57 protein-coding genes and 1 tRNA gene (2 of these 58 only partly in view) are annotated in these 56298 nt (G+C 58.0%); 24 read left to right on the top strand and 34 right to left on the bottom strand.

All coding sequences use genetic code 11. The features are described 5' to 3' along the window. Positions 1-7, bottom strand: partial view of an NADH:flavin oxidoreductase/NADH oxidase family protein gene (locus RB602_RS00530; RefSeq protein ID WP_317081968.1) — the 5' end (the start) only. The gene continues 1295 nt to the left of window position 1, outside the view; the window shows 7 of its 1302 coding nt (coding positions 1-7); the start codon lies at positions 5-7; its stop codon lies off the left edge, out of view. Between the two features lie 263 nt (positions 8-270). Between RB602_RS00530 and RB602_RS00535 the strand changes: the two genes are divergently transcribed. The 3 genes from RB602_RS00535 (at position 271) to RB602_RS00545 (ending at position 2968) form a co-directional block, all read left to right on the top strand. Continuing rightward, entirely contained in the window at positions 271-675 is a 405-nt protein-coding gene (locus RB602_RS00535) for a hypothetical protein (protein WP_317081970.1), read from the top strand. A gap of 108 nt (positions 676-783) precedes the next feature. Beyond that, positions 784-2139: a TldD/PmbA family protein gene (locus tag RB602_RS00540; RefSeq protein ID WP_317081973.1), complete on the top strand. Its 1356-nt coding sequence runs from the start codon at positions 784-786 to the stop codon at positions 2137-2139. Continuing rightward, positions 2126-2968 (top strand): inositol monophosphatase family protein, encoded by an 843-nt coding sequence (locus RB602_RS00545; RefSeq protein WP_317081975.1) that lies wholly within the window; start codon positions 2126-2128, stop codon positions 2966-2968. The genes RB602_RS00540 and RB602_RS00545 overlap by 14 nt, the downstream gene beginning before the upstream one ends. Before the next feature lie 13 nt (positions 2969-2981). Here RB602_RS00545 and RB602_RS00550 read toward each other — a convergent pair whose 3' ends face one another. Further along, entirely contained in the window at positions 2982-3494 is a 513-nt protein-coding gene (locus tag RB602_RS00550) for a winged helix-turn-helix transcriptional regulator (RefSeq protein WP_317081977.1), read from the bottom strand. 141 nt (positions 3495-3635) lie between these two features. Between RB602_RS00550 and RB602_RS00555 the strand changes: the two genes are divergently transcribed. Together RB602_RS00555 and RB602_RS00560 are read left to right on the top strand one after the other, a co-directional pair. Then, complete coding sequence (locus tag RB602_RS00555) at positions 3636-3956, top strand: CC_3452 family protein (protein WP_317081979.1); 321 nt, start codon at positions 3636-3638, stop codon at positions 3954-3956. Positions 3957-4130: 174 nt separating this feature from the next. Beyond that, positions 4131-6221, top strand: coding sequence for a RelA/SpoT family protein (locus RB602_RS00560; protein WP_317081981.1), 2091 nt, complete (start codon positions 4131-4133; stop codon positions 6219-6221). Here RB602_RS00560 and RB602_RS00565 read toward each other — a convergent pair. The 7 genes from RB602_RS00565 to RB602_RS00595 all read right to left on the bottom strand — a co-directional run bounded on the left by RB602_RS00565 (position 6218) and on the right by RB602_RS00595 (position 13030). Continuing rightward, a complete protein-coding gene (locus tag RB602_RS00565; protein ID WP_317081983.1) occupies positions 6218-6964 on the bottom strand; it encodes a GIN domain-containing protein in 747 nt (248 codons plus the stop codon). The two genes, RB602_RS00560 and RB602_RS00565, sit on opposite strands and share 4 nt — an antisense overlap. Positions 6965-7062: 98 nt before the next feature. Further along, positions 7063-7803 carry a head GIN domain-containing protein gene (locus RB602_RS00570; RefSeq protein WP_317081985.1) on the bottom strand — a complete coding sequence of 247 codons (741 nt, stop codon included), beginning with the start codon at positions 7801-7803 and terminating at the stop codon, positions 7063-7065. Between the two features lie 37 nt (positions 7804-7840). Next, positions 7841-8602 (bottom strand): head GIN domain-containing protein, encoded by a 762-nt coding sequence (locus tag RB602_RS00575; protein ID WP_317081987.1) that lies wholly within the window; start codon positions 8600-8602, stop codon positions 7841-7843. Positions 8603-8818: 216 nt separating this feature from the next. Beyond that, positions 8819-9352, bottom strand: coding sequence for a CarD family transcriptional regulator (locus tag RB602_RS00580; protein WP_317081989.1), 534 nt, complete (start codon positions 9350-9352; stop codon positions 8819-8821). Positions 9353-9571: 219 nt separating this feature from the next. Further along, entirely contained in the window at positions 9572-9910 is a 339-nt protein-coding gene (gene fdxA, locus RB602_RS00585) for a ferredoxin FdxA (protein WP_317081991.1), read from the bottom strand. Between the two features lie 46 nt (positions 9911-9956). Continuing rightward, positions 9957-10310, bottom strand: coding sequence for a S4 domain-containing protein (locus RB602_RS00590; RefSeq protein ID WP_317081993.1), 354 nt, complete (start codon positions 10308-10310; stop codon positions 9957-9959). Continuing rightward, positions 10307-13030: a helicase-related protein gene (locus RB602_RS00595; protein WP_317081995.1), complete on the bottom strand. Its 2724-nt coding sequence runs from the start codon at positions 13028-13030 to the stop codon at positions 10307-10309. The genes RB602_RS00590 and RB602_RS00595 overlap by 4 nt, the downstream gene beginning before the upstream one ends. Before the next feature lie 260 nt (positions 13031-13290). Here RB602_RS00595 and RB602_RS00600 point away from each other — a divergent pair, with 260 nt between their 5' ends. The 4 genes from RB602_RS00600 (at position 13291) to RB602_RS00615 (ending at position 17082) form a co-directional block, all read left to right on the top strand. Next, a complete protein-coding gene (locus RB602_RS00600; RefSeq protein ID WP_317081997.1) occupies positions 13291-14913 on the top strand; it encodes a M23 family metallopeptidase in 1623 nt (540 codons plus the stop codon). A 38-nt stretch (positions 14914-14951) separates the two neighbouring features. After that, positions 14952-15950 (top strand): porphobilinogen synthase, encoded by a 999-nt coding sequence (gene hemB / locus RB602_RS00605; RefSeq protein ID WP_317081999.1) that lies wholly within the window; start codon positions 14952-14954, stop codon positions 15948-15950. A 55-nt stretch (positions 15951-16005) separates the two neighbouring features. Next, entirely contained in the window at positions 16006-16419 is a 414-nt protein-coding gene (locus RB602_RS00610; RefSeq protein ID WP_317082001.1) for a GxxExxY protein, read from the top strand. A 90-nt stretch (positions 16420-16509) separates the two neighbouring features. Next, positions 16510-17082, top strand: coding sequence for a gamma carbonic anhydrase family protein (locus RB602_RS00615; protein WP_317082003.1), 573 nt, complete (start codon positions 16510-16512; stop codon positions 17080-17082). A gap of 15 nt (positions 17083-17097) precedes the next feature. Here the strand turns inward: RB602_RS00615 and RB602_RS00620 are convergent, their stop codons facing one another. The 5 genes from RB602_RS00620 to RB602_RS00640 all read right to left on the bottom strand — a co-directional run bounded on the left by RB602_RS00620 (position 17098) and on the right by RB602_RS00640 (position 19829). Further along, the gene (locus RB602_RS00620) at positions 17098-17520 is read right to left on the bottom strand and encodes a hypothetical protein (RefSeq protein WP_317082005.1); all 423 of its coding nucleotides are present in this window, start codon (positions 17518-17520) and stop codon (positions 17098-17100) included. A 165-nt stretch (positions 17521-17685) separates the two neighbouring features. Next, entirely contained in the window at positions 17686-18252 is a 567-nt protein-coding gene (locus RB602_RS00625; RefSeq protein ID WP_317082007.1) for a DsrE family protein, read from the bottom strand. Positions 18253-18260: 8 nt separating this feature from the next. After that, positions 18261-18965, bottom strand: a complete 705-nt coding sequence (locus tag RB602_RS00630) for a class I SAM-dependent methyltransferase (protein WP_317082009.1) — start codon at positions 18963-18965, stop codon at positions 18261-18263. A 243-nt stretch (positions 18966-19208) separates the two neighbouring features. Beyond that, positions 19209-19562: a TraR/DksA family transcriptional regulator gene (locus RB602_RS00635; RefSeq protein WP_317082011.1), complete on the bottom strand. Its 354-nt coding sequence runs from the start codon at positions 19560-19562 to the stop codon at positions 19209-19211. Between the two features lie 24 nt (positions 19563-19586). Then, entirely contained in the window at positions 19587-19829 is a 243-nt protein-coding gene (locus RB602_RS00640) for an HP1242/YdcH family protein (protein ID WP_317082013.1), read from the bottom strand. Between the two features lie 332 nt (positions 19830-20161). Here RB602_RS00640 and RB602_RS00645 point away from each other — a divergent pair, with 332 nt between their 5' ends. After that, the gene (locus tag RB602_RS00645) at positions 20162-20734 is read left to right on the top strand and encodes a hypothetical protein (RefSeq protein ID WP_317082015.1); all 573 of its coding nucleotides are present in this window, start codon (positions 20162-20164) and stop codon (positions 20732-20734) included. An 87-nt stretch (positions 20735-20821) separates the two neighbouring features. Here the strand turns inward: RB602_RS00645 and RB602_RS00650 are convergent, their stop codons facing one another. From RB602_RS00650 to RB602_RS00670, 5 genes are all read right to left on the bottom strand, one after another. Then, positions 20822-21556 carry a BglII/BstYI family type II restriction endonuclease gene (locus RB602_RS00650; protein ID WP_317082017.1) on the bottom strand — a complete coding sequence of 245 codons (735 nt, stop codon included), beginning with the start codon at positions 21554-21556 and terminating at the stop codon, positions 20822-20824. Then, positions 21556-22206, bottom strand: a complete 651-nt coding sequence (locus tag RB602_RS00655; RefSeq protein WP_317082019.1) for an MT-A70 family methyltransferase — start codon at positions 22204-22206, stop codon at positions 21556-21558. Before RB602_RS00655 ends, RB602_RS00650 begins: the two co-directional genes overlap by 1 nt. A gap of 85 nt (positions 22207-22291) precedes the next feature. Further along, a complete protein-coding gene (locus RB602_RS00660) occupies positions 22292-23347 on the bottom strand; it encodes a ribonucleotide-diphosphate reductase subunit beta (protein WP_317082020.1) in 1056 nt (351 codons plus the stop codon). A 113-nt stretch (positions 23348-23460) separates the two neighbouring features. Continuing rightward, entirely contained in the window at positions 23461-24852 is a 1392-nt protein-coding gene (locus RB602_RS00665) for a glycosyltransferase family protein (protein ID WP_317082022.1), read from the bottom strand. A gap of 134 nt (positions 24853-24986) precedes the next feature. Further along, positions 24987-26957 carry a ribonucleoside-diphosphate reductase subunit alpha gene (locus RB602_RS00670; RefSeq protein WP_406568378.1) on the bottom strand — a complete coding sequence of 657 codons (1971 nt, stop codon included), beginning with the start codon at positions 26955-26957 and terminating at the stop codon, positions 24987-24989. 530 nt (positions 26958-27487) lie between these two features. Between RB602_RS00670 and RB602_RS00675 the strand changes: the two genes are divergently transcribed. Continuing rightward, on the top strand, positions 27488-29011 hold the full coding sequence (locus RB602_RS00675; protein WP_317082024.1) for a fumarate hydratase: 1524 nt from the start codon (positions 27488-27490) through the stop codon (positions 29009-29011). 247 nt (positions 29012-29258) lie between these two features. On the opposite strand, the gene RB602_RS00680 is transcribed toward RB602_RS00675, so the two are convergent. After that, positions 29259-29789, bottom strand: coding sequence for a MarR family winged helix-turn-helix transcriptional regulator (locus RB602_RS00680; RefSeq protein WP_317082026.1), 531 nt, complete (start codon positions 29787-29789; stop codon positions 29259-29261). Positions 29790-29844: 55 nt separating this feature from the next. Between RB602_RS00680 and RB602_RS00685 the strand changes: the two genes are divergently transcribed. The 5 genes from RB602_RS00685 to RB602_RS00705 all read left to right on the top strand — a co-directional run bounded on the left by RB602_RS00685 (position 29845) and on the right by RB602_RS00705 (position 34869). After that, positions 29845-30321 carry a nuclear transport factor 2 family protein gene (locus RB602_RS00685; protein ID WP_317082028.1) on the top strand — a complete coding sequence of 159 codons (477 nt, stop codon included), beginning with the start codon at positions 29845-29847 and terminating at the stop codon, positions 30319-30321. Continuing rightward, positions 30311-30802 carry a DUF3237 domain-containing protein gene (locus RB602_RS00690; RefSeq protein ID WP_317082030.1) on the top strand — a complete coding sequence of 164 codons (492 nt, stop codon included), beginning with the start codon at positions 30311-30313 and terminating at the stop codon, positions 30800-30802. The genes RB602_RS00685 and RB602_RS00690 overlap by 11 nt, the downstream gene beginning before the upstream one ends. A 215-nt stretch (positions 30803-31017) precedes the next feature. Continuing rightward, entirely contained in the window at positions 31018-33189 is a 2172-nt protein-coding gene (katG, locus tag RB602_RS00695) for a catalase/peroxidase HPI (protein ID WP_317082032.1), read from the top strand. A 249-nt stretch (positions 33190-33438) separates the two neighbouring features. After that, positions 33439-33999, top strand: coding sequence for a TetR/AcrR family transcriptional regulator (locus RB602_RS00700; protein ID WP_317082034.1), 561 nt, complete (start codon positions 33439-33441; stop codon positions 33997-33999). Between the two features lie 24 nt (positions 34000-34023). Next, entirely contained in the window at positions 34024-34869 is an 846-nt protein-coding gene (locus RB602_RS00705; RefSeq protein ID WP_317082036.1) for a phytanoyl-CoA dioxygenase family protein, read from the top strand. Between the two features lie 77 nt (positions 34870-34946). On the opposite strand, the gene RB602_RS00710 is transcribed toward RB602_RS00705, so the two are convergent. Both RB602_RS00710 and RB602_RS00715 read right to left on the bottom strand, forming a co-directional pair. Then, positions 34947-35324 (bottom strand): hypothetical protein, encoded by a 378-nt coding sequence (locus RB602_RS00710; RefSeq protein ID WP_317082039.1) that lies wholly within the window; start codon positions 35322-35324, stop codon positions 34947-34949. Between the two features lie 89 nt (positions 35325-35413). Further along, positions 35414-36232, bottom strand: a complete 819-nt coding sequence (locus tag RB602_RS00715; RefSeq protein ID WP_317082041.1) for an SDR family NAD(P)-dependent oxidoreductase — start codon at positions 36230-36232, stop codon at positions 35414-35416. A 178-nt stretch (positions 36233-36410) separates the two neighbouring features. Here RB602_RS00715 and RB602_RS00720 point away from each other — a divergent pair, with 178 nt between their 5' ends. Continuing rightward, positions 36411-36734 (top strand): hypothetical protein, encoded by a 324-nt coding sequence (locus tag RB602_RS00720; RefSeq protein ID WP_317082043.1) that lies wholly within the window; start codon positions 36411-36413, stop codon positions 36732-36734. Further along, on the top strand, positions 36734-37288 hold the full coding sequence (locus tag RB602_RS00725; RefSeq protein ID WP_317082045.1) for a YcxB family protein: 555 nt from the start codon (positions 36734-36736) through the stop codon (positions 37286-37288). The genes RB602_RS00720 and RB602_RS00725 overlap by 1 nt, the downstream gene beginning before the upstream one ends. A gap of 335 nt (positions 37289-37623) precedes the next feature. Here RB602_RS00725 and RB602_RS00730 read toward each other — a convergent pair whose 3' ends face one another. The 5 genes from RB602_RS00730 to pepN all read right to left on the bottom strand — a co-directional run bounded on the left by RB602_RS00730 (position 37624) and on the right by pepN (position 44782). Further along, a complete protein-coding gene (locus RB602_RS00730; protein ID WP_317082046.1) occupies positions 37624-38943 on the bottom strand; it encodes a cystathionine gamma-synthase family protein in 1320 nt (439 codons plus the stop codon). A gap of 200 nt (positions 38944-39143) precedes the next feature. Beyond that, positions 39144-39494 (bottom strand): DUF2513 domain-containing protein, encoded by a 351-nt coding sequence (locus tag RB602_RS00735; protein WP_317082047.1) that lies wholly within the window; start codon positions 39492-39494, stop codon positions 39144-39146. Positions 39495-39521: 27 nt separating this feature from the next. Beyond that, positions 39522-40973 carry an SLC13 family permease gene (locus RB602_RS00740; RefSeq protein ID WP_317082049.1) on the bottom strand — a complete coding sequence of 484 codons (1452 nt, stop codon included), beginning with the start codon at positions 40971-40973 and terminating at the stop codon, positions 39522-39524. Between the two features lie 418 nt (positions 40974-41391). After that, complete coding sequence (gene pgeF, locus RB602_RS00745; RefSeq protein WP_406568426.1) at positions 41392-42117, bottom strand: peptidoglycan editing factor PgeF; 726 nt, start codon at positions 42115-42117, stop codon at positions 41392-41394. Positions 42118-42145: 28 nt separating this feature from the next. Further along, positions 42146-44782, bottom strand: a complete 2637-nt coding sequence (gene pepN, locus RB602_RS00750; RefSeq protein ID WP_317082053.1) for an aminopeptidase N — start codon at positions 44780-44782, stop codon at positions 42146-42148. A gap of 235 nt (positions 44783-45017) precedes the next feature. Between pepN and RB602_RS00755 the strand changes: the two genes are divergently transcribed. After that, entirely contained in the window at positions 45018-45860 is an 843-nt protein-coding gene (locus RB602_RS00755) for a Rossmann-fold NAD(P)-binding domain-containing protein (protein ID WP_317082055.1), read from the top strand. Between the two features lie 262 nt (positions 45861-46122). Here the strand turns inward: RB602_RS00755 and RB602_RS00760 are convergent, their stop codons facing one another. After that, positions 46123-47028, bottom strand: a complete 906-nt coding sequence (locus RB602_RS00760; protein ID WP_406568427.1) for a DMT family transporter — start codon at positions 47026-47028, stop codon at positions 46123-46125. Positions 47029-47057: 29 nt separating this feature from the next. Then, the gene (locus tag RB602_RS00765; protein WP_317082057.1) at positions 47058-48077 is read right to left on the bottom strand and encodes a threonine aldolase family protein; all 1020 of its coding nucleotides are present in this window, start codon (positions 48075-48077) and stop codon (positions 47058-47060) included. Between the two features lie 124 nt (positions 48078-48201). Here RB602_RS00765 and RB602_RS00770 point away from each other — a divergent pair, with 124 nt between their 5' ends. After that, on the top strand, positions 48202-49695 hold the full coding sequence (locus RB602_RS00770; protein WP_317082059.1) for an amidase family protein: 1494 nt from the start codon (positions 48202-48204) through the stop codon (positions 49693-49695). A gap of 20 nt (positions 49696-49715) precedes the next feature. On the opposite strand, the gene RB602_RS00775 is transcribed toward RB602_RS00770, so the two are convergent. Then, positions 49716-50225: a GlcG/HbpS family heme-binding protein gene (locus RB602_RS00775; RefSeq protein ID WP_317082060.1), complete on the bottom strand. Its 510-nt coding sequence runs from the start codon at positions 50223-50225 to the stop codon at positions 49716-49718. A gap of 82 nt (positions 50226-50307) precedes the next feature. Then, positions 50308-50382: transfer RNA gene (locus RB602_RS00780), tRNA-Thr, on the bottom strand. A gap of 135 nt (positions 50383-50517) precedes the next feature. On the opposite strand from RB602_RS00780, the gene RB602_RS00785 reads away from it, so the two are divergent. Next, the gene (locus RB602_RS00785; RefSeq protein WP_317082062.1) at positions 50518-50667 is read left to right on the top strand and encodes a hypothetical protein; all 150 of its coding nucleotides are present in this window, start codon (positions 50518-50520) and stop codon (positions 50665-50667) included. Here RB602_RS00785 and RB602_RS00790 read toward each other — a convergent pair. From RB602_RS00790 to RB602_RS00800, 3 genes are all read right to left on the bottom strand, one after another. Then, positions 50664-51179, bottom strand: coding sequence for an acyl-CoA thioesterase (locus RB602_RS00790; protein WP_317082064.1), 516 nt, complete (start codon positions 51177-51179; stop codon positions 50664-50666). The two genes, RB602_RS00785 and RB602_RS00790, sit on opposite strands and share 4 nt — an antisense overlap. A gap of 21 nt (positions 51180-51200) precedes the next feature. Continuing rightward, positions 51201-51587, bottom strand: coding sequence for a VOC family protein (locus RB602_RS00795; RefSeq protein ID WP_317082066.1), 387 nt, complete (start codon positions 51585-51587; stop codon positions 51201-51203). 79 nt (positions 51588-51666) lie between these two features. Beyond that, positions 51667-53454: an aminopeptidase P family protein gene (locus RB602_RS00800; RefSeq protein WP_317084604.1), complete on the bottom strand. Its 1788-nt coding sequence runs from the start codon at positions 53452-53454 to the stop codon at positions 51667-51669. A gap of 120 nt (positions 53455-53574) precedes the next feature. Here RB602_RS00800 and RB602_RS00805 point away from each other — a divergent pair, with 120 nt between their 5' ends. The 3 genes from RB602_RS00805 to RB602_RS00815 form a co-directional block, all read left to right on the top strand. Further along, entirely contained in the window at positions 53575-55728 is a 2154-nt protein-coding gene (locus RB602_RS00805) for a S9 family peptidase (RefSeq protein WP_406568379.1), read from the top strand. A gap of 248 nt (positions 55729-55976) precedes the next feature. Further along, complete coding sequence (locus RB602_RS00810; RefSeq protein ID WP_317082067.1) at positions 55977-56267, top strand: type II toxin-antitoxin system TacA family antitoxin; 291 nt, start codon at positions 55977-55979, stop codon at positions 56265-56267. A 9-nt stretch (positions 56268-56276) separates the two neighbouring features. Beyond that, a protein-coding gene (locus RB602_RS00815) for a GNAT family N-acetyltransferase (protein ID WP_317082068.1) crosses the window boundary here: on the top strand, positions 56277-56298 show its beginning. The gene runs 467 nt beyond the window's last position; 22 of the gene's 489 nt are visible here — the first part of the coding sequence; the start codon lies at positions 56277-56279; the stop codon falls past the right edge of the window.

Here is a 56298-nt window from a genome sequence, read left to right on the forward strand (position 1 = left end):
CCGCCATATCATCACCTCTTGTTTCTGTCTTCATGATTGGCTGTGCTGGAGTGCACTGCAACCCGTCATGCACATTTTGTAAGGGAATCACAATTTTCTCGGTAAAGATTCTTGCTTTGGTGACGCTTTTGTGAAAGCTTGTTTCTTACAGACAGGGCCTTAACAGCCAAATCTGGTGCGCAAACCGGATAGAGAAGCTGCTATAGGTTTTGGTAATAACCGCCAAGCAGCACATCATGTGCGCATAATGGCGTTATCGGGGGAAGCGACATGGCCAAGGGCATCACCAGCGAACACTCTATCAATGCAGCGCAATCTGCCGATGGCGCGGTATCGGCGAAAGAAAGCTGGTCACATCGCATGAGCAACCATATTGCCTATGCCCTGCTGGTCTATACCGGTTTGCAAATCTTTGTTGTGATGGCGGAAATGAAGGGCGACTCGCATTCGATGCTGCCCTATCTCGGTCTGGTTATCCTGATCGCACTGGTTATTCCCGCCTGCCGCCGCTTTGAAAAACGCTGGGAACATGTCGATGCCAATACAGGCGAAGAACAGCAGAGCGAAGTCTCTTCGCTGTTCCTGCGTGATTGCACCGCGTTGTGGTTGTGCGCCATTGGTCTGCCGCTCGCCATTGCCGGACTATGGCATCTCGGCACCATGGCCATAGGCTGACCTCAGCCCCTCCCGGAATAATTGCCGATCCTTGACTAATCCCCGCCAAACAAGGCTTTGCGCCGCGGATGAATTGACCTGATCTGCGCGCCCGCTTATGGCGCAATCATGCTGAATGAAGAACGGGCCCGAAAAGCCGCCGAACAGTGCGTCGACTATGCTTTGAAGCAGGGCGCGACTGCTGCCGATGCCGCGTGTGTCGCCGAAGAATCGACCGATGTGCAGGTGCGTCTGGGTGCTTTGGAAGATGTCCAGCGCAGCGAGAGCGCGGAACTGGGCCTCAGAGTCTTTGTCGGACAACAGGTCGCGAGTGTTTCAACCACGCGCTTCGATGATGAAACCCTGAAAGAACTCGCCGAACGTGTCGTCGATATGGCCAAGGCGGCGCCAGAAGACCCCTATGCCCGATTGGCACCGAAGGATCGGCTCTATACGCATGAACAGACAGCGGCGGCCCTCGATATCTGCGATGAGGCTGCCCAATGGGATGCGACTTCGCTGCGCTCCATGGCCGAGGCGGCAGAAGATGCAGCACGCAGCATTGACGGCGTTACCAATTCCGAAGGTGGCTCGGTCCAGGCGGGTGGTGGCTTGATGGCGCTGGCCACCAGCGATGGATTCTCCGGCGGCTATCGCTCGACCGTATTTGCCATGTCGGCCAGCGTTCTCGCCGGAAGTGGCAGTGATATGCAACGCGACTATGCCTATCATATGGCGCGCCATCTGGACGATCTGGAAGATGCGGCAAGCATAGGCCGTCGCGCCGGGGCGCGTGCGGTGGCCCGGATGAACCCGGTAACTCTGCCCAGCGGACCGCGCCCGATTGTTTTTGATCCAAGGGTCGGCGGCAGTCTGATCGGCCATTTAACCGGCGCCATTACCGGTAGCGCCGTTGCCCGTAAGGCGAGCTTTCTTGCCGAAGACCGCGGCAAGCAGATATTCCCGGAAGCGATTTCGATCATCGAGGACCCACATCGCCACCGTGGCCTGCGTTCGCGTCTCTATGATGGCGAGGGTGTCACCGCGCAGCCGCACCGACTGATCGACAAGGGTGTTGTCGATAACTGGCTGCTCAATTGCTCGGCGGCGGCACAGCTGGAGATGGAGACTACCGGCCATGCAAGCCGCGGCAGCGGCGGCAGTCCCGGGATATCGGTAAGCAACATCCATTTGGAAGCAGGTGATGTGACTCCGGAAGCACTGATGAGCGATATCCAGGAAGGCTTTTACGTCACCGAGCTCATCGGCATGGGCGTCAATGGCGTTACCGGCGATTATAGCCGCGGAGCAGGCGGTTTTGCGATCCGCAATGGCAAGCTTGCCGAGGCGGTGAGCGAAGTGACCATTGCCGGCAATCTGCGCGATATGTTTGCCGCCATAGTCGCCGCTGATGATCTGGAAATGCGGCGCGCCATCAATGTGCCGACGCTCCGTATCGATGGAATGACCGTTGCCGGGCATTGATCGTGCATCTCTTGCGGACGTTCTCAAACAGGCCGGTGCTTTGGCGATGCAGGGGTTTGATCCCGGCAGAACGGGATCAGGATGGGAAAAGGCCCCGAATCAGCCGGTGACCGAAAGCGATATCGCGGTGGATCGTTTTTTGCGCGATGCGCTGGGCGATCTTGACCCGCATGCCGGCTGGCTTTCAGAGGAAAGCCATGCCCGGCCTGCAGAAGGGCGCGGCGCGGGTGTCTGGATAGTCGACCCGATTGACGGCACCCGCGACTTTATTCGTGGCCGCCCCGGATGGGCGCTGTCCGTCGCCTATTGCGTCGATGGCCAGCCGCAATTGGGGGCGCTTTATGCACCTGCACGCGCAGAGCTTTGGTTGGCAGAAGCGGGCAGTGGTGCCCAGCGTAACGGCAAAACCATTATCGCCAGCCGACAAGAGGCATTGATTGGGGCAAGGGTTCCCACGGCTCAGCTCGCCAAGGTTGATCGCGCATTGGTGGCGGTCGACAAACCCAACAGCATCGCGCTGCGCATGGCGATGGTGGCGGCGGACGAGGCCGATCTGGTAGCGACATTGCGCTGGGGGCATGCCTGGGATGTCGCGGCGGCTTTGTTGATTGCACAAGAAAGTGGTGCGCTATGCACCGATGCGCTGGGTAAGGCCATGGATTTCAAAGATAGCGATGCGCCGATTTTCGGGCTGTTATGTAGCGCCAAGGGTATTCACCAAGCGGCGCGGGCTCATCTCGAATCACGGGCGCAGACTGTCTTGGATAGTCATCCCCATGGTCTGTCGGCAGCAGCAATGCGCCGCCATGAGGATAGCGATAGAGTTTGAATAGGCAATCGCGTCAGCGGGCAGCGAGAGTATGAAGGCTATCTGCGCGGACGGCAGTGTTGGCCTCTTGCAAATCCTGCTCATCAATCCACAGCAAGTCCGCCGGACCCAGTTTGCGGCCGTCATGGGCGTGAATCGCCACCTCGGCTATCGGCTTGCGGTCCCGTTCATCGCAAAGCACCGGATTGGAAGGAACGCCGGTGCTCCAGCGCTCACCCCATTGCCGCAGCGCAATCATCACCGGCAACAGCGCCATGCCCTTTTCGGTCAGACGATATTCAATCTTGCGGCGGTCATCAGCACAAGGCGCACGTTTCAAGATTCCCGCCTGGACCAGCTTGGTCAGTCGGTTCGAGAGAATGTTACGGGCTATGCCCAGCTCTTCGAGAAACTCCTCAAAATGGTGCAAACCATTGAAAGAGCCGCGCAAGATCATAAATGACCAGCGCTCGCCCATGGCTTCCAGCGCTGCGGGGAGACCGCAATTGCCCGCCAATTCAGATAAGGGTTCGTGAAGCTTGCCCATCAGACCTCCTAGCCTAGCGTAAAATCGTCTATAGCCAAAATATTTTTTCGACAATGTTTAAGTTTCTAGTTGCAACTTAAAACCTAATCCATTAGGTAGTGATTCGCAACTGAAATTATCCGTCCCCGAAAGGAAACAAACATGTCCCGCATTTTGAACAGCGCTGCTACTGCTGCTATCGCCGCTACTGCGGCTGTTACCCTTTTCGCTTCTCCGGCTCAGGCTGGCAGCAAGGTGTATTATGAAGCCAAGCTCGCCGCTCCGGTTGAGAAGCAGACCGAAATCATCCGTGGCGTTGTATGGCGCTGCTCTGGCGACACCTGCCGCGCGCCGAAAACCACCAGCCGTCCGACCAATGTCTGCGCCCGTCTGGTCCGCAAAATGGGTGAAGTAACCGAATTCACCACCCGCGGCGAAGCCATGGCCGCAGAAGACATTGCCGATTGCAACGGCAAAGACTGAGTTACGCTATCTCCCAGCGATAATCGCGCCTTCTGAACAATAGCGCGATTGCCGCAATAGCCTCGCCCGCGCGGTGCTTCACATAATCGCCCATTCCCCCTCCGAGGCGTTATGTGCAACCCGCGCGGGCTTTTCTATTGCAATTTCTCTCTAAAACCAGCGTAATGGCAGGCCATGTTACGCCAGTACGAACTTGTAGAGCGGGTCAAAAGCTATGACCCGGAAGCCGATGAGGCACTACTGAATCGCGCCTATGTCTTTTCAGTCCAGCGCCATGGCTCGCAAAAGCGGGCCAGCGGTGACCCCTATTTCAGCCATCCAATCGAGGTCGCTGGTCTGATGACCGACCTCAAACTTGGTGAGGAAACCATCGTCACCGCGCTGTTGCATGACACGGTTGAGGACACGCTGACCACGGTAGAGGAGATTGAAGACCTTTTTGGCCCCGAGATTGCCAATATGGTCGATGGCGTCACCAAGTTATCACGGATTGAGGCGCAAACGGCGGACGAGCGCGCAGCAGAAAATCTGCGCAAGTTCCTGCTTGCCATGTCGAATGATCTGCGCGTGCTTTTGGTCAAGCTGGCCGACCGGCTGCACAATATGCGTACGCTGCATTTCATCAAAAATGCCGACAAGCGCAAACGCATCGCACGCGAAACCATGGATATCTATGCGCCTCTGGCCGAGCGCGTAGGCATGTATGAATATATGCGCGAGATGCAGTTGCTCGCCTTTGAGCAGCTTGAGCCCAATGCCTATGCCACCATAGTCGAGCGGCTGGAGCAGATCAAACAGGATGGGACCGAACCGGTCGACCGGATCAGCGAATCACTGCAACAGGCATTGTCGGCAGAAGGCATAGAGGCCGAGGTCAGTGGCCGCGAAAAACACCCCTATTCCATTTGGCGCAAAATGGCGGAGCGTCAGGTCACTTTTGAACAGATGACCGACATCATTGCCTTTCGCGTCATCACCCAGAGTGAAGAAGATTGTTATCGCGCGCTCGGTATCATCCATCGCAAATGGAATATGATCCCCGGGCGCTTCAAAGACTATATCTCTACCCCCAAGCGCAATGGCTATCGATCGCTGCACACCGCGATCATCCATGGCCAGTCAATGCGGGTCGAGATTCAGATTCGCACCGAGGAAATGCACCGTGAGAGCGAATTCGGGCTCGCGGCGCATTGGGCCTATAAACAAGGCGGGTCAGGGCCCGATGGGCAGGCGGGATGGATCCGCGATCTGCTCGACATTCTCGACAATGCCGACGATGCGGATGAGCTGCTCGAACATACCCGCATGGCGATGTATCAGGACCGTATCTTCGCCTTCACCCCCAAAGGCGCGCTGCACCAGCTGCCCCGCGGCGCGACGGTTGTCGATTTCGCCTATGCGGTGCACACCGATCTGGGTGATCAGGCCGTCGGCGCAAGGGTCAACGGCCGCACTGTGCCGCTGCGCACCCAGCTCGACAATGGCGATATTGTCGAAATCCTGAAATCCGAAGGACAGGAACCCCAGCCAGGCTGGCTCAACTTTGTCGTCACCGGCAAGGCGCGCGCCGCCATTCGCCGTTTCGTCCGGCACAAGGAGCGCGAGGAAATCGGTGCCATTGGCCGCATGCTCTATGACGAGATTTGTGAGCGGCTGCCGGGCAAGATCGGTAAAAAGGCGATGAAGGCGGCGATCAAGCGGCTCGATGTCGAGGATGAAGATGCGCTGATGCACGCCATCGGCACCAACAAGATATCCGATCGCGATCTGATGGAAGCCCTGGTTCCGGGCAGCACCGCCGATCAGGATGAGCGTGATTGGACACAACAAGCGCGCGCCATTTCCATCCGCGGCCTGACTCCGGGCGTCGCCTATGAACTGGCGCAATGTTGCCATCCGGTGCCGGGTGACCGCATTGTCGGTCTGCGCAAGCCGGGTGAGCCGGTACAGGTGCACACGATTGATTGCATGAATCTGGTCAGCGGCGAGGATGCCGATTGGGTTGATCTCGCCTGGGATGCGCGGTCCATTGGTGCCACGGCGCGGCTGCGGCTGGTGCTGCACAATAAGCCAGGTACGCTCGCAGAAGTTACCGGCATTTTCAGCCACCACCATGCCAATATCATGAACCTGCGCATGGTGCAGCGTGATGAGCCATTTCACAGCTTTGAGGTCGATCTGGAGGTGCAGGATGTCCAACATCTGATGCGGATTATCGCCGCGCTGCGCGCCTCAGATGCTTCGGTAGAGACCGAGCGGATTTAGGGCTCTTCCTGCATTTCCTCCATCGCACCGGCATCACATAAAAGGCTGGTGCCAACCGTCTCGATATTCGAAACCTGCACCGCAGCGCAATCGGCGCCGCCGAATATCCGCACCTCGGCACCCTCGCTGATCACCCCATTTATGCGTTTACGCGCATGGGCAATCACCTCGACCGGCCCCTGCACCACGATATCGGTTTCCTCGCTGAACATGTTTGCAGCATCGACCTGACCATAGCCGCCGACAATCAGATTATGCCGATCAGTGTCGCCAGCAATTTCCAGCGTGCCGGAACTGGTCATATTGGTGACCAGTGATTGCGCCTCAATCGCAGCAATGCGTGCCGATCCGCCGCGGCCCATGATCACCTGCACATATTCGCCTGCCAGCCGTTCGACGGTCAACATACCGTCGCTCTGATAATCAATACTGTTCAGACGCGGCACGGTTATGCTGAGTTGCGGTCGATCGCTGGTAAAACCAGTCCGCCCTTCAGCGCGCATGGAAATGGTCACAGCTCGGCTGCTGGTGCGAACCCGAATCCGGCTGAGCGCCCGGTTCTCACCTTCGGCAACAATCGCATGCGCCCGACCTTCGACAATCTCGACATCCATATCGCCGTCAATGCGCAGGGATGTGAAATTACCGGTGGTAAAGCGCCGCTCTGCCGCTTGCGCTTGCGTGACCAACCCTGCAGCCATGACCAGGAGTAGAAAAGGCGAGAATGCGCGGATGATGAACATAGGCATAGCCTGAAAAGAAGCCATCACGTCGCACAGGTCAAGCCCGGTCTTCGCTGTGCCCCATCATGTAACAATCTGCATGGTCGCCAGGCCGCACTCTAGCCGCAAGTCAGCTTGCCAGAACCTACACTGTCCGAAGTGCATTTGGCCTTGCCGCTGACGGTTATGCTGCCCGACCCGGCAATGCTGGCGTCAACCTCTCCATCAGAGGCGATTTCGACATCACCTGATCCAGCGACCGAAACTTCAACCGTGTCCGCCTTGAGCTTTGCCGCCTCGACGTCACCGGACCCGGCCATGGAGACTTCGAGCTGTTGTGCTTCACCCGCCAGTACCACATCTCCTGAACCCGCCAGATCAACCTCCAACCGCTCCAGCGCCACCTTGGCGACACTGATTGCACCAGAACCGGCAAGATCAATCTCGCCGCTGTCGCCCACCATTTCGGCAACTTCACCATCGCCTGAGCCCGCGAGTGAAAAGCGCTTCAGCACCGGCATGGTAACCTTGATGATCGCCTTGCCATCGCCCTTGCCCCATTGCATCACATTGTTACTACGACGGATTTTGAGCTCGCCGCCATCAACACGAATACGCAATTTTTCAAGGGTCTCGGCATCGCCTTCGACAGTCCAGCTCGCAGTTTCGCCGGCGCTGACAATTACATCATCAGGGCCGGAAAGGGCAATGCTGTCAAACGCTTCCCCGGTCACGGTTTCACCGCCTGTAGGTGCTGCGGCATCATCATCGTCGCCAATGGTGAGGCTACAGGCAGACAAGCCGATAGCGGTACCTGCGACCATGGCTGCCTTGAAAAGCGTGAAAGGGACATTGCGCATTTTTATTACTCCAAATTCATTCGGCCGGACAAGTCAATCAGCCACAGCGCACCGTGCCGGAGCCGCTGCGGTCAGAATTGCATATAGCATTGCCGCGCACAACGACGTCACCCGAACCAATAACACTGGCATCTACTTCACCATCAGAGGTAAATTCCGCATCACCTGAACCCGCGACCGATACTGCGGCACGGCTAACACTGAGATCGGCACCGCGCAAATCACCTGATCCTGCCACCGACAGGTTCATCAGACCAGCACCGCCTGACAGAATGGCCCTACCAGAACCGGCAATCTGAACATCAAGTTGCGAGACATTGACCTTGCCGACGGTGACCTTGCCGGAACCTGCAATATTGATCGCGGCACTCTCGCCAATCATTTCGGTAATCGTTGCGTCGCCGGAACCTGCGACCGAAAAGCCCGAGAGAACAGGCGCTGTGACAATAATATTCGCGGGATCATAACCGCCATTGCGGTAATAACGATTGCCGATGCGCCTGATCCTCAACGTGTCTCCATCAACCTCAATCCGCAGGTTGCGAACATCTTCGTTTTCTCCAGAAACCATCCAGGAGGGGGTGTCACCCCGCACAATGACAAGCTTGTCAGGGCCTTCCAAACTTACTCTATCAAATGCCGCAGTCGTTACAGTCTCGCCAATGACAGGCGCATAGCCATCGTCGCTTGCATAGCTGCGCACATCGTCATCATCGATGCTGATAACGCAGGCGCTTAGTGCAAGCGTGGATAAGGCACCAAAGGCCAGTGTGCCCAGAAAACGAAAAGAGGGATTCATGATAGCTCCTGTCAAACTGATAATACCATAGGCTGATGCCCAGGAGGCAAACCCTGTTGGACAGGCTTTGCCTCCAAATAATCGAACAGTTGCTACCCTGTGTTACACAGGTAATACAATGCGGCTTGTTACACAAGCCAGAAAGCGCAACGAAAAAGGGCGCTCCTGAAGGAACGCCCTTTTGCATGGCTCAAGGCCTGATGGGTCAGCGCCCGATCAGGATTCCTCGGCATTCTCATAATAGAGCGGCGCATATTCGTTGAGGATCTCGAGGATCTTCTTCAATGCGGTCGGCTCATCGGTCTTTTCCATGGCCGCCAGTTCACGCGCCAGACGGCTTGAGGCCGCTTCAAAAATCTGGCGTTCGGAATAGCTCTGCTCGGGCTGGTCATCAGCACGGAACAGATCGCGGGTCACTTCGGCAATCGATACCAGATCGCCCGAATTGATCTTCGCTTCATATTCCTGGGCCCGGCGCGACCACATGGTACGCTTCACCTTGGGCTTGCTTTTCAGCACATCGAGAGCCTCGCGCAGCGTCTTGTCCGAAGACAATTTGCGCATACCGATGCTTTCCACCTTGTTGACAGGCACGCGGAGGGTCATCCGCTCCTTTTCAAAGCGCAGCACATAAAGATCGAGCTGCATCCCGGCGATTTCTTCATTTTGAAGTTCAATTACGCGACCGACGCCGTGTTTCGGGTAAACGACATAGTCGCCTACATCAAAGGACAAAGCCTTGGCAGACATTCACTAACCTTTCCTTGTCATAAGAGACTGGAATATGCAGTCAGGCGGAGTGTAGCAAAACAACCCCGCCAATTCACATATTCCGGGCGCCTATAAAATGCGCCCGCATTCCCATAGTCAGAAAAGCGCGCGGACACAGTTCCACGCGCTTTCCTTAGGAGTTTAACAGATTCGTCACAAAAAAGCTAGTGCCTGCCGGAATCGCAGGATCAAGGCTTTTTAATCGCCCTCGCCAGGCTCTTCGGAGAAGAATTTCTCGAACTTGCCTTCAACACCTTTATACTCATCGGCATCGGGCGGAGAATCGCGTTTGACGGTGATATTCGGCCATTCCTCGGAATATTTGGTGTTGACCTCAAGCCATTTTTCCAGCCCGTCTTCAGTGTCCGGCAGGATCGCCTCAGCGGGGCATTCCGGTTCACACACGCCGCAATCAATGCACTCGCTGGGGTTGATCACCAGCATATTGTCGCCCTCATAGAAACAGTCGACAGGACAGACTTCGACGCAGTCCATATATTTGCACTTGATACAGGCGTCGGTCACCACATAGGTCATCGAAAATCGGCTCCACTCGTCAGAATCGCGGATTTTCCTGCTATTGTCACTTTACCGAAACGTCAACTACAGTTCCCGTTGGCTGCGATACATTTTCTCTATCAGCAGTGACCGCAACACCATCGGCATCCACCATATGGCTGTAATGTTGCGCCGCTTCGGTGGCTGATCCGCGCCGTTTGGGCAGGGCATTTATGCGTACCACCAGCACCCGGCCACGATGCATCAGCGTCAGCACATCGCCTACACCCATTTGGTGGTGCCCTTTGACGATACGCTGTCCATTGCAGCGCAGCTTGCCCGATTGCGCCATGGTCTTGGCCAGCGAACGGCTGCGGGCAAAACGCAGATACCAGAGCAACAGATCGAGGCGCAGCGTCTGATCACGATGCGTATTCAAGAGAGCATATCCTTGAGCGCAGCAAAGGCGGGATGGCCGGTAGCGGGTTTTTCCTGTTTTTGGTTCTGTGGCTTTTGCCGTGGCTTGCCAGATTTGCCTGCCTTGTTCGGACTTTGCTTGTTGTGCACCTTAAAGCGCGGTTTGGATCGCAGGCCTTTCCAGTGCCAATATTGTGGTGGCGGTGCTTCCGGCGCTATTTCTTCCGACGCCTCGGCAATGCTCTCCTCTGCTTTATCCTCCGGTTCCGCCACGACCTCCACCTCGGGCGCAGTGGTCTTGCGGAAACCCGCCCCATGCAACAGCTTGTCAAAACTCGCCTGATTCAGCCCCATGGAACGGGCCAGCGCATCGTCGATGATGAAAGCCTCAGACGCACCTTTCTCATTCGCTTCACCCCGTCCCTGATGCGCGGCGCGCACCAGCCGTTCGCATAAATCGACGCGCAGCCTTTGCTGGCCAAAGCGGCGATACCCCAAGACCCAATGCGCCTTAGCATCATCACCCGAACCTGATGCCGCCAGCACAGGCAGCAGCTCGGCTCCATCATCCTGCTCGGCAAAGGGCTTGCGCGACCAAAGCGCCACCAGACGCCGCAGCAAGGCCCGCGCGCGCACACCATGGATACGCTCGACGAAGATATCATAGGTGCCAAACACCACACCATGTCGACGCAATTGCTGCTTCTGACCCGCATCCAGCGCCTTCAGCATCTCCAGCACCGTGCCCTTGCGGCTGAGGCAGCCACCGGCCTCGCAAAGTTGCAGCGCCATGGCCCGCAAGGTCGCCGCTTGGTCGGGGTCATCGGCGAGTTTCTCCAGCGCCAATAGCGGCTTGAGATCGCTCAATATCTGATCTTCCAGCCAGCGCTGTAATCGCGCCTCGACCTGCTGGCGCGGCGCAGGATCAAGCGCCAAAATCGAACGGTCGAGTGCAATCACCGGCTTGAGCATCGCTCCGCCGCGCTGCAGCTTTGCCACCCGTGCATCGCGCCAATGCAGCTCATCCGCGCCTTTCAGTGCAAATTGATCGTCACCATCCTGTGTCAGCATCGTCACCCGTCCTTTGAGCAATAAAGGCAAATGCCGTTCGGCCGCCGCCAGCAGCAATTTGCGATCAGCCAACCGCGCGCTCGATCCGACGACAAAGCGAAAGCCGTCGAGCCGACCAATAGGCTCGCCCTCAACCTGCACCACATCATCCTCGATACTCACCGCCATCAGGCTGCTGTCCTGCGCCAATCGCCGCATCAATATCGCCGCGCGCCGGTCGACAAAGCGCTCGGTCAGCGCCTTGTGCAAGGCCTCGGACAAGCGCTCCTCAATCTCCTGCGCCCGCGCCGCCAGCGCCTCGCGATCGGCGACCCAGTCCTGACGATGCGCGATATAGGCCCAGCTGCGAATGGCAGCGAGACGCCCCGACAACATGCCGACATCGCCATTCAGCTTGTCAATCTCATCAAGCTTGCGCCCCGCATGGTCGGCAGGGATCATCCCCTTTTCCAGCCAGCGCCACAGCCCGGCGACAAAGCGGGCATGATGATCAGTACCCACCTGCCGGAAATCGGGCAGCCCGCAGACCGCCCAGAGCCGTTCGACCATGGCTTCGCCATGCGCATTGGCGGCAACCACGCCCTGCTCGACCAGCCGCTGCAACACCGCCAGATCAATCGCCTCGGGCGCGGCGCGCAAGACTTCATGATCGGGCTTGCGCTGCAGGCTGTCGATCAACGCCGCAACCGAATGATAATCCGGCTCCGCCTCGCGCCAGTAGAGCGAGGACAGCGGCGGCATATCATGGCCCTCAATCCGCGCGATCTCGTCATCGCTGAACAGCGCCGCATCACTGCCCGATGCCGCCAAAGTGCCAAAAGTGCCATTGCGCTGATGCCGCCCGGCGCGACCGGCAATCTGTGCCATCTCGGCAATGGTCAGCCGACGCCGACGGCGGCCATCATATTTGCGCAAGGCGGCAAAGGCGACATGATGGACATCCATGTTGAGGCCCATGCCGATGGCATCTGTCGCCACCAGATAGTCGACCTCACCCGATTGGAACATCGCCACTTGAGCATTGCGGGTGCGCGGGGATAGCGCGCCCATCACCACCGCCGCGCCGCCGCGAAAGCGCTTGAGCAATTCGGCGGTGGCGTAAACCTCCTCAGCCGAGAAGGCGACAATCGCCGTGCGCGGTGGCAGGCGCGAGAGCTTTTTATGGCCGCCATAGCTGAGCGTTGAAAAGCGCGGGCGCGAGATAATCTCCGCCTCGGGTAGCAGCGCCTCGATCATCGGTCGCAGGCTGTCCGAACCGAGGATCATCGTCTCCTCGCGTCCCCGCGCATAGAGCAGCCTGTCGGTAAACACATGACCGCGCTCGGGATCAGCACCCAGCTGCGCCTCATCAATCGCGACAAAGGCAAAGTCGCGGCTCATCGGCATGCTTTCGACCGTGGCCAGAACCCAGCGCGCCCCTTCGGGGACGATGCGTTCTTCGCCGGTGATCAGCGCCACCTCTTTCGGGCCTTTAATAGCGCACACGCGATCATAAACCTCGCGCGCCAGCAGCCGCAGCGGGAAGCCGATCATGCCCGAGCTATGGGCGCAGAGCCGTTCTACCGCGAGATGGGTCTTGCCGGTATTGGTCGGCCCCAGCACCGCGACGACTTTCTCGGCAACCGGCTGATGGCCAAATGAGGGCGTGAGGTGATCCATGATCTGTATCATCTATGTTGCCCTTCTCCTGCGTCAGTGCAAGCAAAACCCTGTCACAGAGCGGGCAAGATGTGGATAGGCAAAGCGGAGCCGACTCCCCGGAAATGCTGCTTATCGGGCAAATGCCACAATCTGGCGCAAGGCGAATCCTTCGGGCATTTTGTTAAATTGACTTTAACCTTGTTTCTTCACACTAGGGGAATTGCAACAAGAAGGGCTCCGCATGGCGATTTTCGCCACTCAAATTATCCAAAACTGCGCCAAAGGCTGTGATGGCTTCTATGTATCAGGCTGATCGACCAAAAGCGCTGGCTGGCCATGCCGGAGCCTTGTCGGCGACCGGGCAGTTGATACTGGATGAAGCATTGTCTGCACAGGACAGCCAGGCCGAACTTCCCATGGCTGATCCCGAAAACGGCAATCCTTCCTGGATTAAGCGTTTGCGTGCCGCTTTTCATGAATTCAACTGGGCCCCGGATCTCGGCAATGATATTGGCAGTCCGCAATGGTTTCGCGGCCTGCTGTCGATGCTGGTGCTGATGGGCATTGCGATCAGCTTCTGGCCTGATTTCAGTGGATTGAAAGCACGCCCGGCGGCCACAATGACTATAGCGGAACGCGATGAATGGCGTACCCAGCTCATCGCGCCGCTGGCGCTTGGTGCTGATACCGGCCACAAAATGGGGCCGAGCGACGCGGTGATCGCGCTCAAGTCCAGTCCCGAACGTCCAAGCATTTCGCTCGCCGCCACCATGGGCAAAGGCGACAGCTTTGACCGGGTGCTGCGGCGTGCCGGTATTGGCGGCGATCAGGCCCAAGCACTAAGCAATCTGGTCTCAAGCGCGGTTGCGCTCGATTCTATTGAACCCGGCACCAAGCTCGATATTGTCCTTGGTCGCCGCGCGTCACGAACCCAGCCACGTCCCGTCGACAGCCTTGCCTTTCGCGCCCGCTTTGACCTGAATCTGGAAATTGTTCGTAATGGCGATACCTTCGCGCTTGTTCGCAAGCCGATCATTGTCGACAATACCCCTTTGCGCATCCGTGGTACAGTCGGCGACAGCCTGTATCGCTCGGCCCGCGCTGCCGGGGCCCCGCCTAAAGCGATCCAGGAATATCTGAAAACCCTGTCCAGCAAAGTCTCCATCGGCCGCAATATCCGCGCCACCGACGAATTCGACTTTGTCGTCGCCTATAAGCGTGCCGAAACCGGCGAGCGGCAAGTGGGAAAGCTGATGTATGCCGCGCTGCATCGCGGCGACAAACGCCGGGTCGAACTGGTCAGCTGGGAACAAAATGGCCGCTTTCAATGGTTTGATCCCAAAGGCGTCGGCGAACAGCGTGGCGAGCTGGCACGACCGGTCAATGGCCCGATCTCCTCACGCTATGGCATGCGCCGCCACCCGATATTGGGCTATCGCCGCATGCATGCTGGCATAGACTTTCGGGCGCGTCACGGCACGCCGATCCATGCCGCCAGTGATGGCCGCATCACCTATGCCGGACGCAAGGGCGGCTTTGGCAAATATGTGCGTATCAGACATGCCGGCGGTCTCGGTTCGGGCTATGCCCATATGAGCCGCATCGCGGTACGTAATGGCCAGCAGGTAAGGCGCGGCCAGATTATTGGCTATGTCGGCTCCACCGGCCTGTCGACCGGCCCACATTTGCATTATGAGCTTTATCGCAATGGCCGTACGATCAACCCGCAATCGGTGCGCTTCACCACCCGCGCCACATTGTCAGGCAGCGAGCTGAAAAAATTCATGGCGCGACGCAACCAGCTGATCGGTCTGGAGCCTGGTGCCGCTTTGGAAGCGCTGACCCCAGCAGTGCCGCAGATCGAAGAGCCGAAACGCGAAATTGATCGCTTGGCCGATAGCACAACAACTTAGTCTGGCCTGCCCCGACGTGCTTCGCTATCACTGCGGATATGACACACTATCCCGCAACACGGATGCGTCGCACCCGTCGCCATGCATGGTCGCGCAACATGGTGCGCGAGACCCTGCTCTCCCCCGCTGACCTGATCTGGCCACTGTTCATTACCGGCGGCGAGAAGGTCGAAGAGCCCGTCGCCTCTCTACCCGGCGTATCCCGCTGGTCGGTCGACCTGATCATACAACGGGCGCATGAGGCGGTGGACCTTGGCATTCCCTGTGTCGCGCTATTCCCCAATACCGAAGCCGACAAGCGCAGCGACGATGGCAAGGAAGCGCTCAACCCCGATAATCTCATGTGCCAGGCGATCCGCGCTATAAAGGACGCGGTAGGAGATGATCTAGGCGTGCTTACAGACGTCGCGCTCGACCCCTATACCAGCCATGGTCAGGATGGGCTGCTCGATGATGCAGGCTATGTCACCAATGACGCCACGGTCGAGGTACTGCGCGGACAGGCGCTCAATCAGGCCAATGCCGGTGCCGATATTATTGCACCCAGCGATATGATGGATGGCCGCATTGGCGCGATCCGCGAAGCGCTGGAAGGCGATGGCCATCACAATGTGCAGATCATGGCCTATGCCGCCAAATATGCCAGTGCCTTTTATGGGCCTTTCCGCGATGCCGTGGGTTCTGGCGGGCTGCTCAAGGGCGACAAGAAAACCTATCAGATGGACCCGGCCAATAGCGATGAGGCGCTGCGCGAAATCGCCCTCGATATTGATGAGGGCGCGGACAGCGTGATGGTCAAGCCCGGCCTCGCCTATCTCGATATCATCCTGCGCGCGCATCAGAATTTCGAGGTGCCGGTCTTCGCCTATCAGGTGTCCGGCGAATATGCGATGCTCGAAGCCGCTGCCAGCGTCGGCGCGGGCGACCGCGATGCGCTGCTGATGGAGAAGCTGATCGCATTCAAGCGGGCGGGGTGCTCGGGCGTATTGACCTATCACGCGCCGGTAGCGGCCAGGTTGCTAGGGGCTAAACAGTAAGAGTTTCTCGCGAAGGGCGCGAAGCAGCGAAGAAACGCGAAGGGGATGGCGCAATATGCACGTTGAGGAAGTTGCCGCAATTGCCGTCGATTGTGGCTTGCAGCTTCACAAGGATGTTGGCCCCGGCTTGCTGGAAAGTGCCTATCAGAAGATGCTGGCCCATCTTCTCACAAAACGTGGTCTGAGTGTCGAAGAAGAGATCCCAATACCAATCACTTATGATGACCTCATCATTGAACAAGCCTTTCGCGCTGATATCGTTGTTGAACGAAAACTGCTTATCGAGTTGAAGTCTGTCGAGAAGCTACTGCCGGTGCACCGAATGCAAGTGGTTACCTATTTGCGGTTTATGGACCTGCCGGTAGCTTTATTAATGAATTTTTCTGCAGAAAGATTCAAAAACGGCCTCGTGCGTATCGTCAACAATCACCACGACACCAAAGGATCAAAACTAACCCTGCACCAATAGTCTTCGCGCTCTTCGCCTCTTCGCGTCCTTCGCGAGAAACACTTTAGGCGTACATAGCCCTCGACACATGCAACAGCGAATGGATGTCCCATGACACAACACCCCGAAACCACCATCCTCTCCATCAACGGCAAGACCCCGCACATCGATGAGAGCGCCTTTATCGCGCCGGGGTGCCGGATTATCGGCGATGTCACCATCGGCCCCGATGTCAGCATCTGGTATAATTGCGTGATCCGCGCCGATGTTAGCAGCGTGGTCATCGGCGCGCGCTCCAATGTTCAGGACGGCAGCGTCATCCATTGCGACGGACCGACACCGATGGCACCCGACGGTTTCCCGACTATCATTGGTGAGGATGTGCTGATCGGCCATATGGCAATGGTGCATGGCTGCACCATTCATGATCGCGGCTTTATTGGTCTCGGAGCGATCATTATGAATGGCTGCGTTGTCGAGAGCGATGCCATGCTCGGAGCCGGCGCGCTGCTGCCTGAAGGCAAGCATATGGCGCAGCGCGAGCTATGGGTTGGTCGTCCGGCCAAACGACTGCGCGAGCTGCCCGATGCCGCTTTGGTCGGCATGAAGATGGGCGTGGCGCATTATGTTGAAAATGGCTACGCCCATAAAAAGGCTATCGCCGAGGCAGAAGGCCTCGACTAATGGAGAATCCCAGGCTCAGCGGCGCGAATAGCGACGACGGCGGTCCGGCCGAAAATTGCGAACGATATAGCCGCGCTCGGTCATCTCTTCGGCATAATCCTTTTTCGCATCACGCAGTTCATTATAATATTCGGCCCATGCCTCGCGCCGGTCTTCCTCATCGGTGGCACGACGCAGATCGCTGTCCAGCTCACGCTCGGCCTCGCTGACATCGGTGCGATAGTCGAGCCAGAATTTGTTGCTGTCATTATTGGGCGCCGTGGGCAGTCGGCTGCCGCGAACGGTAATCTCATCGTCATCGTCATAATGATAGGTCCGCTCATAGTCCGCGCGGTGGTGATAACGTCCGCCCGCCATGGCAGGCGCGGCGGCAACACCGATCAGGGTCAGCGCCAATGCGCCGGTGGCAATCTGTTTCAAGGGGATATTCTTCTTCATCTCGCGGTCTCCGTCTGTGAGTCGGTTCCAGATATGACAGGCGCCTACAGATGTAATCGTTCAACATGAACGCAGGCCAACCGACCGCCAGACTCCCGCTTTTGCACGATGAAACGGTCCTGAGCAGCGCCGAAATGAAACTATGGCGCGCTACTGGTCTCCGACTCAAAACGGATTAAGCGTAAAGCCCGCCTGCTGCAGCCGCGCATGGGCGGTCATGGCGGAGAGGTCCATGGTGACCCCGGGCAGCAGTTCGGATTTGGCAAGGCCCTGCCCCGCTGCGCTTTGGCCGCAGATGATGATATCGACGCCCTGCCAGCTCAGCGCCGCGATCAGCGCAGCATTGGGGTTGCTCTGCTGGTCGGGATATTTGCGCGCATAGGCCGCATCATTCGCCATATCGAACACCGCCACGCCATGCACCACCACAGCGGCGCGGATATTCTGCGGCTCCACGCCATTGGCAGCATGCATATTGATAAAGCGCGCCGCCGAAACCAGTGTGCGATTGAGCGCTCCCGCCTCTCCCTTGGCGACATCAAAGGCCACTGCCAATTTCATATCGGCCGGGAGCGGCATGTCCATCTCCACCGGCGCATGCGGGCCATGGTCTTGCAGCACCGGGCCGGTGGCAAAGCTTCTGGGCATTTCAGATGATCGCTGGCCGCAAGCGGGTTGCGCCGCCATGGCCAGCCCTGCCAACAGTCCAATGCCAATACCCCGAATCATCATTGTGTTCCTCATGCAAATTCATAAACGGTCGTCACCACCCGGCTTGTCCCCAGATCCACGTCGCAGATAACCGTCTGGCTTTTAACCGGCACCGAAAAGGGTGGCGCGGTGATCACCACACCGCTGCCTTGTACCATACGAATATCGGCATTGATCGCCATATCCATATTGGGAACAAAGGCATTCCCGCCCGGCACATGTTCGGTGAGCACCAATATCGGATAGCTGCGGCGGATATTGTCGAGGCTTTTCTGAATCATGGCATTGGACAGATGCTGAAACACCTGCCGGACAAAGACGATATCCGCCCCGGGCAACGGCGATTCAGCCAGATTGAGAACCTGAAAATCCACATCAAGATCGGTAAAGCGCTGACGGTTATAGGCGATGACATCGTCAACAATATCGCCCGCAATATAGCGTCCGCAATAGGGCCGGATTTGTGACCCTATGGCAAAATCACCACACCCCAGATCGGCAACATCGGGTTTCTTGGGAAATGTCCCGAGATACTGCGCGACCTGCCGGATATAGGGTTCTGCAAATGTAGGCATATGCGAACCGGCACCGGAATAATATCTGCCCCCGCCATGGTTTTCGGATTTGCCCCAGATACCATGCGCATAGATCTCAGAGAAGATAGCCTTGGCCAGTTTGCTTTCCGCATCTTCTTTAATGCCATGATTTCCGGCATCGTCTTGCATTTCGGCCATTATGGTCTCTCCGTTCAGGCCAGCCCCCAGTGCAGCGTCTGATCCAGACAGACGCGCTTTTCAGAACAGAGTGTGTAAGGATGCGACAACAGCGAAGCAAATAGCTCCCGCCCCATATTGGCGCAGAACATCGTGCCCCGTGTTACCGGGGGCCGCTATGCCATAGCCGCCGCCAGCGGTGCCGCCATTAGCAGCAGCGCCGCCAGCCAATAGGGCAGAGGCTTCAGCTTCATATGCGGCGTATCAGCCCGCTTTAGACGCGCAGGTGATGCACAGAGCCGCTTCGGGGCGCACCGCCAGACGCTTGGGGTTGATCGGATTGCCGCAGCTTACGCAGATCGCATAGGTGCCATTGTCAATCCGCTCCAGCGCCCGCTTGACCGAGGCGATTTCGCGGGTGATCAGCGCGCCCTGGCCCTGCAGCGATGCGTCATCTTCCATCTCGACTGCCTGTTCAGAACTATCGGCATTGAGCGGCTCGGCAAGATCCTCGCCAATATGCGCCAGCCGGGCTTCCAGCTCGGCGAGCATCGCCTCAAGCTGCACCTGCTCGCTGCGGAAGCGGGCTTTTTCGGCTACCTTGGTCATCACATCCATCGTCTTTACTCCTTGTTCGGGGGGTTAGCGGGCCGCCGCGATCATGCCGCCCAACTCATCACACAGCGCCAGCCGTTGCTTTTTCAGCATCTCGGCATGGTCATCCGAACATGGCTCAATCTCCGCCTCAATGCGGTGAATGGCGCGGTTAACCTCATGATAGCGCTCGGCCTGACGAGAAAAATGCGCATCCTCCAGCTTCAACCGATGAATGGTCTCCCCATCCTGCGGAAACTCCTCGGCCAGTTCATGCGGGGTATGCGACATAGATTTCTCTCCTGCTGTCTCACGACTCATGCCGTGATGAATGCGGGCATCATGCCAGCGAAGGCGCGACGGTTCTTTGCGCTGGATCAAAAATGGCGAGACGCCGCAAAACCCAACAAAAGGTGACACAGGGTGACACCGTGTCACCCTGTGGAAGCGGGTCGTGTTATTCGGGAAAACCGCTTGATTTGAGTGGCTTGTCAGTATCGAAGCATGATGCAGGCGAAGGTGACACCCTATGGGCGAAATGGCGATAATTGCGGACATGGGGGCGATAGAAACCATGTCCAAAGTATAGATGATGCGGTGTGTTGTAGGACAGGCAGGGCATAATGCCCGTCGCAATGGCGGTTCGGAACGGAATGACCATTGGCGGTGATGCGGCGCAGGACGCGAGAGCCGTTTTGCAGAAAGTGCGTGCAACGCGCATAGGCTTCATCCACATCATCAATATGACCAGCATAGAGTCGATTCCCGTGCCGCCTGACAGCCTGTTGGCGCAATTTGGTCCGGCGCATGCCTCGCGCGATTGCTTTGCGCGCACAGTGCCTGGCACGGTCAGCCTCACCGACTTTGTTGAGCGCTTCTATTGCAGCTGGGTGTTTCGGCCCGAGCGCCTGGCGCTGGGACTGATCGGCCATGGCGCGTCCAATGCGGATGCCAGACAGCTCGCCCATGGCAAGGCACAGCGCTTTTCCGCATGGAATGTCATCGAGCGCCGCGACACGGAAATCCTGCTTCAGGATGTTCTTGGTGCCACTGCAAGCTGGCTGGCGGTCCAGTATCATGGCGAGACAACCACGCTGCTCTTCGGCAGCTGGGTCGGCAAACCGAGCCAAAACAGGTCGAGGATCTTGGGGCCCTTTCACCGCTGGTATTCACGGGTGTTGTTGGGTGGGGTTTAGTCTTTTTGGTTGCATAGCATGTGATCCCAAGCCCGTTTCACCTTTGGAGACTACGTTACGATACATTCAGCAAAGGTAAGCAATAGGTCAGGCATCCATATCAATGATCGAAGCGGGAAGACCGACTAACAATAACGGGCAAGGGTTGCCCACGCCTCTTGCGACTCTGTCCTGCAGCTTATCCCAATGCGTAGTGGCCATGCCATATTTGTCGGATACAAATTTCTTTGCCCACGCCTCTGCAAACGGCTTCCCGGCATCCACCTGTCGGTCGATTTGTGCGCGCTGCGGACGAGTTGGCGACAGATCAAGTGCAATCAGGTCTTCATAACTCTCGAGATTTCGCTCATGACCGAAGTTCAGAACTTTATCGAACATCTGGGATTGCATATCTGGGCCACGTGTCACGATTCCGCCCAAGCTAATGGCTCCTTCTGCATGAAGGCGTTTGAAGTTTTCTAGATCGCGGTCGAAAAACGGATCTTTGTTGTTCCATTCAATTTCAAATGCCACGGTGCCCGCATCAGCGCGACGGACATGATCAATTTCGTGGCTGGTGGATTCCTTCGGCTCACCGTCGACGGTTTTGGCAACAATGAAATTATGTTTAGGCCACCCCAAATTCGCCAAAGCCTTTCTCAGTCTCTGGGTCATCTTGGTTTCGCCGCCACCACCGCCAATTATCTCGGTTATTGGCAGCCGTAATTCCAGAAGCGCTGTCTCAATTTCCGTAATCAGGTCAGGAAAGTCATAGCGCAATATGGCTTCGGCATGATTGGTGTAATACAGGGTGAAACCTGCCTCAGCCAAACGGCCAAACATTATTCAGCTGCTTCCAAGGTGCTATTATAAGAGTAGGTCTTCCAGTCAGGCGTATAGTCATCATCAGCCTGATTACCCCAAACAGTCCATCCCGGTCTGGTGCCACGAGAAAACAGTTCAATTCGTGGGCCCCAGCTACATTCTTCAATGATCTTGTACTGTTCATCAGGTTTACGACTGTGTTCGCGCTTACGTGAACGGATGATATTCACCTGTCGCCTGCCCGGCGCGAGAGTCCGGGCATTTTTGCCGCGCACACCGAAAAGGAGTATTTCGGTGACATTGCGGAAATAGAAGCCCACGCCACGACCATCCGGCCCGCCATCCTTGCGTATTTTTTCCCAGATGATGTTGGAGACATAACGAAAGCCCCATGCCTCCATGACTTTCAGTCCTTCGGGCATAAGTGCGTTTGGAACCCAAAGATAAAGATGTGATGGATCAGCAGCAATATCGGCGACCGGCAATTCGCAAATGTCATCCAAAGACATTGTGCTGTAGCGATTAAGCCGTTTATGCTCTGGCGCTACTTTCCCGGTGCGGTTTTGAAACTGCCAAGGAGGGTCAGCAAGGATCGTCCCAAAAGGTTCTCCCTTGACGGTTTGCAAAAGGCTAAGAGCCGATTCCAGCTTTTCATCACGTGAGAACATAAGGTGATCATCTTCTATGATGCAGACTTAGTCAAGCACCATGCCATAAAAAATCGGCCGGAGTACCACTCCGGCCGAAACGTGTTTACTCCGCCGCAACCTCGGCCGCATCAAACATATCCGGCCCTTCATCCTCGGCCTCGCAATTCGCGGCGTCGCCCGCCTTGCTTTTGCGTTTGTCGAAGGTGTCCCAGACATCGTTCCAGTTGCCGCGGGTCGCGCCTTTGGAATATTCGGTGGCGCGGGTTTCGAAGAAGTTGGCGTGCTCGACACCGTTTAGCAGCGGCGAGAGCCAGGGCAGCGGGTGCTCTTCGATCAGGTAAATCGGCTGCAGGTTGAGCTGCTTCAGCCGCCAGTCGGCGATATAGCGGATATATTTCTTGATGTCGTTCGGCTTCATGCCTTCGACCGGGCCCATTTCAAACGCCAGATCAATAAACGCATCTTCCAGCCGCACCGTCTTCTGACAGATGTCAATAATATCTTCCTTCACCGCCTTGGTCAGGCAATCGCGCTCTTCGCAGAAGGTGTGGAACATCTTGATGATGCCTTCGCAATGCAGCGATTCATCGCGCACCGACCAGCTGACAATCTGGCCCATGCCCTTCATCTTGTTGTGCCGCGGGAAGTTCATCAGCATGGCGAAGCTGGCGAAGAGCTGGAGCCCTTCGGTAAAGCCGCCGAACATCGCCAGCGTGCGGGCAATATCCTCGTCGGTGTCGACGGTGAACTGGTGCATATAATCATGCTTGTCCGCCATTTCCTCATATTCGAGGAAGGCCGAATATTCGCTCTCGGGCATGCCGATGGTGTCGAGCAGGTGCGAATAGGCGGCGATGTGCACCGTCTCCATATTGGAGAAGGCGGCGAGCATCATCTTGATCTCGGTCGGCTTGAACACGCGGCCATATTTGTCGTGATAGCAATCCTGCACCTCGACATCGGCCTGGGTAAAGAAGCGGAAGATCTGCGTCAGCAGATTGCGCTCATGCTCGGTCAGATTCTGCGCCCAGTCGCGGCAATCCTCACCCAGAGGCACCTCTTCGGGCATCCAGTGGATCTGCTGCTGGCGTTTCCAGAAATCATAAGCCCAGGGATATTCAAACGGCTTATAGGTCTTGCGGGCTTCTAATAGGGACATGCGCTTCGCTCCTCGTTACATCTCGAAATATAGGGATTTTCGCGGAAAAATGGAAGGTTGCCGCGGGGATAGGACGGTTTGTTCTGTGGGTTGGTTGTGTATAAGTGTGAGGTTCATGCGACGGCCCTTTCGGTTTCAGGCTGCGGCGCTTTACGCCCAAGCATCTGGTCGATCAGCGCGTCGATCTTCTTGAACTGCAGGCTGCGGACAAAATTGTGCGTCGGCGCTTCAGGCAGGTCAGGGATGCGGCCGCAATGCGCGGCTTTCTGCTCCAACCATTGCAGCAACTGATCGGCAATCGCCTGCGGATCATTGGAGGCGAGGCCGAAGCCATGGTCGCGGATAATCTCTACAGTCTCGCCCCGTTCCGAGCCCATCGCCAGCATCGGGCGGCGCGCGCCGATATATTCGAACAGCTTGCCGGGGATGACGCCTGCGGTCTTTGCCTCGTGCGAACGGCAGATGATCAGCACATCGACCCGCCGCTCCAGCGCCAAAATCTCTTCGCGTGGGACAAGCGCGCGGAACTCGACCGACCCGAGCACATCATGCTCTTTGGCGAGCTGGGTCACATAATCATATTCATCATGGAAGAAGAGCACGCGGATTTTCGCCGCCTGTTCGCGCGGCAACAGCGCGATGGCAGCGAATAGCGGGCGCGGATCGCGGTGGCCAGCATAGATGACGCCGGCATGGATCAGCGTCAGCCGCTCCGGATCATAAGCAGTCGGCGCTTCGACGCTGTCTGTCTCCGGGACGAAATCTTGCCGATCAAAACCATTATAGGCGAGGCAGACGGGCGCATCGAAATGCTGCTGCAACTCGCCCACCGCGCTTCGGGTGACGCCGACAAAGGCATTGGCGGCGGGCAAAATTCGCCGCGCCAGCCGCGTGTTGAAAATCTCGGTCAGCCAATGGTGGCTGGTATAGGGATTGTTGATCCAGACATCGCGCTGCTCGGATATCCAGGGCAGGCCGGTCACCGCCTTGATCTTGGCCGCAGCAATATGCGCGCTATTGGGCGGGCCGGAGGAATAGACAAGCGACGGAGATGTGTCGCGCGCAATGGCGATGCCGCGATCGGCGGCGCGGGCGACCCAGTGCGGATTATAGCGATCGGGCATGGCCTGCAAATCCCACAAAATCCGCCGCAGCGGCCCCGGCGCACTGCGCGGCTTGTCCGGTTTTGCCGTGGCGTCGGGTTGCGCCGCGGGGGCGGCCTCCGCCTGCGCACCCTCGCGATCAATCGGCAGAAATTCCGCCGTAATCCCCTCAACCTCAAGCGCCTGATGCACGCCCAGCGCACCGGGATTGGCCGCCGCCAGCACATGCACCTGCCGCCCCGCAGCCGCCCAATGCCGCGCCAACGCACCCGTGCGCACCGCCCCCGCCATGGCATAAGGCGGGAAATTGGGGGTGATCATCAGGATGTTATCAGCATGCGGCACGGCGATACTTAGCCCTTGATGGTTACTAAAGGCCCGGTCGAATGATGTGCCGACCACGCGCTCCTTGTCTGTTCGTCATTCCGGTGGAGGCCGGACGAGAGCTGCAAAGGCAAATGCTTGCAGCCCGAGATCCCGGATCACGTCCGGGATGACGATCTATTATGTATTCGTCCGATGGCTCTGGCGGTCAATCACTGACACGCCAGACACTCATCATAATCGGTGCTCTCTGCCGTCGCCAGCTCGACCTGTTTCGGGTCGAGCGTATTGTCGGCTTCCACGCCGCCAGCGAAACCGGCGCGCTGCACCGATTTGGAGCGCAGATAATAGAGCGACTTGATGCCCAGCTCCCAGGCGCGGAAGTGCAGCATCAGCAAGTCCCATTTGTCGACATCAGCCGGGATGAACAGGTTGAGCGACTGCGCCTGATCGATATAGGGGGTGCGGTCTGCCGACAGTTCGAGCAGCCAGCGCTGGTCAATCTCGAAGCTGGTCTTGAAGCTCTCTTTCTCTTCCGGCGTCAGGAAATCGAGATGCTGGACGCTGCCGCCCTGTTCCAGGATCGAGTTCCACACATTATTGCTGTCCTTGGATTTCTCCTTGAGGATTTTCTCCAGATGCGGGTTCTTGACGATAAAGCTGCCCGACAGCGTCTTATGGGTGTAGATATTCGCCGGGATCGGCTCGATACAGGCCGATGCACCACCGCAGATAATCGAGATCGAAGCCGTCGGTGCGATCGCCATTTTGCACGAGAAACGCTCCATCACACCCTGATCGGCAGCGTCCGGGCATGGGCCTCGCTCCTTGGCCAGCATCATCGAGGCTTCCGATGCTTTGGCATGGATATGCTTGAAGATTTTAAGGTTCCAGCTCTTCGCCAGCGCGCTTTCAAAGCCCAGGCCGCGGGCTTGTAAGAAGCTGTGAAAGCCCATCACGCCCATGCCGACTGAACGCTCGCGCATCGCTGAATATTTCGCCCGCGCCATTTCTTCGGGCGCACGGTCAATATAGTCCTGCAGCACATTGTCGAGGAAGCGCATCACATCCTCGATAAACATGTCATCAACCGACCATTCGTCCCATTTCTCAAGATTGAGCGAGGACAGGCAGCACACCGCGGTGCGATCCTCACCCAGATGGTCGCGACCCGTGGGCAGGGTGATTTCCGAACACAGGTTGGAGGTCGAGACCTTCAACCCCAGATCGCGGTGGTGCTTGGGCATCATCCGGTTCACCGTGTCGGAGAAGATGATATAGGGCTCGCCGGTGGCGAGACGGGTCTCAACCAGCTTCTGGAACAGCGAACGCGCATCGACCGAACCACGCGCCTCGCCGGTCTTGGGTGATCGCAGCTCAAATTCCGCGCCATCGCGCACCGCTTCCATAAATTCATCGGTGACCAGAACGCCATGGTGCAGGTTCAATGCCTTGCGGTTAAAGTCTCCCGATGGCTTGCGGATTTCGAGGAATTCCTCAATCTCCGGGTGCGAAATATCGAGATAACAGGCCGCCGATCCGCGGCGCAGCGAACCCTGCGAAATCGCCAGCGTCAGCGAGTCCATCACCCGCACAAACGGGATGATGCCGCTGGTCTTGCCATTCAGGCCGACCGGCTCACCAATGCCGCGCACACTGCCCCAATAGGTGCCGATGCCGCCGCCCTTGCTGGCAAGCCAGACATTCTCGTTCCAGGTGTTGACGATGCCGCCCAGGCTGTCGTCAACGCTGTTGAGATAACAGCTAATCGGCAGGCCGCGACCGGTGCCGCCATTGGACAGCACCGGGGTTGCCGGCATGAACCACAGGTTCGAGATATAGTCATAGAGCCGCTGGGCGTGATCCTGATCATCGGCATAGGCGTCCGCGACGCGGGCGAACAGATCCTGAAAGCTCTCTTTCGGCAGCAAATAGCGGTCGCGCAGCGTTTCCTTGCCAAAATCGGTGAGATTGGCGTCACGCGCATCGTCGGTCTTGATCTTGAATCGGCGCGGGTTGACGGTCTTGCTGTCCGGCTGGGCTTTGGCAGGCGCAGCCTTGGCTTCCGCCTTCTCCTCAACGGCAGCGTCCATCACATTGGTTTTTTCCGCCATGTCCGCACCTTTATCCTGCTCAACTGTGTCTTGATCGCCCATTACGCCCGTCGTGTCCCTGAAATCCATCTCACCCTCGAATGTTCTGTTTGTGTTCCATATGCACCCGACTCGGACACTGTCTAGCCCGGCCTGCAAAAAACAGGCCTAAAGGCGCAAAAAAGTGCTCGCAAAAGCAACATTATTGCTCTTACGATGCCATTATCGTTGAAATGGCCACTACTACAGGTTGGTGTGCCCCGAACCGCGCTATACCATCTATTGTGCCTAAAATGATTCCGGGCGCAAGAGGGTAAATGACAGTTTAACGACTCGGTTCACCGCAAACCCGATTCGCTTCATCGCAGCAGATTCCGAGGGTGACACTGCGACGCGTGGAGTTAGGCGGCGTTCGCAAATCGCAAGGGCAAAATGACATTTTTGCGAAAAATTTTGCAAAGCTGTCGAAAACCGTGACGCAATGTTGCACGACCGGCTTTCCACAGAGAATCTTTCTATCACGATCCACGCATCAGATAGAAAGCCCGCGCCTTGCCCGTAGCGGCAATATCGGCCACATAGCAACGCATCTATCCGCTTCCCGCCCCTAGGAGCCAATCATGACCACCCTGATCAAAGCCGATGACCTTATCGAGAGCGTTGCCGATGCGCTGCAATTTATCAGCTATTATCATCCGATGGATTATATCCGTGCGCTGGGTGAAGCCTATAAGGCCGAGCAAGGCCCTGCCGCGAAGGACGCCATTGCCCAGATATTGACCAACAGCCGCATGTGCGCCGAGGGGCATCGGCCGATCTGCCAGGACACCGGCATCGTCAATGTGTTTGTCCGCTGGGGCATGGAGTGTCGGCTCGATGACACCAGCCGCCCAATGCAGGAGATTGTCGATGAGGGCGTGCGCAAGGCCTATCGCCATCCGGAAAACCCGCTGCGCGCCTCAATCCTGGCCGACCCGGCCTTTACCCGGCGCAACACCGGCGACAATACGCCCTCGGTGCTGCATATCGAAATGGTTCCGGGCAACACGGTGGAGATCGATGTCGCGGCCAAGGGCGGCGGCAGCGAGAATAAGTCCAAGTTCAAGATGATGAACCCCAGTGACAGCATTGTCGACTGGGTGCTGGAAATGGTGCCGCAAATGGGTGCGGGCTGGTGTCCACCGGGGATGCTCGGCATCGGCATTGGCGGCACGGCGGAAAAGGCGGTACTGCTCGCCAAGCAATCGCTGATGGGCGATATTGATATGGCGCAGCTGAAACAACGCGGACCGCGTAATGACGTGGAAGAACTGCGCATCGAGATTTATGACAAGGTCAATGCGCTGGGTATCGGCGCGCAGGGGTTGGGCGGCCTGTCGACCATTCTCGACGTCAAGATCCTCGACGCGCCCTGTCATGCGGCGGGCAAGCCGGTGGCGATGATCCCCAATTGCGCCGCCACCCGCCATGCGCATTTCACCCTGGATGGTTCTGGCCCGGCCTATCTTGAGCCGCCCAAGCTGGACGAATGGCCCGATGTCAACTGGACCCCGAGCAAGGAAGCCAAGCGGGTCCAGCTCGATACGCTGACACCCGAAGAGGTCGCCTCATGGAAACAGGGCGACCGGCTGTTGCTTAATGGCAAGATGCTGACCGGACGCGATGCCGCGCATAAGCGGATCAAGGATATGCTCGACAAGGGCGAGGAACTGCCGGTCGAGTTCAAGGGGCGCGTTATCTATTATGTCGGCCCTGTTGATCCGGTGGGCGAGGAAGTGGTCGGCCCTGCCGGTCCCACGACGGCAACCCGCATGGACAAATTTACCGATATGATGCTCGAGCAAGGCCTGCTCGCCATGGTCGGCAAGGCCGAGCGCGGGCTGGATACGGTCAAGTCGATCGCCAAACACAAATCGGCCTATCTGATGGCGGTGGGCGGCAGCGCCTATCTCGTCGCCCGCGCGATCAAGGGCAGCAAGATTGTCGGCTTTGAAGACCTTGGCATGGAAGCGATTTACGAATTTGAGGTCAAGGATATGCCGGTGACCGTCGCTGTGGATGGCAATGGCGACAGCGTCCACCATCTGGCGCCGCTGGTTTGGCAGGAGAAGATCAGGAAAGAGGGATTGCTGGAGGAGGTGTAAGCGCGCCTGATGAATTTCACGCGGAGACATGGAGCCGCGGAGATTGGGATTCGGAGCTATTTGAATCCCTAAACCTCCTTTCGTCGGCCCCGCGTAGGCGGGGCCAGGGCTAATTTTTCTCACGCAAAGACGCGAAGGCGCAAAGAGGGTTGTTCTTGACGCAGTCCCTTCGCGTCTTTGCGCCTTTGCGTGATCCAATTAAAGAAGCCTAAGCCCCGCCTACGCGGGGCTGACGTGGTTTGACTTATTAAAGCGCCGGAATCGGGCAGCGCGCACACGCATCCTGATCGCACATGCGACAGGCCTGATATTTATCCATCTCGCATGTCGGATAGTCGCGCATCATCTGGTCGAGCAGGCCAATCAGCGTCTCGCGCTGCGCAACGTCCAGCCCTTGGGTCAGTTGCACAATCGCCTGATGCCTCAGATCAAGCAGGCTGCGGCGCAGGCGTTTGCCCTTGGCGGTGAGATAGAGCAGCACCTGCCGCGCATCTTCGCCCTTGCGTTTTTCCACCAGACCATCGGCCACCAGCCGGTCCACCAGCCGCACCGTGCCCGGCTGTGACAGACGCAGCACCGGCTGCAGATCGCTGATCGTAAGTCCTGGTGCCGCGCCGATCGCGGTAAGTGCCGCAGGTGTTTCGCCCGCCTTGTCAAAGCGGGTTGTAATCGCCTGTTGCACTTTGTCTGATACGGTAAGCGCAAAGGCGCCGATGCGATTTTCCAATGCCTTGTCCATGCGCATAAATATACATGCCGCATATATTTTGATAATCATGCGCGAATCTATTTATATGCATGATGCATGTATTTATTTCTAAGGGGAGAATGCTGTGGAACCACAAGATATGTATCGCCTTGCCCAAGATCTGGGCGAGGCCAAGAACAGGCAGAATGTCTATGATGCTTTGAAGTTCATGCATGAGGATATGGTGCTGGAATCCCCGGCATGGGGGCTGGTCGCGCGTGGCAAGACAGAGAATGCGGCGGTTTTGGAAGCGTTTTTCAACGATTATCCCGATTATCATGTCAGCTTTGACAACTATGTCGCCGATGGCAGTCATTTTATCGGCTGGGGTACGGTGCAAATGACCATGGCCGCGCATGCCCATGATGCCGGGGGCCAGCGTCCCAACGGTCGGCGCATCACACTGCCGGTTACCATCCGCATGGGGTTTAAGGACGGGCTGATTGCGCATGAGGTTTTCAACTGTGATCTGATGCAGATTGCCTTGCAGTCGGGCATAACCCCCAACACCATCGCCAACGCCGTTTTCCCAATGCAGAAGGAGGCCGATCATGCCGCATGAAACTGATCAGGAGATTGAAACCGAATTTCTTTTCGAGGCCCGCGTTACGCTTGATCCGGTGCCAATCGAGGTGGGCGCAACACCGGATGGGCATCGCGCTATATATGTCGTCACCGGCGGCACATTTGACGGGCCGAAGCTGCGCGGCAGAGTGCTGCCCGCTGCCGGTGCCGACTGGGTGCGCCAGCGCCCCGATGGCGCGTTTCACCTTGATGTCCGCTTTTGTCTCGAAACGCATGATGGCGCAGTGCTCTATTTACACTGGAATGGCCGCTTCCACGCTGCGCCGGAGGATCTGGAATACGCCACCGACCAAAGCAAAGCCGATGATCCGGCAGGCGCACATCGCTATTATTTCCGCACCGCGCCGCAATTTGAGACCGGCGATGAACGCTATGCCTGGCTCAACAATATCATCGCCGTCTCGACATCACGCACCGGCGATGGCGGCGTGATCCATCGGGTTTTTGCGGTCAAATAGATGGCGCACAAACAGGCGGGATGCTGTCGCAACTCTGTCAGATTTGTGCGTTAGGCTGGGTCTCCCCGGAGACCCGACGATTTAGCGATAAAATCACTTAACAGATTTCATAAAATTGATTGGATCGATAAATCGGAAAGTGCGATATGCCTTTGGTGAGAGAAAGAATCGTCCCCGAAATATCCTGACACACATACAATGATGGAGAGCCTTAGATGAATGACGAAAGCAAATGCCCGGTAATGGGTCATACCAGTGTCGAGGCCATTGTCGGCCATATGACCAACCAGCTATGGTGGCCCAATAATGTGGATCTGAGCCCGCTCAAGGCCAATTCGGAAAAGAGTGATCCGATGGCCGACGGCTTTGACTATGCTGCAGAATTTGAGAGCCTCGATTTGGAGGCTGTGCGTCAGGATATCTTCGCGCTGATGACCGACTCGCAAGAGTGGTGGCCAGCGGACTATGGCCATTATGGCCCGCTGTTCATCCGCATGGCCTGGCACGCGGCCGGCACCTATCGCACCTTTGATGGTCGCGGTGGCGCAGGCACCGGGCAGCAGCGTTTTGCCCCGCTCAATAGCTGGCCCGATAATGCCAATCTCGACAAGGCGCGTATGCTGCTTTGGCCGATCAAGAAGAAATATGGCCGCAAGCTGAGCTGGGCCGATCTGCTGGTCTTTGCCGGCAACTGCGCGATTGAGCATATGGGTCTCAAGCCCTTCGGCTTTGGCGGCGGTCGTGCCGATGTCTGGGAGCCGGAAGAAGTCAATTGGGGCCCCGAGTCCGAATGGATGGGCGAAGACCGTTTTGAAGGCGAGCGCGAACTGTTCGATCCGCTCGGCGCGGTGCATATGGGCCTGATCTATGTCAATCCAGAAGGCCCTTCCGGCGAGCCTGACCCGGCCCGTTCGGCACATGATATCCGCGTCACCTTTGCCCGCATGGCGATGAATGATGAGGAAACCGTGGCACTGACCGCAGGTGGTCACACCTTCGGCAAGGCACATGGTGCCGGTGATGACAGCCTGGTCGGCCCTGAGCCCGAAGGCGCGAACATGGCCGCTATGGGCAAAGGCTGGCTCAGCAGCCATGGCTCGGGCAAGGGTGATGACACCATCACTAGCGGTCTGGAAGGTCCATGGACGCCAACGCCGAACAAGTGGAACAGCGAATATTTTGAAGTGCTGCTCGGCTATGAGTGGGAGCTGACCAAGAGCCCTGCCGGTGCCAATCAGTGGACGCCGAAAGCCGGTCAGGACGCGCCCGAAGCGCCGATGGCACATGACCCGAGCAAGACTCAGCCGCTGATGATGACCACCGCCGATATGGCGATGAAGGTCGACCCGGAATATCGCAAGATTTCCGAGCGCTTCCGCGACAATCCCGATCAGCTCGCTGACGCTTTTGCCCGCGCATGGTTCAAACTGACCCACCGCGATATGGGGCCGAAGAGCCGCTACAAGGGCAATGAGGTTCCGGCCGAAGACCTGATCTGGCAGGATCCGGTTCCGGCAGCAGAAGGCGGCGCGCTGAGCGATGGCGATATTGCTGCGCTCAAACAGGCGATCCTCGACTCCGGTCTCTCGGTATCGCGCCTGGTCGCAACCGCATGGGCCTCTGCCTCGACCTATCGCGGCACTGACCACCGCGGCGGCGCCAATGGTGCGCGCATCCGTCTCGCGCCGCAAAAGGACTGGGCTGCCAATGATCCGGCAGAGCTGGCCAAAGCTCTCGAAGCACTGGAAAGCGTACGCGCTGCCTCTGGTAAGTCGGTCTCAATGGCGGACATGATCGTTCTCGGCGGCTGCGCTGCGGTCGAAAAGGCCGCGAAAGATGCTGGCGTTGACGTCACCGTGCCGTTCACCCCGGGCCGCACCGACGCGACTGACGAGCACACCGATGCTGAAAGCTTCGCGCCGCTTGAGCCGCGCAATGACGGTTTCCGCAACTATCACACCGGCAGCGATTATCGCTCGACCGAAGAACTGCTGGTCGACAAGGCGGCGCTGCTGACGCTGACCATGCCGGAAATGACGGTATTGGTGGGCGGCATGCGCGCGCTCGACGCCAATGCGGGCGGTTCGCAACATGGTGTGCTGACCGACCGTCCGGGCCTGCTGACCAATGACTTCTTCGTCAACATTGTCGACCTGGGCACCACATGGGAAGCCACCGACGATAGCGAGATGGAGTTTGTCGGCAGCGACCGCGCCACCGGCGAGAAGAAATGGACCGGCACCCGCGCCGACCTGATCTTCGGTTCCAACTCGGAACTGCGCGCACAGGCCGAAGCCTATGCCACCGATGATGCGCATGAGGCTTTCGTCCATGCCTTTGTCGCCGCATGGGACAAGGTGATGAACCTCGATCGCTTCGACGTATAATCCCCCCTCTTCACGTCCAAGCGACACGGAAAAGGGCGCCCTCACAAGGGGCGCCCTTTTTTGTTGGCGGTAAGCGTCATTGCGAGGAGCGAAGCGACGCGGCAATCCAGAGCAGGAGCTTATTGCTCTGGATTGCTTCGCTGCGCTCGCAATGACGATGCAGTTTTGGCCAGATCACGTCGTCCTTTGGTTTCATGTCACTGTAACCCCATTTGACAACCCACATCAAAAAACATAATCACCATTATTATGTTATCCGAATCGCTCCCAGAAAAGGCGCAAGCCATTACTGCCGCTGCTATTGATGCCATTCATGAAAAAGGATTGGATCGCTTCAAGCTGACCGATGTCGCGCGCAAGGCGGGAGTGACCACCGGCGCGGTCACCTATTATTTTGAGGACAAGGATGCGCTGCTGATGGCGGCGTTTAACGCCTCATGGCAGCGGCTGTTCGCGCAGGTCGAGGCCTATGAACATGGCTGGCAGCTGGAGCGCTTTATCAACTCCATGCCAACGAGCGAGGACAAACAGCGCAGCTGGAGCGTCTGGCTCGCCTTTTGCGGTCGGGCGCAGACGTCGGAAGCGATCAATGAACATTATCGGCTTTACTATGCCCAACTGGAAGCGCTGCTGCTCAAATCCATCGACCGCAAGGATGAGGGCACAGCGCGCCACGATATCCGCACCGTGATCGCGGCGATGGACGGCATAGGCCTCTGCGCCACGCTGCACCCCGAATTATGGCCCGCTGAACGCCAGCACCAATGTCTGGGCGAGATGCTGGGCCATTTATTCCCTGATGAGACATAACGACAACAGGAGAGGATGCCCCCAATGACCACAATGACAAAAACGCGACCCAAGCTGACCTATCTCCCCGCCACCGCCAGCACCGAGGTCATCCATGACGTGCTGCAACGCGATGCGGCGGTGATTATCGAAGATGTGCTGTCCGCCGATCAGATCGCCACCATTCGCGAAGAGCTGGCCCCCTATCTGACTGCCGCCGATGAGGGAAATAACGAATTTTCCGGCTTCCAAACGCGGCGCATGGGCGCATTGCTGGCGCGGTCACCCACCTGTCGCGAGCTGGCGCTCGATCCGACGGTTAACGCCATGTGCGAGCAATTTCTCGGCCCCCATTGCGACAATTATCAGCTGCATTTCACCCAGGCGATCAGCATCGGCCCCGGCGAAAGCGCACAGCCGCTGCACCGCGACCGTGGCCTGTGGGGCGGCTATATTCCGCGCCGCATCGAAACCCAGCTCAGCACCATCTGGGCGATCACCGAATTTACCGAGGAAAATGGTGCGACCCAGCTGGTTCCGGGATCACAGACATGGGACGCCCAGCGCGAACCGGAGCCGCATGAAATTGTGCCCGCAAAGATGAAACCCGGATCGGTGCTGCTCTATTCCGGCACCGTCATCCATGGCGGCGGCGCCAACCAAACCCAGCAAAACCGCCTCGGCGTGCTGATCCATTATGCGCTGGGCTGGCTGCGTCAGGAGGAAAACCAATATCTCTCCTGCCCGCCGGAAATCGCCAAGGAGCTCAAGCCCGAATTGCGCGACCTGATCGGCTATTCGCAAGGCGGCCCGATATTGGGCTTCTACTCCACCCCCGGCGAGCCCGGTACAGGCCATGAACTGGCTGATCCGAGGATGTTGTTCCAATAGATGTGCTCAAAAGAACTCATTAATTCTTGCTAGCAAGTCACCTTCATTCTCAGCAATGGAGCAACAGAGAATTTAAATTACTGTTTAAATACGGGTTCGCCAGAATAGAGTTCGGGATACAATCCGATACATGACATGCTTTGCGTATAACCGATGGTTTTATAGCTCCCTCTAAAATCGACGTATTGCGCGATGATTAATCCATTTTTTATGATATAATAATCATCCCTCACAATTTCCCCATCTATAAATTTTGGCGTATCCTCTAGATTACTGCCAAACTTAAATTCAAATCCAGGTATATGTTCAGCTACCATCCTACGGGTATTGGGGAACTCCTTAGCACGCTCCAAATATGCTCGGTTAGCTGCTTCCTGATATATGTCCCATTGAGCCGTATTGTGAACTATGATCTGAGCCTTCTTGCGACAGATATCTTCATGCCGCCCACTCATATTACATGCTCCCAGAAGTATGACCACAAGGAGCGTAGCGAAAGTCACTCTACGCATCGCTACTGAGCTTATCCCCACAAACATTTTGCTTACTCACCATCCTTTGCCTGCATCTTCGCAAACGCAAGCTGTACATCATATTCCGCATCGCCATCATAGCGCGGCGCATAGCGGTCGAACGCGGCATAGACCGCGTCCCAGCGCTCGCGCATGCGTTCGACATTATAGGCGTGACTAACGCAATAGAACTCGCCCGCCAGTAGCTGTGGCACGATGATATCGGCGAACTGGTCGGCGGGCATGGCGAGATCCTGTGCCCAGTCGGTCAGTTCGGACTGAACCCAGCCGGGCATGATCACCCCGGTGGTGATGTTCTCCGGCGCGTCGCGGCGCATCACTTCCATCAGGCCGAGCACCGCATGTTTGCTGGCGACATAGGCGCTGCCGGTCATCGGAATGGCGTTGAACAGCGCATTTTCCGACGCCACGGCATAGACCGCGCCGGGCTGGCCATCGGCGACCATGCGCTTGCCGAATTCGCTGATGCCGCTCCACACACCCCAGAAATTGACCTCGAACAGAGCCCGTGCCTCGGCCATATCCATATCAAAGGCGAACTGCCGCCCGCCACCAACCCCGGCATTGGCGATAAACATATCGGCCCGGCCATTTTCGCCCCAGGCAAAATCAGCCAGCGCCGTCATATCCTCGGCTTTGGTAACATCGCCGACCAGATATTTCGCATCGACACCCGCTTCGCCGAGCGCCTCGCACGCCTGTTGCAGCCGTTCTTCGCGCGGCTCGCAGAGGAGTATCCGTGCGCCTTCGGCCCCCAGCCGCTTCGCCAGTGCAAAGCCCAGACCTGTTGCGCCGCCGGTTATCACTATCGTTTTGCCCTGCACATCCATTGTCTTTCTCCCTCACGTCTTATCGCTTCAGAGCACAAACATAGCATAAGCCATAGGTGTACGATCTGACTGTTTCCGTCATTGCGAGAAGGCCGAACTTGTTTCGGGCGACGAAGCAATCCAGAGCGGCACTTGATCGGCTTTGGATTGCTTCGCTTCGCTCGCAATGACGATATTGGTGATAAATGCCAATCTAGGCAAAGACCAATTCAGCGCCTATCTGACCCTAATGCTTCCGATCATCCTGATGTTTTTCCTCGGCATTGCCAATTTCGCCATGCACAAGGCGGTGATGGAGTCCGGTCATCCGGCGATCCAGTCAACCCGCGTAGCCTTTGACCGCGCCACCGGCGGCTGGGGCGGTTATGCGCTGGAATATACCATATTGCTGGCAGCGATGAGCTTTGTGAATGTCGGCTATATGGCCGCGCTCGGCGCTTATCTCGGCTATACTTGTCTCAATGGCGTGGCGGCGTGGATATTGCTGAAGGGCAGGATGTAATGGAACCAGTGCATTTTACCCTGAGCGAACAGGCGATGATCGCAGCGCAGCGCGACTGGTGGCGCGGCGCAGCGAGCTGGAAAAAAATCGCCAAAGGGTGCGCGATTCTATGGTTCTTCTATCTTGTCTTTATGCTTATCCTCGGATGGACATCTGACGGTGATGTCAGCATCCAAGATGCGATTGGAATGGCGGTACTATCCCTATTGGTCACGATTGCTGTTGTCGCGATTATCCATATCGGCAGCTATCTGCTCACTCCCTATTTTGCTCGCAAGGCATGGCGGCAGCATCTCGCTATCCGCGCACCAACCAGCGTCAGTTGGGACGATAAGGTAATCGTCATCGACAATGAATATGGCCGCTCACAACTGCCGTGGAGCGGCTTTGTCGGTTGGCATGATGGACGCGACAATGTGTTGCTTTATCAGAGTGATAGATTGTTCAATATGCTACCCAAGACGGAGTTTTCGGAAGCCTTGCAGGCAGAGGTGATAGCACATCTGAAGGCCGCCAATGTGCCGCGTAAATATGGTCTCGGTCGTTCGAGATAGTGACAGCAGTGGCGAGTTGGATGATCGATAAAGGTTTCATAAAAGCCACTAAGGGAAAAAGCCAAAAAGAGTTAGTATCAAGAACAGAACTCAGTGCGCCTTCACGCATTAGATGCTTGGCGAGAGCGAACGATAATAGTCTCGTCCCCTTTGGGGACGAAAGCATGTTGCCAAGTCAGCCAAGAGAACGAAGGTCTGCCTGCATATCACTCTCTTCGCAGAATGGCGCGAGCCCTTTTTATCCTTTTTCCCTTAGTGGCTTTTATGAAACTGTCTCGCGCAGTGGTAACTGGAAAACCCTCCCCTCCCGCGAACAGGAGGGGGTGATAGAAGGATTACACCGCCGCCAAGGCCTGATCAAAGTCAGCGATCAGATCATCGGCATCCTCGATACCGATCGAAATGCGCACCAGATTATCGGTGATGCCCAGCTGCGCCCGGCGTTCGCGCGGGACGGAGAGGTGTGTCATCGCCGCCGGGTGGCTGGCCAGAGTCTCGGTGCCGCCAAGGCTGACGGCCAGCTTGGCGATTTTTAAGGAGTCGAGGAAGCGGAAGCTCTCTTCCTCGCCCCCCTTGATAAACACCGAGAAGGTGGAGCCCGCGCCGAGGCAATGGCGGTTATAAATATCCTGCTGGCGAGCGTCCGAGATCATGCCGAGATAGCCCAGCCCCTCGACCTTGGGGTGGTCGCCAAGAAATTCGCACACCTTGGCCGCGTTTTCGCCCGCACGTTGCATGCGCAGTTCGACCGTCTCCAGTGAACGCATCAGCATCCAGGCGGTATTGGGGTCGCAAATGCCGCCCATGGTGTTGCGTAATGCCCGCACCGGGTCGATCCATTTCTTCGCACCGGCAATCGAGCCAGCAACAAGGTCCGAATGACCGCCGACATATTTGGTGAGGCTGTACACAACCACATCCGCACCATGTTCCAATGGCCGCTGCCACAGCGGGCCAAGAAACGTATTGTCAATGGCGATCGGCGGGCCATCTTCGCCTAACACCGCATCGCGCGACGCCGATACCGCCTCAATATCCACCAGCGCATTGGTCGGATTGCCGGGGCTTTCGAGATAGACCAAAGCGACCTTGCCGCCCTGCTGCTCGGCTTGGGCTTTCGCTTGCTCCAGCACCGCGTCGAGTTCCTCGCGCGTCGCACCGGCGGGGAAATCGACATAAGTCACGCCATATTTGCTTAGCCATTTGGCGACAAATCCTTCGCTGGCGGCATAGAGCGGGCCCGAATGGACAATCACATCCCCCGCCGAACACAGCGCCAGCATCATCACGCAGATCGCGGTCATGCCGCTGGAAAAGGCCAGCGCATCCTCCGCGCCATCCCAGACGCCGAGACGGTCTTCCAGAATCTCCTGATTGGGGCCGTTAAAGCGCGAATAAACCAGCCCTTCGGCACCACCGGGGCGCTTGCCGGTAATGCCCTCAAAATGACGCTTGCCCGCCGCAGCGTTCTCAAAGGCGAAGGTCGATGTCTGGAAGATCGGGGGTTTGAGCGACCCCTCGGACAAAGCCGGGTCAAAGCCATGCCCCATCATCAGAGTCGCAGGCTTTAATTTGCGCCCGGCAATTTCCTCAATCGCCGGCTTGGGCTTGCGGCGCGGGGTTGGGGTATCGATAGAATCGCTGGTCTCTGCCATATGAAATCCTCCCTATAGGGCGCTGCCGGATATGTGAGTCTCTGTACGACCGACACCGCCCGAAAGCGCTCCCAGGAAGGCGGGAGCAATTAGTGATACTGGGCTTGGCGCAATTTCCTAACCTCCGCAGGAATGAACCGCCAGCTACCATATTTGGAATAACTTTTCGCGCTAGGAATAGCAATATACTGATAAGGACATTACATCGTAGGGAGACCTAATTCAGAGGCTTTCAGCTTAATATAACCGGAAGCCAATTCACCTATAAGTTTAATACCCCAAGAGCCGACTTTTTCAGCTCCATCTTTGGTTTTTCGCCAGATTTCTGGATCTCGAACCTTATCCAGAAACTCGTAGCCTTCCCAACTGATGCTGAATGCACCACTTGGCATTTTATCAATGAATCCTGCGGATTGAAGCATAGTCAAATGGGCAATTGTCTTCTCGCGGTTATCATCAAAGATAGGCAACTCACCAAGCATAAAAAGGCGCTCGTCCTGCTCCTCCATCCAAAGCAGCATTTCTCTGATTGTCTCCATATCGCGTTTCATTTCACAAAGCCCTAAATCGAAGTGTAGTTATACTAAAGTTGCCACCAGCCACACCGCCCCCACCATCAACGGCACACCCGCCACATCGAGCAAAAACCCCGCCTTCAACATCCGTGGCAAAGATATATGATCGCTGGCCCAGGCGATGGCGTTGGGGCCGGTGCCGGAGGGCAGCATAAAGCCCCAGCTGGCGGCGAGTGCGGCGGGCATGGCGAGCAGCACCGGATCAACCCCCATGGCGAGGATCAGGCTGGCGACCACCGGCATGATCCCGCTTGCCGTTGCGACATTGCTGGCAAATTCGGTGACCAGTATCACCAACCCGACCAGTGCCACCGCGACCACAAGCAAGGGTACGGCAGATAGCGGTTCAAGCGCTGCGCCGAGCCAGTCAGCAAGCCCCGAAGCGATAATCCCCGCCGCCAGTGCGAGGCCGCCGCCGAACATCATGATCACACCCCAGGGCGCGCGATTGGCCTCTTTCCAGACCAGCAAAGGCCGCCCGGTGCCATCGGGCAGGATGAACAGCAACAGGCCGCCGATAATCGCGATGCTGCCATCATGCAGCGCCCCGGCGGGCAATTGCGGCTTGACCAGAGGCAGCACCAACCACCCGGTGACGACGAACAGGATCACCGGCACCAACCGCTTTTCCGGCAGCGTCCATGCACCGGCATAGCCTATGGCGGTGCGCGCGACCGCGACATCGAAACTGTCCGACCCCAACCGCTGCACCCGCGCCAGGATCAGCGCGCAAATAGGGATGCCCAGCACCACCACCGGCAGGCCATAGCTGGCCCAGCTGACAAAGGTGACCTCGATCGACAATGTCTCGTTGATCAGGCCGGCGGCAATGGCATTGGTCGGCGAGCCCACCAATGTGCCCAGCCCACCGATTGAGGCGGCAAAGGCAATGCCCATAAGCAGCGCCCCGGCAAAACCCTCTGTCTCGCCCGGTTTTACTCCGCCTGCCGCCAGCACCGCGACGGCAATCGGCACCATGATCAGCGTCGTTGAGGTGTTGGAAATCAGCATCGACAGCAGCGCGGTGGCAATCATAAAGGCGAGCATGAGACTTATGCTGCTGCCACTGCCCGCGCGGCGGATAATCGCCAGCGCCAGCCTTTTATGCAGCCCGGTGCGTTCAATCGCCAGCGCCAGAAACGCGCCGCCCAATATCAGGAACAATATCGGCGAATAGAATTTCGACGCGGCGGTGTTGACGTCCATCACCCCGGTCAGCGGCATCACCAGAAACGGCAGCAAGGCTGTGGCGGTGAGCGGCAGCGCCTGGGTCATCCACCATGTCGCCATCCATAAGGTCAGCCCCGCCATCGCCCAAGCCGGGTCGGCCATGCCCAAGGGTGCGGGGAATATCAGCGTTGCCAGCATCGCCACCGGCCCGGCGACGAGGCCGATATTCTCGGCGGTGTTGCGGCCTGTTTTCGCGGTTTCCGGTGACAGGGGTGTAGTGGTCATTGAGGCGCTATAGCGCAAAAATTGCAATGCGTTAGCCCTGTTGGAGAGGGCGCTGTTTCATAAAAGCCACAAAGGGAAAAAGTAAAAAAGGGGTCGTGCTGTGTTGGACCGTGTTGGTGCAAACGCCGATATCAGCTCTTGCTGTCAAATAGCACTTGGTTTTTCGTCCCCAAAGGGGACGGGGATTTTCCCGCAGATCTTCCCCAGGGTGATAGGAAGCAATGGCGGGCCGAAACTATATGCTTGATACGCCCTCTTCTTTCCTTTTTCCCTTTGTGGCTTTTATGAAACTTCAAGCGGGCAAAAAGGAACGAGATTGAGGTTTCACAGAACCGCTCCGTTCGCCTCGAGCGAAGTCGAGAGGCAGATGCACGCGGTGGGCCGTGTCTCGACTGCGCTCGACACGAACGGTTGGAGGTTAGGCACGCAACCCAATCATCCCCAATTGCCGCCCCTCATTATCGCGGGCCTCATGCGTCGCGCGGCGGTGGCTGAAGAAGCGGTCGGGCTGGGTATAGGTGTCCTCGCCCATACAGGCCACAGTGTGCACGCCACAGCCCGAGAGCCGCGCGGCGATATAGCCTTCGAGATCAAATTGATGATGCTCGCTATCCTTGCCCGCGCCGAAAAAGCGGTCATTTTCGGCATTGGCTTCACAGAATTTGCGGTAGAAACCGCTATCCACCTCATAGCTTTTCTGCGCGATGCACGGGCCGATCGCGGCGATGATATTTTCGCGGGTCGCACCCAGCTTTTCCATCGCGTCCACCGTTGCATCTGTCACCCCCGCCAGTGCGCCCTGCCATCCGGCATGGGCTGCGCCAACAACGCCTGCCGCATCATCGGCGAGCAGCACCGGGGCGCAATCCGCACCCAATACGCCGAGCAGGATATTCGGCTGGTCGGTCACCATCGCGTCGGCCTTGGGGCGATTGGCATCATCCCATGGCGCGCTGACCGTGACCACTTCGGCGGAATGGATCTGATAGACACCGACCAGCGGCGCATCAGCAAGCACCGCGCCGGCCCATAGCCTGCGGTTGGTTTGGGCCGTGGCGAGATCACCACCGCCTGCCAGCCCGGTATTGCCCAGATCAGCCAAGTCCTCGGCGCGCGTGGTGAAGCCATGCGCGATACGGTCCATGTCGTCAAAGGCGGAACAGCTCAGGAGCTTAGCCAAGGCTCTTGACCACCTGCTCGGTGGTGTCACGCGACAGGCCATCCACATTGCGGATACGCTCCAGCTCGGCGCGCATCAGCCCGGCGCGGCCCTCATCGAACCGCCGCCAGCGGCCCAGAGGCGGGATAAAGCGCGCCGCGGTCTGCGCGTTTTTGGGGTCGAGCGCGATCACCATATCGGCGAGCATGCGATAGCCCTGCCCGCTGGCATGGTGGAAGGCAGAAGGATTGCCGGCCAGCGCGCCATAAAGTGAGCGCACCCGATTGGGATTAGCCAGGGTGAAATCAGGATGCTTGGCCAGCGCGGCGATATGTTCGAGTACATCGGGATGGAAGCTCAGCGCCTGTAGCGAGAACCATTTGTCGAGCACCAGCGCATTGTCCTTATAGCGCGTATAGAACGCATCGAGCGCCTGTTCGCGCAGCGGATGCTCCATCCCCGCTAAGGAGGCCAGCGCGGTCTGCCGGTCGGTCATATTATCGGCGGCCTCAAAATGCGCATGCGCGGTTCCCGCGGCATCGCCCACCTCTCCGGCGACGAGATAGGCCAGCGCCAACCCACGCATCCGCCGCGCACCCCGCGCTGCGCCATCCATGGCAAAGCCCGATGGCGCGAGTTTGACATAATGCTGCTGCCACTGCTCGGCCAAATTTGCGCCGAGCATCTTGCGCATCGCCTGGCGCGCCTGATTTACCCGATCGGGGCGGATTACCGCCATCTGCTCGCCGACAAAGCTCTCGCTTGGCAGGGTAAGCAATTCAGCGCGCATCGCTTCTTCCAGCCGGTCATCGGCGAGGATATCGGCAAAGACCTGCGCCAGCATCGCGTCGTCAATGACCTCGGCCTCGCTACCGCTGGCTTCAGAGACCAAACGCTCGGTCACCAGCTGTTGCAGCGCCTCATAACGGGCGAAACTGTCATCATCATGCCGCGCGAGAAAGGCGAGCGTCTCGACATCCTGTCCGCTCGACAGGGTGACGGGGGCGGAGAAACCACGATTGATGGAAAGCGCCGGGGGTGCATCAAAGCCATCAAAGGTGAAGCGCTGTTCCGCTTCTTCGAGTACCAGCAACTGCTCGCCTTTATGCTGTCCGGTGGCACGGTCGATTAGCGCGGTTTTGAGCGGGAGCACCATCGGTTGCTTGTCCGACTGACCCGGTGTGTCGGGCACGCTCTGGCTGATCGTCAGGGTTGCGGTTTTGGCTTGCGGGTCATGGTCCAGCTTGGCCGTGACCTGCGGCGTCCCCGCCTGCTCATACCAGCGGCGGAAAACCGTCAGGTCAAGCCCTGCACCATCCTCCATCGCCAGCACAAAATCCTCGCATGTCGCCGCCTCGCCATCATGGCGATCGAAATAAAGATCCGTGGCTTTGCGGAAGCCATCATCCCCAGCAAGCGTCGCCATCATACGGATGACTTCGGCGCCCTTGTTATACACTGTAGCGGTGTAGAAATTGGAGATTTCCATATAGCTGTCGGGGCGGATGGGGTGCGCCAGCGGGCCGCCATCTTCGGGAAATTGCGCCGCGCGCAGCACCCGCACGTCCTCGATCCGCTTGACCGGGGCGCTGCCCATATCGGCGGAGAAGCTCTGGTCTCGGAACACGGTAAAGCCCTCTTTCAACGAGAGCTGGAACCAGTCGCGACAGGTAACGCGATTGCCCGACCAGTTGTGAAAATATTCATGCGCGACAACGCCCTCAATCGCGTCGAAATCGGCATCGGTTGCGGTATCGGGATCGGCCAGAATATAGCGCGAATTGAAGATGTTAAGGCCCTTATTCTCCATCGCCCCCATATTGAAATCGCTGACCGCGACGATGTTGAACACGGCCAGATCATATTCGCGGCCATAGCGTTCCTCATCCCAGCGCATCGAGTTTTTCAGCGCCGTCATCGCATGGCCGGTGCGCTCCAGATCGCCAGTGCCGGGACGCACCCATATAGCGAGATCGACCTCTTTGCCCGACATAGTGGTGAAGCTGTCGCGATTGGCGACCAGATCGCCGGCCACGAGCGCGAAGAGATAGCTCGGCTTGGGCCAGGGGTCATGCCATTCGGCAAGATGCCGCCCATCTTCCAGCGCCTCTTCACGCACCAGATTGCCATTGGAGAGCAGCACCGGAAAGCGCTCTTTGTCGGCACGCATTTCGACGGTGTAGCGGCTCAGCACATCAGGCCGGTCAGGGAAGAAGGTAATCCGCCGGAACCCCTCCGCCTCGCATTGGGTGCACAGCATATCGTTAGAGGCATACAGCCCCATAAGCTGCGTATTCTTGTCGGGCTGAATCCGCGTGGTGATGCTGATACGGTGGGCATCACCCGACAGCGGCAGGATAAGCGCGCCTTCTTCCAGCCGCCAGTCATTCGAAGCCGCACCATCGACCAACACTTCCTCCGGCTCCAGCCCATCACCTTCCAGCCGCAGCGGCTCGCCATGATCACCATTGCGCGTCACCTGAATATCGGCTTGCACCAGCGTCTCGGCGAGATCGAGATCAAAGCCGAGCGCGACATCGGGCACCAGCCAATCGGGCGGGCGATAGTCCTTGCGATAAATGGTGGGCGGCGTTGGCGGCGTCGCGGCTTCGGCCAGTTCCTTGTTCGGGGCGTGCGGATTGTCAGACATGGCGCAGACTCTTACGCCCCATTGCCAATGGCCGCAATTGCGATTGTTGGCAGAGCATTCTAAAACTGGCGAGTATATAGCCCCTCCCCTTTAGGGGAGGGGTTGGGGTGGGGGGCGTCCCTCAGGTGCAGCGCAAGTGGATATCCCCCACCCCGCTGCGACTAAATTCGCTGCGCTCATTAAGTCTCACTGCCCCTCCCCTAAAGGAGGAGGGGAGAATAAGGGTCAACAATATATGCCTAACCTCCACCTCTTTATCTTCGGCATGGGCTATACCGCACTCCATTTAGCCGCGACACTGCACGAGCAAGGCTGGCAGATTTCCGGCACCACGCGGCGCGGGGGCGCTGTCGGCAATGGCTTTACCGCCACGACCTTTGCTAATCCTGAAGCCGTTTTGGCAAGATTGGAAAGCGCAACCCATATCCTCTCCTCGGTCCCACCCGATCGCGACACCGGCACCGATCCGGTGCTCGACAATTATGGCGAGGCCATAGCCAACGCCGGAGCCAATAAATGGGTCGGCTACATCTCTGCCACCGGGGTCTATGGCGATGTTGAGGGCGCATGGGTTGATGAAAGCGCGCCGATAGGTTCGGGCCGTCGCACCGCGCGCGCGGCGGCGGATCTCGGCTGGCAGGACTTGCGCGATGATGTGCGCGTTTTTCGCCTGCCCGGCATTTATGGCCCCGGGCGCAGCGTACTTGACCGGCTGCGCGATGGCAGCGCGCGTTCCATCGACAAGCCGGGACAGGTATTCAGCCGCTGCCATGTTGCGGATATTGCCAGCGGCATCATCGCCGGATTTTCCGGACCGCCGGGCGTCTATAATCTCGCCGATGATCAGCCCTGCGCCCAGCATCTCGTCACCAGCTATGGCGCTGAGCTACTTGGCATGGACCCGCCGCCACTGCAGAGCATGGAAGAGGCCGAACTCTCCCCCATGGCGCGCAAATTCTACAGCGAGAACCGCCGCGTGGCGAACGGCAAGGCCAAGCGGGTTCTGGGTTGGGAGCCGTTATATCCGACCTATAAGCATGGGTTGCGCGCTATTCTTGAGGGCGAGAGTGGCGGCTAGGGCCATAAGGGTTTCATAAAAGCCAAAAAGGGAAAAAGTATAAAAGGGCTCTCACCATATTGTTACCGTTGGTCATAGCCAACTTATGCATGTTCCCGTTGCACACTCAGCAGCATTTTTTGTCCCCAAAGGGGACGGGATTGATGCTGCATCCTTTCCGCGAGCCGATGCCATTCGGCAATGTGCTAAGGTCGAGACATGGCGCAGCCTCTTCTTTCCTTTTTCCCTTTGTGGCTTTTATGAAACCAAACAAAGCGCAACACTATCCCCGCCGCGCCTGCATGGCGATCACCAGACCCGCCATCGCCAATAGGCCACCAACCACTGCCAGCATGGACCAGATATAGCCCTCAAACAGCGTCGAAAACACCATCGCCACCACCGGGACGATGGTGCTGGAATAGGCGGCGCGGCCGGGGCCGATGCGGCGGATCAAGGCAAAATAGAGGGGAAATGTCACCACCGATCCGGCCAGTGCCAGATAGGCGATACCGCCCCAATAGCTCCAGCGCCATTCCACTACCGGCGCGCCGACCGTTAGGAGGGCATAGGCCGCATTGATCACCACACCCCAGAGCATCGCCCAGGCGAGCATGGTAATGATCGGCCAGCGTTGCAGCGCACTGGTCCCCTGCATCACATTGGCAATCGACGCGCACAAAATGCCCAGAACGGTAAAGCCTATGCCGAGCCACAGCGCATCGAAGCTTTGCCCGGCAGCCTCAAATTCATGCACGAACAGCGCCACCACCCCGGCCATGGCGAGAAGCGAGCCGATGAGAAACAGACCGCTGATCCGCTGCTTGAGAAACAGCGCGCCAAACAGCGCATTGGGGATAATCAGCAGTGCAAACATCACCGCGACCAGCCCCGAGGTGACATAAAGCTCGGCGCGATAGACAAAGTTGAAGTTGCCGCTGAACTGAAACAGGCCAATCAATATCGCCCAGAAATGGCCCTGGCGATCCAGCATCAACGGCAGGCCACGGACCCGCGCCAGCACAAACATCGCGGCGGCGGCGAGAATGAAGCGGTAACAGACTGACCAGCTGGGCGGCACTACCGAGAGCTGATCGCGGATCACAATCCATGTGCCGCCCCAGATCAACGACACGGTGATGAAGGGGAGCAGCACCGATGGCTGCCAGAAGCTGGTTTCGCCGGTAATATCGCGCGGGGCCTGCGCGGTTGTGTCGCTCACAGCGCCGCTATCGCATCGGCCAGCGGTCGCACCGCCTCGGCATCCTGATTCCAGCTGGTGACAAAGCGGGCCTCACCGCCTGCCTCTGGCATCACCACGCCCCAATCGTAAAAATCGAAACCCTTTGCCCGCAGCGCATCGGCCTCGCCCGGGCCGAGTTTCAGAAACACCTCATTCGTCTGCACCGGATAGAGCAAACGATCCCCGGCCGCCTCGGCAATCAGCGTTGCACCGGCATTGGCGGCACGGGCATTGCTCAACCACAGATCACCCTCCAGCATCGCCAAAAGCTGCGCCGCCACATAGCGGCCCTTGGACATTAAATGCCCGGCGCGCTTCAGCCGATAGCGCGTGTCCTTCGCCAGATCACGGTCAAACAGGATAAGCGCCTCGGCATTCATCGCGCCATTTTTGACGCAGCCGAAGCTCAGCGCATCGACACCTGCGCGCCATGTCAGATCAGCAGGCGATGCGCCCGTACTGGCGACGGCATTGGCAAAGCGTGCGCCATCCAGATGAAAACCAAGCCCGCGCTCTTTGCACACAGCCCCCAGCGCTGCCATTTCCTCCGGCGAATAGGTCAGGCCATATTCGCTGGCATTGGTCACCGAAAGCGCCGCCGCCTGCACCTGATGCACATCATCGCGGATTGCGGCCAGCGTATTGGTGACTGCATCGGGGGCGACTTTGGCCCCCTCACCGTCCACCAGCATCAGCTTGGCACCATGGGTATAGAAACCCGGTGCGCCGCACTCATCCTGTTCAATATGCGCCAGCCTGTGGCAGATGATGCCCTTATGCGGCGGACATAAAGCCGCCAGCGCCAGACTGTTGGCAGCGGTGCCGGTGGCGACCCAGATGGCGGTCACCTCGGTCTCAAACACTTGCGAAAAGGCCGCGTCGAGCTTCTGACTCCAAGCATCGCCATCATAGGGTGCATCGATCTGATCGGCGTCGATAATCGCCTGCATCACCTGAGGATGCACCGGCGCGGCATTGTCGGAGAAAAACTGCATATTCAGCGCCGTATCGCGCTCATCGCCGTGCCGCAAGCGATAAGCGAAAAGACGTAAAATCCACCTTGGCTGATGGACATTTCCGCCTGCCTAGCGCTAGGCTGAAAAGAAAAAGGAGAGGAACATGGATTGCACAAGACGGCAGATGATGGCCGGTATGACATCGACATTCGCGCTGGCTTCATTGGGTGGATGCAAAGAGGCGGATATCCCCGGCGGTGAGAGCGATTTGACCAAGCTCGACGGTGTTTCGCAAGCGTCGCTTATCGCCGACGGGCATATGAGCGCGGAAGAGGCCGTAACTGCCGCGCTTGAGAGAATCGAAAAAGTCGATCCCGAGATCAACGCCTTTGTCGATGTGCGCCCCGAACAGGCGCTGGAAAAAGCGCGCAATCTGCCCTTTCCTGACCGTCCCTATTCCGGCCTGCCCTATGCGCTGAAAGACCTGAACGAATATCCCGGCATGAAATGGGAGCGCGGGACCGCGATGTTCAAAGGTGCGATGGGCGAAAAGAAAACGCCCTATACCCAGAAGATTGACGAGACCGGCGTCATCATACTCGGCAAGACCGCGACGCCGGAATTTGGCCTGCTCGGCACCACCGAACCACTGGCCTATAAATCCTGTAAGAACCCGTGGAATACCGGTCATAGCGCGGGTGGCTCAAGCGGTGGGGCCGCAGCAGCGGTGGCGGCGCGGATCATCCCGATTGCGCAGGCCAGCGATGGCGGCGGCTCAATCCGCAACCCGGCGGCGCAATGCGGTCTGGTTGGACTGAAACCATCGCGCGGGCGCTTTCCCGATCAGGGCAATCCGGCGCGCGCCATTGATCTCAGCATCAAACATTGTGTCAGCCTGTCGGTGCGTGACAATGCCCTGATGCTGGCGCTGACCGAAGCCGAGAACGGCCCGCTAGACCCTGTTGGCCTGGTGAAGCAAAGCGAAACAACGCCGAAGCGCATTGCAGTCACCGTAAATGACCTGCAGGGCAGACCACCGCATCCCGATGTTGCCAATGCGGTTATGGAGGCCGCCAAGCAGCTGGAAGAGCTGGGGCATCAGGTGGAGATGGTGGACGCAGGTCCGGGCGTCTCTGACGAGATTACCGATGACTTTACCGTGCTATGGGGCGAGGCGGTTGTGCCGATTGTCGACGCTGCCAACAAGATGGCGGGCGGGTCAGCGCGCGATGCAGGCCTGTTGGAAGGATGGACGGTCGATCTGGCCGACAATGTCCGAAGCCTGTCCGAACAGGATGTCGCTGCAGCCTTTGTGCGGCTGGAGCGTGAAGCGGAGAAGATACGCACCTGGCTCGCCACCTATGATGCCTGGCTCACACCATCAGCCTCCATGCCCGCGCCCGAACTGGGCTGGACGCGCGGCGACCTGCCATTTGCGCAAAACTCTGACCGCTCTGGCCAGCTGGTCGGGCATTTTTCGATGCATAATCTTGCCGGCACGCCGAGCATCAGTCTGCCCTGGGGCCTGAGCGGAGGCCTGCCCATAGGCGTGTTGCTCAGCAGCGGGATCGGCAATGAAAAGACGCTGCTGGAGCTCAGTTATCAGATTGAAGAGGCGCGGCCATGGATCGACACGTTGCCGCCGGTCGTGGCCTAGCGGGCCGCTTTGCAGCGGATCTAGCGCACCCGTTCCGCCTGTAGCCCCGCCGCTGTGATGCCCGCCTTGGCGCAGGCTTCATCAGCCGAAGGAGCACCGCCGGACACACCGATTGCGCCCAATATCTGCTTTCCATCGGCGCTGTAGATCGGCACACCACCGGCTACGGTTACCACCGCAGGCGCATCGGCAAAGCCCGGCAGATTTTCGGCGCTGCGTTCCATACGCGATGTGGCAAAGCCCCAGAGCGCGGCCGCCTTGGCCTTTTCAGTGGCAAAGGCGGTATTACCCGGACGCGCGCCCTGCATCCGCAAAGCCGCGACCAGATGGCCGCCGCTATCGACAACGATGATGGAAAAGCGCTGCTGCTTCGCCTCGGCATCGGCAAAGCAGCCCTGCAGCACCGTCTGCGCCGACGCCGCATCAATCCCGCGCTCGGTCATGAGTTGGGCCGAGGCAGTTGTGGCAATCCCTGTCACTAAAATGGACAGGGCCATCAGGCGGGCCGTGAATCGTGATGGCAAACGCATATTGTGCTCCTGTCGGATCAACCGGAATACTGATACGCATAGTGGCGCAGGGCGGAAGAATTCGCAATGTCAGGAGAAGAAATGGTGCTGCTGGAGAGAATTGAACTCTCGACCTCAGCCTTACCAAGGATGCGCTCTACCACTGAGCTACAGCAGCCAACCATTTGTCTTTGCGCGTCATATAGCCCGCTAGTTGAAACGCGGCGTTAACGGCAGAGCGCGCCTATGCGAAGCGGGGCGGCATTTGTCAAGCATGTTGCGCTTGGCTTTTGTGCATGGCAGGGAAATCCGCATGAGTGCGAACAGCAAATCTGGCGGAAAAGGCGCTGAGGGCAAGGACAAGCCTATGAGCCGCGAGGAACGTCTGGCGGCGCAGTTGCGGGAAAATCTGCGCCGTCGCAAGGCGCAGAGCCGGGCTATGAAAGATGATGGTGAAGGCTAAGCCGCGCCCTCGCGCGTTGGGCTGATAGTCTCAAAGGCATTGACCGCCTCGATAAAGCCTTCGGCCACCGGTGAGACTTTCTCCGTCTCGCGATCAAACCAGACTTGCGTCAGCTTGACCGCATTGAGCAGCGTGCCATCGCGGATGATATGCACCAATGTCGAAAAGCTGGTGCGGCCGAAACGGGTGATACGCAGCGCGACATCGAGCATCTCATCGGCATGGGCCGGGGCACGGAAATCGACATCGGCATGGCGTACCCAGCAATCGCCGCCAAAATGGCCGAGAAAATCGGCGGCATGCAGGCTGGTCTCCTCGGGGAAGGTCGCCTCTGCCAGCGCGCGGAAATAGGCGGTAATGCCAATATCGGCATAGACCAGATAATTGGCGTTAAACACTATGCCCTGCATATCCGCCTCATTATAGCGCACACGCAGGGGGTGGATCAGCCGGAAACCGGCGCGCGGATCATCATTGTTCATCATCGACAATTCGCGCGCCTGTCTTTCCATGTCAACCGATCAAAAGGGCACTTACTCGGCCGGCGGCGCAGTCATGCAGAAGGCGTTGAGCTTGTTGCCATCCAAATCACGGAAATAGCCGGCATAAAAGCCGCCACCACGATCCCCCGGTGCGCCTTCATCACTGCCGCCCTCGGCAATCGCAATGTCATAGACGCGCTTTACCTGATCCGGGTCTTTGGCCAGCAACGCCACCATCACGCCATTGCCGACCGTCGCTTCATTGCCGTCAAAAGGCTTGGTGATCGAGATACCCGCACCAGGGCTTGCCATATCGCCCCAGGCGATGAAATTCTCTTCATCCATCATCCGGCCAAAGCCCAGTTCTTTGGCGATGGCATCATAGAATTTCGCGCCGCGCGCAATGTCTTTGGTGCCGAGTGTTACATATCCGATCATCGTGTCCGTCCTCCTCTAAGTATGAAAATCAGACGGAACATTGATAGAACAAAGTGATTCGGTCAAGCGTGATTTTGGATCATTCGCCCAAAGGTGCACAGGCAGCGGTAAGCCACGCGAGCGCCTCGCCTTCGAGCTGCGGTCCGACCACTTGCATCACCTTCTTGTGATAGCGATTGACCCAGCCGAGTTGTGCCTTGCTGAGCATCACGACCTCGATCAGAGTGCGGTCAATCGGCGCGAAGGTGAGCGTATCAAAGCCGAGCATCGACTGCTCCGCGCCTTCGACTGCGCGCTCCTCGACCAGCACCAAGTTTTCAATACGGATGCCATATTCATCGGTCTTGTAATAGCCGGGCTCATTGGAGCAAATCATGCCCGGCACCAATGGCTCATTCATACCGCCAAAGCTGGCGATGCGCTGAGGCCCCTCATGTACGCCGAGATAGCTGCCGACACCATGGCCGGTGCCATGGGCATAGTCGACGCCATCGGCCCAGAGATATTGCCGCGCCAATGCATCGAGCTGGCCGCCTGTGGTGCCCTTGGGGAAGATGGCGCAGGCGAGCGCGATATGCCCCTGCAGCACCTGGGTAAAGCGCTTGCGCATTTCTGCGGTCGGTTCGCCCACTGCCATGGTGCGGGTAACATCGGTGGTGCCGTCGAGATATTGCCCGCCCGAATCGACCAGATAAAGGCTGTTCATCGTGATCGGTAGATTGGTTTCTTCGCTCACGCGATAATGGCAGATAGCGCCATTGGAGGACGCACCGGAAATGGTGTCAAAGCTGAGGTCTTTCAGCGCGCCGGTATCTTCGCGGAATTGCTGTAATCTGGCCGCGACCGACAGTTCATCCTGTCCACCTTTGGGGGCTTCCACCGAGAACCAGTGCAGGAATCGGCTCAGCGCCGCCCCATCACGTGCCTGCGCCGAGCGATGGCCAGAAACTTCCGTGTCATTCTTGACCGCCTTGGCCAGCACTGTCGGGTCACGCTTCTCGCTAATCTGCGCGCCTGCATCGGTAAGCGTCTGGAAAATCGCCGCGACCGCCCGCTCCGGGTCCACCGCTACCGATTTACCCGTCAGCTCTGCCAAGGCCGAAGGGAAAGCCACATAATCATGCACGGCGACCTTGTTGCCGAGATGCGCGCGTACCGCATCGGTCAGCTTTTTCGGCGCGACAAACAGATCGGCACTGCCATCCTGATGCACCAGGGCATAGGACAATGCCACCGGCGTATGCAGTACATCATCACCACGGACATTGAACAGCCACGCCACCGAATCGAGCGCCGAGACAATCACCGCATCATGGCCCTCTGTCTTGAGCCATTCGGCAACATCGTTACGCTTGTCCTCGGCGGACTTGCCGGCAAATTCGGCGGGATGGACCACCATCGGCGCGTCAGAACGTTCCGGCTGATCGGCCCAGACCGCATCAATTGGGTTGCTCTCCACCGCAACCGCCCTGGCGCCCTTTTTCGCCAGCGCCTTTTCCAGCGCGGTCACAAAAGCGCGGGTATGCAGCCAGGCATCATAGCCAATGACATCGCCCTCACGCGCATGATCGCCGAGCCATGCGGTCACAGACTGGTCAGCGATACCGACATAATCATAATGGCGGCCATCAACCTGATCGCGCACCTGTATGGTATAGCGGCCATCGGTGAAGATCGCCGCGCTCTCGGCCATCACCACCGCGGTTCCCGCCGAACCGCCAAAGCCGGTCAGCCATTCGAGCCGCTGGGCATAGTTGCCGATATATTCCGACATATGCTCATCGCAGATCGGCACGATAAAGCCGGTCAGTTCCTGTTTCTTCATCTGCTCGCGCAGTGCCGCCAGCCGCGCCTCATGGGTGGACATGAGCATGATGGTTCTCCCTTGCAAAAGCCTGTTGGCTTCAACATAGTCGCCCCATCCTGATTGCGCCAGTACCTCCAGCGCTGGCCCATTCATTCCCAAATGCTCCCGATGGAGATCATCATGCGTCTTACACTTATTCCCCTCACTCTGGCGGCTGCCTTGCTGACACCCGGCATCGCGTCTGCTCAGGACACTGCACAAGAAGAGAAAGTCACCCCCATGTCGCAACCGCCAATGGCCGAACAGCGTCCCTATAGTTTTGAAGCCCATGGCATCACCGTGGAGGACCCGTATTTCTGGCTGAAGGATCAGAGCTATCCCAAGGTCGACGACGAAGATGTCCTGGACTATCTCAAAGCAGAAAATGCCTGGTTCGAGCAAAATATGGCGGCGCACAAGCCGCTGATCGACACGCTGTTTGCCGAGATGAAGGGCCGGATCAAGGAAGACGACAGCTCGGTGCCGCAAAAGGATGGCGACTGGATATATTGGACCGAATTTGAGGAAGGCGCGCAATATCGCAAATGGTATCGCAAGCCGGTTTCGGGCGGCGACAAGGTGCTGATCCTTGACGAAACAGAACTGGCCAAAGACAAGGAATATTTCCGTCTCGGCGCGTTTTCGGTCAGCCCCGATGGCAATCTGCTCGCCTATGCCGCCGATGACAATGGCTCGGAGCGGTTTGATGCCCGGATCAAGGATCTGCGCACCGGCGAACTGCTTCCCGACACCATCCCCGGCACGCTGTCCAGCCTGATCTGGCGCGCTGACTCGGGCGCTCTGCTCTATGGTCTCGCCAATGAGAATTGGCGCACCGACAATGCGCGGCTGCATGTGCTCGGTACCCCGGTGGAGGATGATGTCGAGCTCTATAAGGAGAGCGATGAGGGCTATCGCGTCGGCATAGGCACCACATCGAACGAGAAATATATCGTCATCGCCACCGGGGACAATGAGACCAGCGAAGTGCGGCTGGTGCCCGCCGATAATCCTACCGCCGAGCCGATATTGGTCGCCCCGCGCAAAAAGGGTCGCGAATATTCGGTCGAGGAGCGCGATGGCACGCTCTATATTCACAGCAATGACGAGCATATCAATTTCCGCCTCGCCACCGCCAGCATCGACAATCCCGGCGAATGGGCAACGCTGATCGCGGGCTCCGACGCCTTCTATATGACCGGCATGGAGGCCTATAAGGACTTCTACGTCATCGAAGGCCGCCGTGACGGTCTCGATCAGGTGGAAATCCGCTATTATGATGACCCAGACCGGGTCGAGCCGATCCAGTTCCCCGAGGCGAGCTATAATGCCGGGACAAGCAATAATCCCGAATGGGATGTCACCAAGCTGCGGCTTGGCTATGAGTCGATGGTCACGCCCGACACTGTTTATGACTATGATGTCGCGGCAAAGACGCTCGAAACGCTGAAGGTGCAGGAAATCCCCTCGGGCTATGATGCCGCGGAATATCGCACCGAGCGCGTCACCATTGAAGCACGCGATGGCGCGATGGTGCCGGTCTCTCTGGTCTATCACAAGGACACCAAACTCGACGGCGGCGCGCCGCTGCATCTCTATGCCTATGGCGCCTATGGCTATGCCGTGCCGCCCAATTTCTCGACCACAAGACTCAGCCTTGTCGATCGCGGCTTTGTCTATGCCATCGCCCATATTCGCGGCGGCGATGATCTGGGCCGCCAATGGTATCTCGACGGCAAGCTGAAGGCGCGCACCAATACCTTTAACGACTTTGTCGATGTTGCCCGCGGACTGGCGGCGAAAAACTATACCGCACTCGGCCGCATCACCGCCAGTGGCGGCTCGGCCGGCGGGGAGCTGATGGGGGCAATCGTCAACAGCGACCCGGAAATCTGGGGCGCAGTGGCGGCGCATGTGCCGTTCGTCGATGTGCTCAACACGATGATGGATGAGAGCCTGCCACTGACCCCGGGCGAATGGCCCGAATGGGGCAATCCGATCACAAGCAAGGAGGATTTCGAATTTATCCGCTCCTACAGCCCCTATGATCAGGTATCGGCGCAGAATTACCCGCCGCTGCTGGTCACCGCCGGCCTCAACGATCCGCGCGTCACCTATTGGGAACCCGCCAAATGGGTCGCCAAGCTGCGCAACACCAAGACCGACGACAATATGCTGCTCTTAAAAACCAATATGGGCGCAGGCCATGGCGGCAAGTCAGGGCGTTTTGACTCGCTCTATGAGACGGCGGAGGAGTTTGCGTTTATCCTGTGGCAGATGGAGATGGCGGAGTAAGAGTTAGAGCAGGCCAGTATCGTCCCGAATCATGATCGGTTATCTGGCTCTCATTATCCTCTCACTGACCGCGCTTGTGATCACAAGAATCGCGATCAAAAGGAATCGGCAATGGCAGCTGCTCTTGCCGGTTCCTATTTATATGGCGGTACTCTTTCTGGCGACTGCATTGCTTATCGCAGATATCAGATATCAGGCTCACATTTCACTGTATTGACATTGTATATACGCAACTGCATATACAAGGTATGCAACAGGCCGAACCATCCTCCACCAGCAAGAGCACGATCAATCTGCGGATTGAGACACAGACGCGCGATATGATTGATACAGCGGCGGCGATGCTGGGCAAGACGCGCACCGAATTTATGGTCGAAAGCGCGCGGCTAAAGGCGATTGATGTCACCCTGGATCAACAGCTTTTTGCGCTTGATAGTGATGGCCATGCTGCTTTTACCGAAGCGCTGGACAATCCAGCGCCACCGGGCACCAAGCTGCGCGCGTTGCTCAAGCGCAAGCCCGCATGGGAGCAAAGCTGACCGTCCGGCATGGTTTCCGCGCCGCGCCCTC

Origin of the sequence: Parasphingorhabdus sp. SCSIO 66989 (assembly GCF_032852305.1) — a bacterium.
GTDB lineage: Bacteria > Pseudomonadota > Alphaproteobacteria > Sphingomonadales > Sphingomonadaceae > Alterisphingorhabdus > Alterisphingorhabdus coralli.

Excerpts from the sequence above, each read along its gene's own strand:
- RB602_RS00535 (WP_317081970.1), top strand. The coding sequence starts at position 271 with ATGGCCAAGGGCATCACCAGCGAACACTCTATCAATGCAGCGCAATCT.
- RB602_RS00540 (WP_317081973.1), top strand. The coding sequence starts at position 784 with ATGCTGAATGAAGAACGGGCCCGAAAAGCCGCCGAACAGTGCGTCGAC.
- RB602_RS00550 (WP_317081977.1), bottom strand. The coding sequence starts at position 3,494 with ATGGGCAAGCTTCACGAACCCTTATCTGAATTGGCGGGCAATTGCGGT.
- RB602_RS00555 (WP_317081979.1), top strand. The coding sequence starts at position 3,636 with ATGTCCCGCATTTTGAACAGCGCTGCTACTGCTGCTATCGCCGCTACT.
- RB602_RS00560 (WP_317081981.1), top strand. The coding sequence starts at position 4,131 with ATGTTACGCCAGTACGAACTTGTAGAGCGGGTCAAAAGCTATGACCCG.
- RB602_RS00565 (WP_317081983.1), bottom strand. The coding sequence starts at position 6,964 with ATGTTCATCATCCGCGCATTCTCGCCTTTTCTACTCCTGGTCATGGCT.
- RB602_RS00570 (WP_317081985.1), bottom strand. The coding sequence starts at position 7,803 with ATGCGCAATGTCCCTTTCACGCTTTTCAAGGCAGCCATGGTCGCAGGT.
- RB602_RS00575 (WP_317081987.1), bottom strand. The coding sequence starts at position 8,602 with ATGAATCCCTCTTTTCGTTTTCTGGGCACACTGGCCTTTGGTGCCTTA.
- RB602_RS00580 (WP_317081989.1), bottom strand. The coding sequence starts at position 9,352 with ATGTCTGCCAAGGCTTTGTCCTTTGATGTAGGCGACTATGTCGTTTAC.
- fdxA (WP_317081991.1), bottom strand. The coding sequence starts at position 9,910 with ATGACCTATGTGGTGACCGACGCCTGTATCAAGTGCAAATATATGGAC.
- RB602_RS00595 (WP_317081995.1), bottom strand. The coding sequence starts at position 13,030 with ATGATACAGATCATGGATCACCTCACGCCCTCATTTGGCCATCAGCCG.
- RB602_RS00600 (WP_317081997.1), top strand. The coding sequence starts at position 13,291 with ATGGCTTCTATGTATCAGGCTGATCGACCAAAAGCGCTGGCTGGCCAT.
- hemB (WP_317081999.1), top strand. The coding sequence starts at position 14,952 with ATGACACACTATCCCGCAACACGGATGCGTCGCACCCGTCGCCATGCA.
- RB602_RS00610 (WP_317082001.1), top strand. The coding sequence starts at position 16,006 with ATGCACGTTGAGGAAGTTGCCGCAATTGCCGTCGATTGTGGCTTGCAG.
- RB602_RS00615 (WP_317082003.1), top strand. The coding sequence starts at position 16,510 with ATGACACAACACCCCGAAACCACCATCCTCTCCATCAACGGCAAGACC.
- RB602_RS00620 (WP_317082005.1), bottom strand. The coding sequence starts at position 17,520 with ATGAAGAAGAATATCCCCTTGAAACAGATTGCCACCGGCGCATTGGCG.
- RB602_RS00625 (WP_317082007.1), bottom strand. The coding sequence starts at position 18,252 with ATGATGATTCGGGGTATTGGCATTGGACTGTTGGCAGGGCTGGCCATG.
- RB602_RS00630 (WP_317082009.1), bottom strand. The coding sequence starts at position 18,965 with ATGGCCGAAATGCAAGACGATGCCGGAAATCATGGCATTAAAGAAGAT.
- RB602_RS00635 (WP_317082011.1), bottom strand. The coding sequence starts at position 19,562 with ATGGATGTGATGACCAAGGTAGCCGAAAAAGCCCGCTTCCGCAGCGAG.
- RB602_RS00640 (WP_317082013.1), bottom strand. The coding sequence starts at position 19,829 with ATGTCGCATACCCCGCATGAACTGGCCGAGGAGTTTCCGCAGGATGGG.
- RB602_RS00645 (WP_317082015.1), top strand. The coding sequence starts at position 20,162 with ATGCCCGTCGCAATGGCGGTTCGGAACGGAATGACCATTGGCGGTGAT.
- RB602_RS00650 (WP_317082017.1), bottom strand. The coding sequence starts at position 21,556 with ATGTTTGGCCGTTTGGCTGAGGCAGGTTTCACCCTGTATTACACCAAT.
- RB602_RS00655 (WP_317082019.1), bottom strand. The coding sequence starts at position 22,206 with ATGTTCTCACGTGATGAAAAGCTGGAATCGGCTCTTAGCCTTTTGCAA.
- RB602_RS00660 (WP_317082020.1), bottom strand. The coding sequence starts at position 23,347 with ATGTCCCTATTAGAAGCCCGCAAGACCTATAAGCCGTTTGAATATCCC.
- RB602_RS00670 (WP_406568378.1), bottom strand. The coding sequence starts at position 26,957 with ATGGATTTCAGGGACACGACGGGCGTAATGGGCGATCAAGACACAGTT.
- RB602_RS00675 (WP_317082024.1), top strand. The coding sequence starts at position 27,488 with ATGACCACCCTGATCAAAGCCGATGACCTTATCGAGAGCGTTGCCGAT.
- RB602_RS00680 (WP_317082026.1), bottom strand. The coding sequence starts at position 29,789 with ATGATTATCAAAATATATGCGGCATGTATATTTATGCGCATGGACAAG.
- RB602_RS00690 (WP_317082030.1), top strand. The coding sequence starts at position 30,311 with ATGCCGCATGAAACTGATCAGGAGATTGAAACCGAATTTCTTTTCGAG.
- katG (WP_317082032.1), top strand. The coding sequence starts at position 31,018 with ATGAATGACGAAAGCAAATGCCCGGTAATGGGTCATACCAGTGTCGAG.
- RB602_RS00700 (WP_317082034.1), top strand. The coding sequence starts at position 33,439 with ATGTTATCCGAATCGCTCCCAGAAAAGGCGCAAGCCATTACTGCCGCT.
- RB602_RS00705 (WP_317082036.1), top strand. The coding sequence starts at position 34,024 with ATGACCACAATGACAAAAACGCGACCCAAGCTGACCTATCTCCCCGCC.
- RB602_RS00710 (WP_317082039.1), bottom strand. The coding sequence starts at position 35,324 with ATGAGTGGGCGGCATGAAGATATCTGTCGCAAGAAGGCTCAGATCATA.
- RB602_RS00715 (WP_317082041.1), bottom strand. The coding sequence starts at position 36,232 with ATGGATGTGCAGGGCAAAACGATAGTGATAACCGGCGGCGCAACAGGT.
- RB602_RS00725 (WP_317082045.1), top strand. The coding sequence starts at position 36,734 with ATGGAACCAGTGCATTTTACCCTGAGCGAACAGGCGATGATCGCAGCG.
- RB602_RS00730 (WP_317082046.1), bottom strand. The coding sequence starts at position 38,943 with ATGGCAGAGACCAGCGATTCTATCGATACCCCAACCCCGCGCCGCAAG.
- RB602_RS00735 (WP_317082047.1), bottom strand. The coding sequence starts at position 39,494 with ATGAAACGCGATATGGAGACAATCAGAGAAATGCTGCTTTGGATGGAG.
- RB602_RS00740 (WP_317082049.1), bottom strand. The coding sequence starts at position 40,973 with ATGACCACTACACCCCTGTCACCGGAAACCGCGAAAACAGGCCGCAAC.
- pgeF (WP_406568426.1), bottom strand. The coding sequence starts at position 42,117 with ATGGACCGTATCGCGCATGGCTTCACCACGCGCGCCGAGGACTTGGCT.
- pepN (WP_317082053.1), bottom strand. The coding sequence starts at position 44,782 with ATGTCTGACAATCCGCACGCCCCGAACAAGGAACTGGCCGAAGCCGCG.
- RB602_RS00755 (WP_317082055.1), top strand. The coding sequence starts at position 45,018 with ATGCCTAACCTCCACCTCTTTATCTTCGGCATGGGCTATACCGCACTC.
- RB602_RS00765 (WP_317082057.1), bottom strand. The coding sequence starts at position 48,077 with ATGCAGTTTTTCTCCGACAATGCCGCGCCGGTGCATCCTCAGGTGATG.
- RB602_RS00770 (WP_317082059.1), top strand. The coding sequence starts at position 48,202 with ATGGATTGCACAAGACGGCAGATGATGGCCGGTATGACATCGACATTC.
- RB602_RS00775 (WP_317082060.1), bottom strand. The coding sequence starts at position 50,225 with ATGCGTTTGCCATCACGATTCACGGCCCGCCTGATGGCCCTGTCCATT.
- RB602_RS00785 (WP_317082062.1), top strand. The coding sequence starts at position 50,518 with ATGAGTGCGAACAGCAAATCTGGCGGAAAAGGCGCTGAGGGCAAGGAC.
- RB602_RS00790 (WP_317082064.1), bottom strand. The coding sequence starts at position 51,179 with ATGGAAAGACAGGCGCGCGAATTGTCGATGATGAACAATGATGATCCG.
- RB602_RS00795 (WP_317082066.1), bottom strand. The coding sequence starts at position 51,587 with ATGATCGGATATGTAACACTCGGCACCAAAGACATTGCGCGCGGCGCG.
- RB602_RS00800 (WP_317084604.1), bottom strand. The coding sequence starts at position 53,454 with ATGTCCACCCATGAGGCGCGGCTGGCGGCACTGCGCGAGCAGATGAAG.
- RB602_RS00805 (WP_406568379.1), top strand. The coding sequence starts at position 53,575 with ATGCGTCTTACACTTATTCCCCTCACTCTGGCGGCTGCCTTGCTGACA.
- RB602_RS00810 (WP_317082067.1), top strand. The coding sequence starts at position 55,977 with ATGCAACAGGCCGAACCATCCTCCACCAGCAAGAGCACGATCAATCTG.